We start from the raw sequence: 56,364 nt of genomic DNA, 5'->3' as shown, positions 1-56,364 counted from the left end.
GCCAACCAGTACAACATCGACTACTCCGTCCTCGGGACCGGCCGCATCGAACCCCTGCTGCGCCGCATCCGCAACGAGATGCAGGCCGCGGGCCTGATCGTCGAGTCGGCCAAGGGGGAGTGCAACCTCGGCCAGCACGAGATCGCCTTCCGCTACGACGAGGCGCTGACCACCTGCGACCAGCACTCCGTCTACAAGACCGGGGCGAAGGAGATCGCGGCCCAGGAAGGCGTCTCGCTCACCTTCATGGCGAAGTTCGACGAGCGCGAGGGCAACTCCTGTCACATCCACCTCTCGCTCGCTGACGCCGACGGACGCAACGCGATGGCCGGGGACGGACCGGGCGGAATGTCACCGGTGATGCGGCACTTCCTGGCCGGCCAGCTGGCCGCGCTGCGCGACTTCTCCCTTCTCTACGCCCCCAACATCAATTCGTACAAGCGTTTCCGGCCGGGATCCTTCGCGCCGACCGCCGTCGCCTGGGGCGTGGACAACCGGACCTGCGCGCTCCGAGTCGTCGGCCACGGCCGCTCCATGCGCTTCGAGAACCGCCTCCCCGGCGGCGACGTCAACCCGTACCTCGCCGTCTCCGGCCTGGTCGCGGCCGGGCTCTACGGCATCGAGAACCGGCTGGAGCTGCCCGAGGCGTGCGGCGGCAACGCCTACACCGCCGACTACGCGCACGTGCCCGCCACCCTGCGCGAGGCCGCGGAGCTCTGGGAGAACAGCGAGATCGCCAAGGCGGCCTTCGGCCCCGAAGTGGTCGCCCACTACCGGAACATGGCCCGCGTGGAACTCGACGCGTACGACTCCGCGGTGACCGACTGGGAGCTGCGCCGCTCCTTCGAACGCCTGTAACCCGCCCCGCCGAACCACCGAAAGTCTGTGAGGCAACACGTGTCCGATGAGCTGGCCCCACTCAACCTGCGAGTGCTGAATCCGGCCACCGAGGAAACCGTCGCCATCGTCCCGGCCGCCACACGGGACGATGTCGACGCCGCCGTCGCCCGGGCCGCAACGGCCCAGCGCGCCTGGGCGGCCGCCGCCCCCGCCGACCGGGCCCGGCTGCTGCGCCGCTTCGCCGCGGTCGTCGACGGCCACATCGAGGAACTGGCCCGGATGGAGGTCCGCGAAGCCGGCCACACCATCGGCAACGCCCGCTGGGAAGCCGGCAACGTACGCGACCTCCTCGACTTCGCCGCCGGGGGAGTGGAGCGGCTCTCCGGCCGCCAGATCCCCGTCGCCGGCGGCATCGACGTCACCTTCCTCGAACCCCTCGGCGTCATCGGCGTGATCGCCCCCTGGAACTTCCCCATGCCGATCGCCGCCTGGGGCCTGGCCCCGGCCCTCGCCGCCGGTAACGCCGTCATCCTCAAGCCCGCCGAGACCACCCCGCTGACCGCGCTGCGCCTGGCCGAACTCGCCCTCGAAGCCGGGATCCCCGAGCACCTCTTCCAGGTGCTCCCCGGCCACGGGGCGGTCGCGGGAGACGCGCTCGTCGAACACCCCGGCGTCGCCAAGATCGTCTTCACCGGCTCCACCCGCGTCGGCAAGCAGATCATGGCCAAGTGCGCCGACCGGGTGAAGCGCGTCACCCTCGAACTCGGCGGCAAGAGCCCCAACATCGTCTTCGCCGACGCGGACCTGGAGGCCGCCGCGGCCGCCGCGCCGATGTCCTTCCTCGACAACACCGGACAGGACTGCTGCGCCCGCACCCGGATCCTCGTACAGCGCTCCGTCTACGACCGCTTCCTGGAGCTCGTCGCCCCCGGCATCGCCGCGGTGGCGGTCGGCGACCCGCTCGACGAGAAGACGCAGATGGGCCCGCTGATCTCGCGGACCCAGCTGGACCGCGTACGGTCCTTCGTCACCGCCGACCTCACCGCGATCCGCGGCACCGCCCCCGAGGGCCCCGGCTTCTGGTACCCGCCGACCCTGGTCACGGACGTTGCCCCCACGGCGCCCGTGGCCGCCGAGGAGGTCTTCGGACCGGTCGCCGTCGTCCTGCCCTTCGAGGACGAGGAGGATGCCGTACGCCTGGCCAACGCGACCGAGTACGGGCTCTCCGGCTCCCTCTGGACCCGCGACATCGGCCGTGCCCTGCGCGTCTCGCGCGCCGTCGCCGCGGGGAACCTGTCCGTCAACTCCCACAGCAGCGTCCGCTACTGGACCCCCTTCGGCGGCTACAAGCAGTCCGGCCTCGGCCGCGAGCTCGGACCCGACGCACTCACCGCTTTCACCGAGACCAAGAACGTCTTCATCAGCACGGAGGCCTGAAGAACATGACCAGCCAGACCCCAGAAGAGATCGTCTGCCGCCGCCTGGTCGGCCGTACCGCCGTCATCACCGGAGCCGGCAGCGGCATCGGCCTCGCCACCGCCCGCCGCCTCGCGTCCGAGGGCGCCGACATCGTCTGCGGCGACATCGACGAGACGGCCGGCAAGGCCGCCGCCGAGGAGGTCGGCGGGACCTACGTGAAGGTCGACGTCACCGACAAGGAGCAGGTCGACGCCCTGTTCAAGACGGCCTTCGACACCTACGGCTCCGTCGACATCGCCTTCAACAACGCGGGCATCTCGCCGCCGGACGACGACTCCATCCTCACCACCGAGCTCGACGCCTGGCGGCGCGTCCAGGACGTCAACCTCACCTCCGTCTACCTGTGCTGCAAGGCCGCCCTGCCCTACATGCAGCGCCAGGGCCGCGGCTCCATCATCAACACGGCCTCCTTCGTGGCGATCATGGGCGCCGCGACCTCCCAGATCTCCTACACCGCCTCCAAGGGCGGCGTCCTGGCCATGTCCCGCGAGCTCGGCGTGCAGTTCGCCCGCGAGGGCATCCGCGTCAACGCCCTGTGCCCGGGGCCGGTCAACACCCCGCTGCTCCAGGAGCTGTTCGCGAAGGACCCCGAGCGCGCCGCCCGCCGCCTCGTGCACATCCCGCTGGGCCGCTTCGCCGAGCCCACCGAGATCGCCGCCGCCGTCGCCTTCCTCGCCAGCGACGACTCCTCCTTCATCAACGCCACCGACTTCCTCGTCGACGGCGGCATCTCCGGCGCGTACGTCACCCCGCTGTAGAGCACCCGGCAGCAGACCACCCCGCCGTAGACCATCCCCGTTCCGAGCCGGCCGGGCGCCGCGAGGCGCCCGGCCGTTCCGTGCCCGAACCCCGAGGAGCAGCATGCGCAGAAACAGAACCGCCACCCTCGCCCTCGTGGCGGCCGCCGGCTCCGGACTCCTGCTGGCCCCGCCCGCCGAGGCGGACCAGAGCACCTGCCGCCCGGTGACGGTCGGCTCCGGCTGGTACGGGGACAACCAGGCCCGCCTCCAGGGGCTGATCGACCGGTACGGCAGCTGCAACCCGTACCGGCCGGACCGCGCCAGGCCCGTCGCCGTCTTCGACTGGGACAACACCGTCGTCAAGAACGACGTCGGCGACGCCACCATGTTCTGGCTGCTGCGCAACGGGAAGATCCGCCGCCCCGCCGACTGGGCCGCCACCAGCCGCCACCTGACCCCCGCCGGGGCCGAGGCCCTCGCCGACGCCTGCGACGCACTCGCCCGCCCCGGCGCCCCGCTGCCCACCGGGACCCCCGCGGGAGCCGGCTGCGCGGACGAGATCAACGCCGTCTACGGGACCGCCGCCACCCGCACCGGCGCCGCCGCCTTCGCCGGCTGGGACCGCCGCACCACCGAACCCTCGTACGCCTGGCTGCCCCAGCTGATGCAGGGCTGGACCGCCGGCGAGATCCGCGGCTTCGCCGCCGCCGCCCGAGCCGAGAACCTCGCCGCGCCCGTCGGCGCCGCGCAGCGGGTCGGCAGCGGCACCGCCACCGGCTGGGTGCGCTACTACGACCAGCAGAAGGACCTGATCGGCGCGCTGCGGAAGTCCGGCTTCGACGTCTGGATCAGCTCGGCCTCTCCCCAGCCGGTCGTCGAAGTGTGGGCCAAGGGCGTCGGCATCGACGCGGACCACGTGATAGGCATCCGCAACACCACCACCCACGGCGGGAAGTTCACCTCCCACCTGCAGGGCTGCGGATCCGTCCGGGACGGAGCCGACACGATGATCACCTATATCGACGGCAAGCGCTGCTGGATCAACAAGGAGATCTTCGGCGTGCGCGGCGCGGCCGCCGAGAAGGTACAGCCCGCCGCCCGCCGGCAGGTGTTCGCCGCCGGCGACTCCGACACCGACATCTCCTTCCTGCGCGACGCCACCGCCCTGCGGCTCGTCGTCAACCGCAACAAGAACGAGCTGATGTGCCGGGCGTACGACAACAGCGACGGCCGGTGGATCGTCAACCCCATGTTCATCGGGCCCAAGCCGCAGAAGAGCGGCCCCTACCCGTGCGCGACGACGGGCTACGTCGACCACGACGGCACCAGGGGACCGGTCCTGCGCGGCGACACCAGCGTCATCCCGGACCAGACGGACTCGGTCTTCCAGGCCCCGGTCCTCTAGAGGAAGGTGCGGCCCTCGCCCCGGTAGGTCGGGGCGGTGGCCGTCACCCGGTCGCCCTCCACCAGGTGCAGCGTGTCGAAGCGCTCGCACAGTTCGCCCGCCTTCGCGTGCCGGAACCAGACCCGGTCACCGATCAGCAGATCGTCGGCCGGGCCGCCCAGCAGCGGGGTCTGCACCTCGCCCGCCCCCTCCTGGGGGTCGTAGCGCAGCCCCTGGGGCAGGTACGGAACCGGCAGCCGGTCGGCGCCGGCCGCACCCGAGGCCGGGTAGCCGCCCCCGAGCACCGTCACCACGCCCACACCGGGCCTGCGCACCACCGGCTGGGCGAACAGCGCCGCCGGACGCCCGCTGAAGGAGGTGTAGTTGTCGAAGAGCCGCGGCAGGTACAGCCCCGACCCGGCTGCCACCTCCGTCACCGCGTCCTCGGCGGCGGTCTGCTGCACGCTGCCGGTCCCGCCGCCGTTGACGAACTCCAGGTCCGGTACGACCGCACGCACGGCCCGCACCACCTCGGCCCGCCGCGCCGCGAGCTCCCTGCGGGCCGCGCCCTGCATGAGCCGGATGGCGCGGGAGCGCAGCGGGCGGCCGGCCAATGCGTCCCCGACCCCGGCGACGTGGCCCTCGTACGCCATCAGGCCCACCACCCGGAACCCCGGCCGGGCGGCGACCGTACGGGCCAGCGCGGCCAGTTCCGCCGGCTCGCGCAGCGGGGACCGGCGGGCCCCGACCCGTACCCGGCCGCCGAACAGCTGCAGGGCGGTGTCCAGTTCGAGACAGACGCGGATCTCCTCGGCGCCCCCGTCGCGGGCCCCGTCCATCAGCTCCAGCTGCGCGGGATCGTCCACCATCACCGTGACGGCGCCGGCCAGCTTGGCGTCGTTCGCCAGCTCTCCGAAGCCGGCCCGGTCGGCGGAGGGATACGCGAGGAGCATGTCCTCGAACCCGGACCGGGCCAGCCAGAGGGACTCGGCCAGGGTGTACGACATGATTCCGGCGAACCCGGGCCGGGCCAGCACGCGTTCGAGCAGCGCGCGGCAGCGGACCGACTTGCTGGCGACCCGGACCGGCTTCCCGCCGGCCCGGCGCACGAGGTCGTCGGCATTGGCGTCGAAGGCGTCGAGATCCACGAGGGCCAGCGGCGCGTCCAGATGCGCGGTCGCCCGGTCGTACCGGGCGCGGTCGGCGGCGGGGGAGTTCATGGGCGGCAGCTTGCCAGAGGTCTCTACCGGTGGGTAGGGGTCGGTGGCGCCCGGAGGCGGGGACACCGGCCCCGCGGAGCCCCGCGGGGGACCCCGTAGAGTACGGGCAGGCAGCCGTACGGAACGGGGGGCGGAGCCGCCGGATGACCACGACGACACCGCGGACCACGATCCAGGGCGAGCCCGACCCGTGGCCCCAGCCGCCCCAGCCCGCGCACACCCCGCCGCGCCGCCACCCCGGACGCGTCCTCGCCTCCGCGCTCTGCCTCCTCCTCGGGGGCGGCCTCGTCGGCGGAGCCGCCGTCACCACCTGGGCGGAACACCGGGCCGCGAGCCGCCCGTTGCCCGCCGACGCCGCCTACCGCAAGGCCGAGTCGCTGTGGCGGTCCGCGCCCGTGGACCACCTCCTGCCGCCCGTCGTCACCGGCCCCGCAGCCGGCCCCGGCGGCTCCGACCGGACCTGGACCCGCATCGCGCTCGCCCCCGACGCCGACTGCGCCTCCGGCCTCGCCGCCGACTGGCAGGGCCTGCTGGCCGCCACCGGCTGCACCCGCGTGCTCCGCGCCACGTACACCGACGCCACCCGCAGCTCCCTGATCACCGTCGGCCTGGTCTTCACCCCCGCCGACGCCCCCGCGATGACCGCCCTCACCGGGCGGATCACCGCCCCGCCCGCGTACGGATTCACGGACGCCCAGCGCGCCGCATGGGCCGCGTCCGTACTCGACGAGGCCCCCGTCGTCGTCTACGCCGTCTCCGCCTTCGCCGACGGCCGCCCCCTGGACGCGCCCCGCCCCGCCGAGGACCTGATGAAGAAGGACGCCACCGGAGCCGCCGCCCAGGCCGGACTCGGCCACGAGGCCAAGGCGGTCGCCGACCGCATCGGGCACACCGTGGCGTTCCTCGCCGCACCGCCCGTCACGCCCGCCCCGAAGGCCCGCCGATGACCATGCACCGGGCGCTCGGGCGGGCCGCCGCCGCCCTGACCGCCGCCGCCCTCCTCACGGCCGCCACCGCGTTCCCGGCCGCCGCCGACACCATCCGGGACCGCCAGTGGGGCCTGCTCGCGCTGCGCGCCGAGGAGGCCTGGGGCACCACCCGCGGCGACGGGGTGACCGTCGCCGTCCTCGACACCGGGGTCGACGACTCCCACCCCGACCTGGCGGGGCAGGTCCTCGAAGGGACCGACCTCATCGGCATGGGCGCAGGCCGCGGCGACCGCTCATGGGCCCGCCACGGCACCGCCATGGCGAGCATCATCGCCGGGCACGGCCACGGCCCCAGCCGCGGCCAGGGCGTCCTCGGGATCGCCCCGCAGGCGCGGATCCTGCCGGTCCGGGTGATCCTCGAAGAGGGCGACCCGGGCCGCGGCAAGGCCCGCGACAGCAAGGGCGGCGCCCTCGCCGAGGGCATCCGCTGGGCCGCCGACCACGGGGCCGACGTGATCAACCTGTCCCTCGGCGACGACAGCGACTCCGCCCACCACGAGGCGGGCGAGGACGAGGCCGTCCAGTACGCGCTCGCCAAGGGCGTGGTCGTCGTCGCCTCCGCCGGCAACGGCGGCGAAACCGGCGACCGCGTGTCCTACCCGGCCGCCTACCCGGGGGTGATCGCCGTCACCGCCGTCGACCGCCGCGGCAAGAAGGCCAAGTTCTCCACCCGCAACTGGTACGCCACCGTCAGCGCCCCCGGCGTCGACGTGGTCATCGCCGACCCCGACCGCTCGTACTACGAGGGCTGGGGCACCAGTGCCGCCGCGGCCTTCGTCTCCGGCGCCGCCGCCCTCGTCAAGGCCGCGCACCCGGACCTGTCCCCGGCCCAGATCAAGAAGCTGCTGGAGGACACCGCCTCCGACTCCCCGGCCGGCGGCCGGGACGACGCCCGCGGCCACGGGACGGTGGACCCCGCCGCCGCCCTCCAGGTCGCGGAGGCGATGCAGCCCGAAGCCGCGGTGCCCGCGGCCGCCGCGGCCGAGCGCCCGTACTTCGGCCCCGGTCCCGAGCCGGTCCGCCCGCCCGAGCGGAGCGCCCGGCTCGGTGCTCCGGCGGCCGCGGTCGCGGGGGCGGTGCTGCTCGTACTGGCCGCCGTACTGGGCCGACGCCCGCGTCGGGGCACCCGGGGCGGGGACCGCGGGCCCCTCACGGCGCCGTCGCACCCGGCACAGTAGGGTCGGGTAACTGTGGCGAACATGGCGAACAAGAACATTCCCGACCCGGGCTTCTCCGACGACGACGGCTCGGCCGATCCCCGGCTGACCGCGGCCCTGGCCGCCTGGTCCGAGGACCGGGCCAAGGAGCCCGAGGTGCTGGCCGCCCTCAAGGGCGCGCGGCTGCTGGTCCCCGTGGTCGCCGTCCTCGGCGAGGTGGAGACCGACCCGGAGACGGGCCTGAAGCGCGAGAAGACGAGCGACATGGCCGTCCCGACCCTGCGGGCGGGCGACCGGCGGGCCCTGCCCGCCTTCACCTCGACCGCCTCGCTCGCCCTCTGGGACCCGGCCGCCCGCCCGGTGGCGGTACCGCTGCACCAGGCCCTGGCCGCCGCCGCCCACGAGAAGGCCGACACCGTGGTCCTGGACCTGGCCGGGCCCGTCACCTACCAGCTGACCGGGCCCGCGCTGCTCGCCCTCGCCGAAGGCCGTACGGACGCGGGCCCGCTGGCCGACCCCGCCGTACGGGAGGCCGTACGGGCCGCCGTGTCAGCGGAGCCGGCCGTGCTCCGCGCCCACCTCGGCCCGGGCGGCGCGGACGCCGACGGCACCCTCGCCATCGTGCTGGCCGGCGGGGCGCAGGCGCCCGCGGCGGCCCGCCGCGTCGCCGAGGCCCTGGCGGCGGACACCACCCTGCGGGCCCGGCTGGTGCGCGGGCTGGACCTGGCGCTGCTGCCGCCGGACGCGCCGGCTCCGCCCGGCGAACCGCTCTTCACCCGCTGACCGGGAGAGCCGGAACAGCGGTAGGAGCCGCAAGCGAGAGCCGCAAGGAAAAAGGAGAGGCGGGTCACACGGGGGATTCCCGTGTGACCCGCCTCTCCTCTTCGTATGTGCGTCGTATGCGCGCGATCAGGCGAAGACGGGACCCGTGAACTTCTCGCCCGGACCCTGGCCCGGCTCGTCCGGGACGATCGACGCCTCGCGGAAGGCCAGCTGGAGCGACTTCAGGCCGTCGCGCAGCGGGGCGGCGTGGAAGGAGCTGATCTCGGTGGCGCTCGCGGTGACCAGGCCGGCCAGGGCCGTGATCAGCTTGCGGGCCTCGTCGAGGTCCTTGTGCTCGGAGTCCGGCTTGTCCAGGCCCAGGTTGACGGCCGCGGCGCTCAGCAGGTGCACGGCCACCGTGGTGATCACCTCGACGGCGGGCACGTCCGCGATGTCGCGGGTCATGGCGTCGTAGTCGGGGGTGGCGCCGTCGGCAGCGGTTTCGGGGGAGGGTGTCGCGTCAGTCATGAGCCCCACGATATGCCGTGCGGCGGGCTTGCAACGCGGGTGCTAGTATGTACTTCGACCGGCCGGACACTTCTGTGCCCGGCCCACAAGTGGAGGCTCCGTTTCTCCCACCTGACCGTCCTCCGGGACGGCGGGTCACCGGTCAGGCGGCATCCATCGTTCCGTACGGACGATGGAAAGCTGCCCGAGTCTACGCCCCGCGGTTCGCACGCGACGGTGTTCCGGTTGTATTGGAGCCCCTGCCTGTGCCCGGCGGGGCTTTTTTGGTTTCCCGCCGTGGTCGGTCTGACGGAAATACACGTCAGCGGCTGTCTGCCAGGCAGTCGTGTGGTGCTACCGAGGAGGATCCATCAGCACCGAGCCCCGCATCAACGACCGGATTCGCGTTCCCGAGGTACGGCTTGTCGGTCCCAGCGGCGAGCAGGTCGGCATCGTGCCGCTTGCCAAGGCGCTTGAGCTCGCGCAGGAGTACGACCTCGACCTGGTCGAGGTCGCGGCGTCCGCACGCCCGCCGGTCTGCAAGCTCATGGACTACGGCAAGTTCAAGTACGAGTCGGCCATGAAGGCCCGTGAGGCGCGCAAGAACCAGGCGCACACGGTCATCAAGGAAATGAAGCTCCGGCCGAAGATCGACCCGCACGACTATGACACCAAGAAGGGTCACGTCGTTCGGTTCCTCAAGCAGGGCGACAAGGTCAAGATCACGATCATGTTCCGTGGTCGCGAGCAGTCCCGGCCGGAACTCGGCTACCGACTGCTGCAGCGTCTCGCTTCGGACGTCGAGGACCTCGGGTTCATCGAGTCGAACCCGAAGCAGGACGGCCGAAACATGATCATGGTCCTCGGTCCGCACAAGAAGAAGACCGAGGCGATGGCCGAAGCCCGCGAGGCGCAGGCCGCCCGCAAGGCCGAGCGCCAGGGTGTCGCCCACGCCGACGACGAGGCTCCTTCCGAGGAAGCCGCCGTCGAGGCTGAGGAGACCACCGAGGTCGCCTCCGCCGACGTCACCGAGGCCCCCGCCGACGGTACGGACGCCGAGGCCTGATCCCGAGACAGCCCGTCTCGGATCACCGACACAACATGACGCTCCCGTGAGCCGGTCCCGCAACGGACCGGTGGGAGCGCCACCGACGAGGAGATAACGGCGCCATGCCGAAGAACAAGACGCACAGCGGTACCAAGAAGCGCTTCAAGGTCACCGGCTCCGGCAAGGTGCTCCGCGAGCGCGCCGGCAAGCGCCACCTGCTCGAGCACAAGTCGTCCCGTGTCACCCGCCGCCTCACCGGCAACGCGGAGATGGCCCCCGGCGACGCCGCGAAGATCAAGAAGCTTCTCGGCATCTGATGTCCTCCGCTTCCCACGCGGGAGCGGGACGTCAAGACCGGGACCCCATCGAATTCGGGCCGTGTGAAGACACCCACGGCCCCGCTACAAGGAGTTAAAAAGTGGCACGCGTCAAGCGGGCAGTAAACGCCCACAAGAAGCGCCGGGCAATCCTCGAGGCGGCCTCCGGCTACCGCGGTCAGCGTTCGCGCCTGTACCGCAAGGCCAAGGAGCAGGTCACCCACTCGCTGGTCTACAACTTCAACGACCGCAAGAAGCGCAAGGGCGACTTCCGTCAGCTGTGGATCCAGCGCATCAACGCTGCTGCCCGCCAGAACGGCATGACGTACAACCGCCTCATCCAGGGTCTGAAGGCCGCCAACATCGAGGTGGACCGCAAGATCCTCGCCGAGCTGGCCGTCAACGACGCCAACGCGTTCGCCGCGCTGGTCGAGGTCGCGCAGAAGGCGCTTCCGGCCGACGTCAACGCCCCCAAGGCCGCTGCCTAAGGGCTAGCCGGCCCAGCTTCACGCGGCCGGCCCCCACGGACCCGCAGGCATTCGCCTGCGGGTCCGTGTGCTTTCGCCCCGCGGGCCCGAAGCCCTGCGAGCACTGCGAGCGCCGCACGTTCCGCGCGCCGCCGCGCCCGCGGCCCTCCTGCCCGCGGCGCCCGCGCACCCGCGGCCCTTGCCCCGCGCCCCCGCTTCCCCGCGCCCCGCGCGCATGGAACCCCGAGAGAGAACCGCTGAGACCATGGGTACCCCCGCCGAGCTGATCTCCCCCCGATCCCCGCGGGTGGCCGCCGCCAGGCGACTGGCGCGGCGCAACTTCCGCACTAAGGAGCGCCGGTTCATCGCCGAGGGCCCGCAGGCGGTCCGCGAGGCCGCCGAGCACCGCGGGCCCACCGGCGCGTCCACCCTGATCGAGCTGTTCGCCACCGTCGAGGCCGCCGAGCGCTACTCCGGGATCATCGAGGCCGCCTTGGACGCGGGTGCCCGCGTGCACTACGCCTGCGACGAGGTGCTCGCCGAGGTCTCCCAGACCGTCACCCCGCAGGGCCTCGTCGGCGTCTGCCACTTCCTGGACTCCCCGTTCGAGGAGATCCTGGCGTCCGGGCCCAGGCTCGTCGCCGTCCTCGCGCACGTCCGCGACCCCGGCAACGCCGGTACGGTGCTGCGCTGCGCCGACGCCGCCGGCGCCGACGCGGTGGTGCTGACCGACGCCTCCGTGGACCTCTACAACCCCAAGTCCGTACGGGCCTCCGTGGGCTCCCTCTTCCACCTCCCGGTCGCGGTCGGCGTCCCGGTGGAGCAGGCCGTCGAGGGCCTGCGCGCGGCCGGCGTGCGGATCCTCGCGGCCGACGGAGCGGGCGAGGACGACCTCGACGCCGAGCTGGACGCGGGCACCATGGGCGGGCCCTCGGCCTGGGTCTTCGGCAACGAGGCCTGGGGTCTGCCGGAGGAGACCAGGGCCCTGGCGGACGCCGTGGTGCGGGTCCCGATCCACGGGAAGGCGGAGAGCCTGAACCTGGCGACGGCCGCCGCCGTGTGTCTCTACGCGTCCGCGCGTGCACAGCGGGCGCCCGGAGGGTGCCGCTCCGTGACCCCCAGCTAGTAATGTGGCGGCCCGGGGGCCCACTGCGCTACTCGGAGATGTGGGGTACGGGGACATGACCGTCGGTACGAACAGCTCACCGGGGGCCGGCACGACGGCCGGTACACCGGTGTCGGCCGGACCCGGCCCCGCCCAGGTCCCGCCGCAGGTCGGCGGTCTGGCCGGTGTCCCGCCGCAGGCTCCGGCCGGCGCCCGTGCGGGCACGCCCGTGGACTCCGTCCCCGGCACCCGCGCCGATGCCGTACCCCCCGGGTTCGCCCCCGGTGAGGGGCTCGGCTTCGGGATCGACCCCGACAACCTGCCCGACGGGCTCGTCGTCGCCGACGACACCGGGCGCGTCATCTGCTTCAACCGGGCCGCCGCCAGGATGACCGCCACCGCCCCCGCGCAGGCCATCGGCACCCGCATCGACCGGGCGCTCCCGCTGGAGGACCTCGAAGGCCGCCGCTGGTGGGAGCTGACCGACCCGTACGGGGGCCTCGCCACCCGCCGCGGGCAGCCCGAGCGGAACCTGCTCCTCCCGGGCGGCCGCGAGGTGCTGGTCTCCGCCAGCTACATCCGCAGCCACCCCACCGGGCCGGTGCGCCGCCTCGTGGTCACCCTGCGCGGCACCGAGGCCCGCCGCCGCACCGAGCGCAGCCACGCCGAGCTGATCGCCACCGTCGCCCACGAGCTGCGCTCCCCGCTGACCTCCGTCAAGGGGTTCACCGCCACCCTGCTCGCCAAGTGGGAGCGGTTCACCGACGACCAGAAACGGCTGATGCTGGAGACCGTCGACGCCGACGCCAACCGTGTCACCCGGCTCATCGCCGAACTCCTCGACATCTCCCGGATCGACTCCGGACGCCTGGAGGTGCGCCGCCAGCCGGTCGACATCGCCACCGCCGTCGGCCGCCACGTACAGGCCCTCACGGCGAACGGCCAGGCCCCCGAGCGGTTCCTCGTGAGCGTGAGCCGTCCGCTCCCCGATCTGTGGGCCGATCCGGACAAGATCGACCAGATCCTCGGCAACCTCCTCGAAAATGCGGTGCGCCACGGAGAGGGAACGGTCACCATCGGGGTGTCGCCGCATGAGAAGGGAACCGCCGTCACCGTGTCCGACGAAGGCCCCGGGATCCCCGAGGAGTCGATGGGCCGCGTCTTCACCCGCTTCTGGCGGGGGAGCAAGCGCGGCGGCACCGGCCTGGGCCTCTACATCGTCAAGGGCATCGTGGAGGCCCACGGCGGCACCATCACGGTCGGCCGCGGCCCCGGCGGCGGCGCCGAGTTCCGATTTATCCTGCCCGTGAGCGCCCCGGCGTACCTCACGCAGTAGCCCTGCTGAGCATCTCGCCAGACGGCCCACGGGCTCCTTCACCCCCAGCGACCTTTAGACTCGTCCTTTGGCACCCTTGTGTCCTTGTGCCGATCGAGTCGTACGGGGACCCACCAGCCAGCCATCGGAAGTACGGGAAGAGATGTCGGCACCGAACAAGTCGTACGACCCTGTCGAGGTCGAGGCACTGAAACCGGAAGAGATCGAGCGCATGCGGGACGAGGCGCTCGCCGCCTTCGCGTCCGCCGGCGACCTCGACGCGCTGCGTGAGGCGAAGACCGCGCACATGGGCGACCGCTCGCCCCTGGCGCTCGCCAACCGCGAGATCGGCGCGCTGCCCCCGCAGGCCAAGGCCGAGGCGGGCAAGCGTGTGGGCCAGGCCCGCGGCGCCGTGAACAAGGCCTTCGGGGCCCGCACCGTCGAGCTCGAAGCCGAGCGCGACGAGCGGGTGCTGGTCGAGGAGGCCGTGGACGTCACACTGCCCTACGACCGCGTACCCGCCGGCGCCCGGCACCCCCTGACCACGCTGATGGACCGCATCGCGGACATCTTCGTGGCCATGGGGTACGAGGTCGCCGAGGGGCCCGAGGTCGAGGCGGAGTGGTTCAACTTCGACGCCCTCAACTTCACGCCCGACCACCCGGCGCGCCAGATGCAGGACACCTTCTTCGTCCGGGGCCCCGAGGGCACCGAGGGCGACGAGTCCGGTGTCGTCCTGCGCACCCACACCTCCCCGGTGCAGGCGCGCTCGCTGCTGGAGCGCAAGCCCCCCGTCTACATCGTCTGCCCGGGCCGGGTGTACCGCACCGACGAGCTCGACGCGACGCACACCCCGGTCTTCCACCAGGTCGAGCTGCTCGCCGTGGACGAGGGCCTGACCATGGCGGACCTCAAGGGCACCATGGACCACATGGTCCAGGAGCTGTTCGGCGAGGGCACCACCACGCGCCTGCGCCCGCACTTCTTCCCCTTCACCGAGCCGTCCGCCGAGATGGACATGCAGTGCTACGTGTGCCGCGGCGAGTCGGTGGGCAACCCCGACCGCCCGTGCCGTACCTGCTCCAGCGAGGGCTGGATCGAGCTCGGCGGCTGCGGCATGGTCAACCCCAAGGTGCTCGTCGCCTGCGGTGTGGACCCCGAGAAGTACAGCGGGTTCGCCTTCGGGTTCGGCATCGAGCGGATGCTGATGTTCCGCCACAACGTTGAAGACATGCGAGACATGGTCGAGGGTGACGTTCGCTTCACCCGGCCGTTCGGGAGTGAGATCTGATGCGCGTCCCGCTTTCCTGGCTGCGGGAGTACGTCGACCTGCCCGCGGGCGAGACCGGTCGTGACGTGGCCGCCAAGCTGGTCGACGCCGGCCTCGAGGTCGAGACCGTCGAGCAGCTCGGCGGCGGGCTCAAGGGCCCGCTCGTCGTCGGCCAGGTGCTGACCATCGAGGAGCTCGAGGGCTTCCGCAAGCCGATCCGTTTCTGCACGGTCGACGTCGGCCAGGCCAACGGCACCGGTGAACCGCAGGAGATCGTCTGCGGCGCCCGGAACTTCTCCGTCGGCGACAAGGTCGTCGTGGTCCTGCCCGGCGCGGTGCTGCCCGGCGACTTCGCGATCGCCTCGCGCAAGACGTACGGCCGCACCTCGCACGGCATGATCTGCTCCGGCGACGAGCTGGGCATGGGCGACGACGGCACGCACGGCATCATCGTGCTGCCGCACGAGCACGAGGTCGGCACCGACGCGATCGAGCTGCTCCAGCTCGTCGACGAGGTCCTCGACATCGACATCACCCCGGACCGCGGCTACTGCATGTCCATGCGCGGTGTCGCCCGCGAGGCGGCCACCGCCTACGGCCTGCCGCTGCGCGACCCGGCGCTGCTCGACGTGCCCCAGCCGAACTCGTACGGCTACCCGGTCAAGATCGACGACCCGGCCGGCTGCGACCGCTTCACCGCCCGCACGGTGACCGGCCTCGACCCCGACGCACGCTCCCCGATCTGGCTGACCCGCCGCCTGCAGAAGGCGGGCATGCGCCCGATCTCGCTCGCCGTCGACATCACCAACTACGTGATGCTCGAGCTCGGCCAGCCGCTGCACGCCTACGACCGCTCCAGCATCGACGGCACCATCGGTGTCCGCCGTGCCGAGCAGGGCGAGAAGTTCACCACCCTCGACGGCGTCAAGCGCACGCTCGACGCCGAGGACCTGGTGATCACCGACAACAGCGGCCCGATCGGGCTCGCCGGTGTCATGGGCGGCGCCAACACCGAGATCGCCGACTCCGTCACCGACCCCTCGACCGGCCAGGTCACGGGGACCACGGACGTCGTCATCGAGGCCGCGCACTTCGACTCCGTGTCGATCTCGCGCACCGTCCGCCGCATGAAGCTCTCCTCCGAGGCCTCCAAGCGCTTCGAGCGGGGCGTCGACCCGCAGGCCGCCGCCGCGGCCGCGCAGCGGACCGTCGACCTGCTCGTGCTCCTCGCGGGCGGCACCGCCGAGGCGGGCGTCACCGAGGTCCTCGCCCCGGGCGCGCCGCGCACCATCGCCATGCCCGCGGACCACCCGGACCGGGTGGCGGGCATGGAGTACGGCCGTGAGACCGTCGTGCGCCGCCTCCAGGAGATCGGCTGCGACGTCTACGGCCAGGACGAGCTCGTCGTCACCGTCCCCTCGTGGCGGCCCGACCTCGCCGCGCCCAACGACCTCGCCGAAGAGGTCATCCGGCTGGAGGGCTACGGGAACCTCCCGTCGACCCTCCCGCAGGTGCCCTCCGGCCGCGGTCTGACCGCCCGGCAGCAGCTGCACCGCCGGGTCGGCCGCGCGCTGGCCGGCGCGGGCTACGTCGAGGCGCTGAGCTACCCCTTCATCGGCGAGGGCGTCTTCGACCAGCTCCAGCTCCCGGCGCACGACGCCACCCGCCAGGTGGTCAAGCTCGTCAACCCGATCTCCGACGAGGAGCCGGCGCTGCGCACCACGCTGCTGCCGGGTCTGCTCGGCGCACTGCGCCGCAACGACAGCCGGGGCAGCCACGACCTCGCGCTCTTCGAGACCGGTTCGGTCTTCCGGGCCGCCGCCCAGCCGGGCGTCGCCGTACGGCTGCCCGTGGACCGGCGTCCCACCGACGAGGAGATCGCCACCCTGAACGCGGCCCTGCCCGCGCAGCCGCGTTACGCCGCGGTCGTGCTGGCCGGTGCGCGCGAGCAGGCCGGCTGGTGGGGCAAGGGCCGCCCGGCCGACTGGGCGGACGCGGTCCAGGCCGCCCGTTCGCTGGCCGTCGAGGCCGGCGCGGAGCTCGTCGTCCGCCAGGGCCAGTACGGCCCCTGGCACCCGGGCCGCTGCGCCGAGCTCGTCGTCACCATCGACGGCGTCGAGCAGGTCATCGGCCACGCCGGCGAGCTGCACCCGCGCGTGGTCAAGGCGATGGGCCTGCCGGCCCGCACCAGCGCCATGGAGCTCGACCTGGACCGCCTCGCGGCGGCCGGCGGCGAGGCCCTGCAGGCGCCCCGGATCTCCACCTTCCCGGTGGCGACCCAGGACGTCGCGCTGATCGTGGACGCGTCGGTTCCGGCGTCCTCGGTGGAGGCGGCCCTGCGCAAGGGCGCGGGTGAACTCCTGGAGTCGCTGCGGCTGTTCGACGTGTTCACCGGTGAGCAGGTCGGAGAGGGCAAGAAGTCCCTCGCGTACGCGCTGCGCTTCCGCGCGGCCGACCGGACGCTGACCGCCGAGGAGTCCACGGCCGCGCGCGACGCGGCGGTGGCGCTGGCGGGCGAGCGGACCGGGGCGGTGCTCCGGGGCGCGTAGCCGCACCCGCGTAAGGCCAGTTGAGGGCGCATCCGGACCACCGGATGCGCCCTCACTCGTTCGGGTGAGAACGGCGGAGGCCCGTGTCCGGGGCGCCGGTCGGTCGACACAATCGATCCGGCCGGAGGGGAGCCAACGGATGATCACGCGCGGGGAGATGCCCCAGCTGCGCCGGGTGTGTGTCGTCGCCTGGGGCGGCGCCGCGGTGTCCTGGGAGCTGGCCACCCCGGGGCGACTGGTGCCGAGCCTGGCCACCTGTGCGGCCTTCCTGCTGCTGGCCACCGGGTGCGCCCTGCACATCCGGCGCGGGCTGCTGGGCGAACTGCGCCGCTCGCAGGAGATCGCGGGCGCCGCGCAGCGGGCGCTGCTGCGGCCGCTGCCGGGGCGGATCGACGGCCTGGCGCCGGCCGCGGCACAGCTCTCGGCGAGCCGGGGCGCGGCGGTGGGCGGGGACCTGTACGAGGCGGTGCCGACGGCGCACGGCGTGCGGGTGGTCATCGGGGACGTACGGGGGCACGGGCTGCCGGCGCTGGGTGCGGCGGCGGCCGTGCTCGGGGCCTTCCGCGAAGCGGCGTACGACGAGGTGTCGCTGGGCGGCGTCCTGCGGCGGATGGAGCGGGCGCTCGGCCGACACCTGCGCGACCGCGCCCGGTCCGAGCACCCTGCCACGTGTTCCGGCGAGCCGGAGTCCCCGTCGGCGGAGGAGTTCGTGACGGTGCTGCTGCTCCAGATCGCCCCGGACGGCACCCTCCTGGCCCTGAACTGCGGCCACCCCTGGCCGTACCTGCTGCGCCCGGCGGCGCTGCCGGAACACTGCGCTGCGCGCAGCCGGGACCCCGCCCCGGACCCCGCGCCTCAAACGCCGGCGGGGCTGGATTTGGCTGAGCTGCGCTCCAGGGTGCCGCCCGGCGGGCTGGATTGCCGCGCAGCGGCAATATCAGCCTCGCCGGCGTTCGAGGCGCGGGCGCGGGGCGCCGTAACGGGTCCGGGGCGGAGCCCCGGTTCCGGGAAGGGGCGGGGGTACCCCCAGCGAAGCGAGGGGGAGGGCGGGGGAGGCTCCGCGCAGCGGCTCACCGACGTGCAGGCACTGGACGGCGAGACCATGCCACCGCTCGGGGTGGTGCCCGTACCCGCGGACGCGCAGCCGCACCCCGTGGGGGAACTGCGGCCCGGGGAGACCCTCTTCCTGCACACCGACGGCGCCGAGGAAGCCCGGGACACCGCCGGCGCGTTCTTCCCCCTGCGGAGCGTCCTCGCAGAGGCACCGCTCACGCCCGCGCGGCTGGTCGCGGGCGTGCACACGGCCCTGCTCCGGCACACCGGCGGGCGACTCGCCGACGACGTCGCCCTGCTGGTGCTCCGCAACGACCGGTCCTGACCGGCCGGGTGCCGGGGGGCCGGCTCCGCCGGGGCCCGGCGACCAACCGGGCGCCGGCGGAGCCGGAACACGCCGCCCGCCTGCCGTGGAGTGTCGGGCAGACAGCAGGACGGGCGGCGCGGTGCGGGTCGTCGCACTGTACGAGGGGGAGCCGACGACCCGAGCCGCCTCTTGGCGAGGCCCTTAAGTGAAGCGCCCACGGGGGCCCGTGCGGCAGAGTGCGCATCGCATTTATGCGCGTACTCGGTTCACACCCCGTGTGAACCGCGCACCCACTAGCCTGAGACCGACGAGCCCTTGGAGCGGCCCATGCAGCCCAATGTCCTGCTCGACGCCCTCCTCGCAGAGGCGGGCATGTCCCATGCCGGACTCGCCGCCTACGTGAACCAGGCGGGCCGCACCCGCGGACTCGCCCTGCGCTACGAACACACCGCCGTGGCCCGTTGGCTGAAGGGCCAGCGGCCCCGGGGCCAGGTACCCGACCTGATCTGCGAGGTGCTCGGCGGCCGGCTGCGGCGCCCCGTCGGGCTGGACGACATCGGGCTCGGGGCGGCCGACCGGCCCGTCTCCCTGCACGCCTCCCCGCTCAACGGGTTCGTGGACCGGGCCGCCGCCCTGTGGCGTTCCGACGGCCAGGCCCGGCCCCAACTGCTCGCCGCCGAGGCGGTCACCGGGACGCCTGCCGTCATCCCGGTCTGGGAATGGGAGAATCCGCCCGAGGACGCGGACGTCTCCCGCGAGGGGCCGAACCGGATCGGTCCCGAACACATCGAGATCCTGAAGGCCGCCCGCGCCCACTACGAGCTGATGTACCGCCGGGCCGGCGGAGTGGCCACCCGGGACCGGATCGTCCGCTTCCTCGGCAGTGAGACGGCGCCCATGCTGCGCGGCAGTTATTCCGACGGCCTCGGCCGCCAGCTGCACCGGGCCACCGGGTCCCTCGTGGCGGTGGCGGGGATCTGCGCGTACGACTCGGACGCCCACGGGCTCGCCCAGCGCTACTTCCACCAAGCGCTGCGCCTGGCCAAGGCGTCAGGGGACCGTGGGCTCGGGGCGTACGTGATCGCGCTGATCGTCAACCAGTCCCTGCACCTGCGCGAGTACCGTCAGGCCGTCGCCTTCGCCGAGGCCGCGCTGCGCGCCGCCGGCCGGCACACCACCCCGGCGCTGGCCACTGACCTGTACGCGATGCAGGCCAAGGCGTACGCCCAACTCGGCGACACCCCGGCCGCGCTGGCCTGCATCCGCAAGGCGGAGGCGGCCGCCGAGCGGATCCGCCCGGGCAGCGAACCGGACGAGACCGGCTACGTACAGCCGGGGCTGGTCAACGTCCAGGTCGCGGAGGCGCTGCTCAGCCTGGGCGATCTGGAAGCCGCCCGGGTCCAGGCGACCGCCGCCGTCGGCACCCCGGCGCACGACCGCGGCCGGGTGCACCGGCTGGCGATGCTGTGCGAGATCCAGCTGCGCCAGGGGGAGGCGGACCGGGCCGCGGCGTCCGCGGCGGAGATGGCCGAGCGGGCCAGGGGCATGGAGTCGCTGCGGCTGCGCGACCGGCTGCGGGCGGTCCGCGAACAGCTTCTGACCAGCGGTTGTACGGGCGCGGAGGAGACCGCGCGGCTCATCGACGGGGCGCTGCGCGTTCCACTGTGACGGTCCGGGATGCTGCCATGTTGCCACCTACTCGAACGGAAGAAGGTGGCACAACCGTGCAGTGGACGAACCTGAGCGAGCAGACCGTGTACAAGAACCGCTGGTTCGACGTGAACCTCGCCGATGTGGAACTTCCCGACGGCCGGCACCTGGACCACTTCGTGATCCGGCTGCGTCCGGTCGCCGTCGCCACGGCCGTCAACGAGGCCGACGAGGTGCTGCTGCTCTGGCGGCACCGCTTCATCACCGACAGCTGGGGCTGGGAACTGCCCGCCGGGGTGGTCGAGGACGGCGAGGACGTCGCGGTCGCGGCGGCGCGGGAGATGGAGGAGGAGTCGGGCTGGCGGCCCGGCCCGCTCCACCACCTGATGACCGTCGAGCCGTCCAACGGGCTGACCGACGCCCGACACCACCTGTACTGGGCGGACGGGGCCACCTACATCGGCCATCCCGAGGACGATTTCGAGTCCTCGCGCCGGGAATGGGTCCCGCTCAAGCTCGTGCCGGACATGATCGCGCGCGGGGAGATCCCGGCCGCCAACATGGCGGCCGGGCTGCTCCTGCTGCACCACCTGCGGCTCGGCCAGCCGTAAGGGACCGGCCGCAGGGACCGGCCGTACGGGATCAGCCGTACGGAATCGGCCGTACGGGATCAGCTGTACGGGATCAGCTGTACGGGTAGAAGCCCGCGCCCGTCTTGCGGCCCAGGCGGCCCGCGTCGACCATCCGCTGGAGCAGCGGGGGAGCGGCGTACAGCGGCTCCTTGTACTCGGCGTACATCGAGTCGGCGATCGAGGCGATGGTGTCCAGTCCGATCAGGTCGGACAGCTTGAGCGGGCCCATCGGGTGGGCGCAGCCCAGCTCCATGCCGTTGTCGATGTCCTCGCGGCTCGCGATGCCGGACTCGAACATCCGGATCGCGGAGAGCAGGTACGGGACGAGGAGCGCGTTGACGACGAAGCCGGAGCGGTCCTGGGCGCGGACCGCGTGCTTGCCCAGCACGTTCCGCACCAGGGCCTCGGCCCGCTTGACGGTCTCCTCACCCGTGGTCAGCGCGGGGATCAGCTCGACGAGCTTCTGCACCGGGGCCGGGTTGAAGAAGTGGATGCCGATGACCTGGTCGGGCCGCGAGGTCGCGACGGCCAGCTTGACCAGCGGGATCGAGGAGGTGTTGGAGGCCAGGATCACGTCCGGGCGGGTGATCACCTGGTCGAGGACCTGGAAGATCTCCGTCTTGACCTGCTCGTTCTCGACGACCGCCTCGATGACGAGGTCACGGTCGGCGAACTCGCCGAGGTCGGTGGTGAAGGTGAGGCGGGCGAGGGTGGCGTCGCGCTCCTCCTCCGTGATCTTGCCGCGTTCGGCGGCCTTGGTCAGGGAGTTGTGAAGCCGGGTCCGGCCGATCTCCAGGGCTTCGCCGGTGGTCTCGGCGACCTTGACCTCAAGGCCACTGCGGGCGCACACCTCGGCGATACCCGCGCCCATCTGGCCACAGCCCACTACGCCGACTCGTGTGATGTCGGAAGGGAGGTCAGTCACTTCGTGCCTTTCGCAGCTCTCCGTCGGCGGGTCCCCCGTACGATTCCGGCGCCCGCCACGCCCCCCGACGTTACTCCCGACCTTGCGCCGGGCGGCGGGCCGGGGCGGGCATGCTGAGCGGACATCGTGCAATGTCACTCAGTGAAACGGAGACATCACATGACGTACATCGGCCGACGGGCACTGCTGGCCGGAGCCGCGGGGGTGATCGCGGCCGCCACGTCCGGGCCGGCCGCCGCGGCGGCGCGGCGGACCTCTTCCGGGCTTTCCCCACGGGCAGCCGCCCCCGACTTCAGGGGGATGTGGATCGCCTCCGTGTCCAACGTGGACTGGCCCTCCCGGAGCGGGCTCTCCGCCGGGCGGCAGCGCACGGAACTGCTCCGACTCCTCGACACCGCGGTCGCGCGACGGCTCAATGCCGTGATCCTCCAGGTCCGGCCGGCGGCGGACGCGCTCTGGCCCTCGAAGCTGGAGCCCTGGTCGCAGTGGCTGACCGGGGAGCAGGGGGTCGATCCCGGCTGGGACCCCCTGGGGACGGCCGTCGCCGAGGCGCACGCCCGCGGGCTGGAGCTGCACGCCTGGTTCAACCCGTACCGGGTGGCCAACCACACCGACCCCGACCGGCTGGCGCCCGCCCACCCGGCCCGGCGCAATCCGGGCTGGACCGTGGAGTACGGCGGCAAGCTCTACTACAACCCCGGGCTGCCCGAGGTGCGGCGCTTCGTCCAGGACGCCATGTTCGACGCCATCACCCGCTACCCCGTGGACGCGGTGCACTGGGACGACTACTTCTACCCCTACCCGGCCGACGGCGAGTACTTCGACGACGACGAGGCGTACGAGGAGCACGGGGGCGCCTTCGCCTCCCGCGCCGCCTGGCGCCGCCACAACACCGACACCCTGGTCCAGGAGATGTCCGCGCGGCTGCGGGCGCTGCGCCCGGCGGTCCGGTTCGGCATCAGCCCCTTCGCGGTCTGGCGCAACTCCGACCGCGACCCGCTCGGCTCCCCGACGCGGGCCGGCCTGGGAACGTACGACGACCTGTACGCGGACACCCGCAAGTGGGTCCGAGAGGGCTGGATCGACTACATCGTGCCGCAGGCGTACTGGCACATCGGCCACCCGGCCGCCGACTACGCCGACATCGTCCCCTGGTGGGCGCGGACCGTCGCGGGCACGGGCGTGGACCTCTACGTGGGGGAGGCGCTGTACCGCTGCGACGCGGACAGCACCACCGCGGCCTGGCGCGACCCGGGGGAGCTGTCGAAGCACGTGCGGCTCGCCGCCGGACACCCGGAAGTCCGCGGCCACGCCTACTTCTCGGCGAAGCAGGTGGCCGCGGACCCCAATGGAGCGATGGCCCGGGTGGTCGCCGACCACTACGGTTCGGCGGCGCCCCCGCGCTGATTCAGTGTTCGGGTTCTACGGGGTGACGGACCACGCAGTCGGGCCCGGGGGCCATCAGGGCCTCGTGCCCGTCCTGGAAGCGGACCCGGTACGGGGGGGTTCCGTTCTCGCCCAGCACCTGGGTGATCTCGCCCACCTTGTCGTGCTGTCCGACGATCCTGCCGTGCTGCACCAGCTGGTCGCCCTCGGTCGCGCGCATAACTGACCTCCTCGGTGGCGGTCCGATCCGGTGCTAGCAGTTTAGGTCGTTCCGGGGCTATTTGACCCGTTGAGTCACCGCGATGCAGACGAGGACCGCGCAGGCGGCGGCCGGCGCGGCGGGGGTGAGGTGCTCGCCCAGCAGTGCCACCGACCAGACCAGGGTCAGCAGCGGCTGGGCGAGCTGGAGCTGGCTCGCCCGCGGCGCGCCGATCTCGGCCATGCCCCGGTACCAGACGTACAGCCCCAGGAAGGTGGAGCCGGCCGCCGCCCAGACCAGGCCGGCCAGCCCGTGCCCGCTGAGGTGCACCGGCTCGTACGCGAGCCCGAGGGCGGAGCCGGCCAGGGTGAGCGGCAGGCACAGGACCAGCGCCCAGCCGATCACCTGCCAGCCGGGCAGGGTCCGCGCGAGGCGCCCGCCCTCCGTGTACCCGGCGGCGCAGACCAGCAGGGCGGCGAAGAGGTAGGCGTCGCCGGCCGAGAAGGAGCCGCCGCTCTGCGCCAGCGTGAAGCCCAGAACGACCGTGGCCCCGGCGACGGCCGCCACCCAGAAGGCGCGCGAGGGGCGGGCGCCGGTCCGCAGCGCGGACAGCGCTGCCGTGGTGAGCGGCAGCAGGCCGACCACGACGGCGGCGTGCGAGGTGGTGGACGTCGTCAGCGCGAGGGTGGTGAGCAGGGGGAAGCCGACGACCACCCCGGCGGCGACCACGGCGAGACCGGCCCGGTGCTCGCGGGCGGGCAGCGGGACCCGGCGGGCCAGCAGGAAGCCCCCGGCGATGGCGGCGGCGAGCACGCTGCGCAGGGCGACGAGGGACCACGGCCCGAAGCTCTCCAGACCCCAGGCGGTGGCGGGGAAGGTCAGGGAGAAGGCGAGGACGCCGAGCGAGGCGAGGGCGGTACCCCGGCCCACCGGACTCTTGACCGCTATCGACTTCGGGAGAGTAGCGCTATTCTGGGCTGTCATGTATGAGCGTAGCAGTGTGGCGGAACTGGCCGAATCCCTGCGGTCCGAACTGAATCGCTACTCGGTGGGTGGAAAGCTCCCGTCGAGTCGAGCCCTGGTCGAGCGCTTCCGGGTCAGCCCCGTCACCGTCTCCCGGGCCCTGGCGCAGCTCGCCGCCGAGGGCCTCGTCGTCACCCGGCCCGGCGCCGGGGTCTTCCGCGCCTCCCCGCGCACGGAGCCCGCCGCGCCCGGGGACACCTCCTGGCAGGAGGTCGCCCTCAGCGCGGAGGCCCCCGGCGAGATCGTGCCGCGCTCGGTGGACGCCTCCGGGGTGCTGGCCTGTCTGGCCGCACCGCCGCCCGGGGTGATCGGACTCAACAGCGGTTACCTGCACGCCTCCATTCAGCCCGAGCGGGCCATGGCCGCCGCGCTCGCACGGGCCGGGCGGCGCCCCGGGGCCTGGGACCGGCCGCCCATGGAGGGGCTGCCCGAGCTCCGCGACTGGTTCGCCCGCGAGATCGGCGGGGCCGTCGCGGCCGCCGACGTACTGGTCACGGCGGGCGGACAGAGCGCGCTGACCACCGCCCTGCGGGCGCTGGCCCCGCCCGGGGCGCCGATCCTGGTGGAGTCCCCGACCTACCCCGGGCTGCTGGCCATCGCCCGAGCCTCCGGATGCCGGCCCGTGCCCGTCCCGGTGGACGCCGAGGGGGTGCGGCCGGAGCTGCTGGCCGCCGCCTTCGAAGCCACCGGGGCGCGGGTGTTCGTGTGCCAGCCGCTGTTCCAGAACCCGACGGGGGCGGTACTGGCTCCCGCGCGGCGGGTCGAGGTGCTGAGGATCGCGCGGGCCGCCGGGGCCTTCGTGGTGGAGGACGACTACGCCCGCGCCCTGGGCCACGACGACGCCGGTCCGCTGCCCGCGACGCTGGCCGCCGAGGACCACGACGGGGTGGTCGTGCACGTCCGGTCCCTGACCAAGGCCACCTCGCCCAGCCTGCGGGTGGGTGCGCTCGCCGCCCGGGGCCCGGTGGTGGACCGGCTGCGCGCCATCCAGGTCGTGGACAGCTTCTTCGTTCCCCGGCCGCTCCAGGAGGCCGCCCTCGAACTGGTCGGTGCGCCCGCCTGGCCGCGCCACCTGCGCACCGTGGCCGCCGAGCTGCGGCACCGGCGGGACGTGCTCGCGGGGGCCCTGCGGCGCGAGCTGCCCGGACTGACGCTGCCGCACCTGCCCTCGGGCGGGTACCAGTTGTGGGTCAGGATGGCCGACGGCGGCGACGACGCGGCCTTCGCGGCGGCGGCCCTGCGCGCCGGGGTGGCGGTGGCCCCCGGCCGCCCGTACTTCTGCGCCGAACCGCCCGGCCCGTACGTCCGGCTGAGCTTCGCCGGAGTGTCGGGACCGGGGGAACTGCTGGAGGCGGTCCAGCGGCTGCGGTCGGGCATGGGCGGCCGGCCCCCTGCGGCCCCGCCGACGGCCTCGTTCCGGAAAGCTTGACCCCCGGGCCGTTCGCGGCTCACCATCACCGCATGCATGTTCGGGTTTCGCTGGTTGCCGCAGCCCGTAGTTCCTCGCTGCTCGCCGAGCGCTTCGACGACGACCGGCCGCTGGACGGAGCGGGCTGGCGGTCGGTGGAGTGCGCCGCCCGGGACCTCGTGCCCCTGGGCTCGGCCGAGCTGCGCTACTGCTCTCCGACTCCGCGCAGCCGGGCCACGGGCGAGGTCCTCGGGTACGCGCCCCTCGCGCAGCCCGCGCTGCGCGAGTGCGACATGGGCCGCTGGCGGGGGCTGACCCTGGCCGAGGTGACCGCCCGCGAGCCCGGGGCGGTGGACCTGTGGCTCGCCGATCCGCGGGCCGCCCCGCACGGAGGGGAGTCCCTGCTCGCCTTCATCTCCCGGATCGGCGGCTGGCTCGACACCCGTCCCGCCGACGACGGCGGCGAGATCGTGGCGGTGGCCGAGCCCTCGGTGGTCCGGGCGGCCCTCGTCTACGCGCTGCAGGCGCCCCCGCTGACCTACTGGCACGTGGACGTCCGGCCGCTGTCCACGCTCACGCTGACGGGCTGGTCGGGGCGGTGGTACCTCTCCCTGCAGGCGCCGGCGTAAACACCTTCGAGACCGCCCGGGACAGTCGTTACTGTGCGGGCATGACCGCGCTCCTCATCACCACGCTCGCCGAGCGGCCCGAACTGGCGGACCGGCTCTGGGACATGAACGACCCGTGGCCGCCGTTCGCCGCCCACGACGCGCTCGCCTGGCTGCTGTACCCGCGGATGACGGCCGAGCTGGCGGACTACGTCATGGTCGCCACGGACGGGGACGCGGTGGTCGCCAGGGGCTTCAGTGTGCCCTTCGCGCTGCACGCCGGCGGCCGTGACGGGGTGCTGCCCGCGCAGGGCTGGGACCGGGTCCTCATGTGGGCCTTCTCCGACCTGCGCCGCGGGGTGCGGCCCGACACGGTGAGCGCGATCGAGATCACCGTGGCCGCCGACCGGCAGGGCGAGGGGCTCTCCGGGCTGATGCTGGCCGCGATGCGGGACAACGCCCGGGCCCGTGGCTTCGCCGAGGTGGTGGCCCCGGTCCGGCCCAGCGGAAAGCCGGCCGAGCCGGACACCTCGATCCACGAGTACGCGTACCGGACCCGCGAGGACGGCCTCCCGTACGACCCGTGGCTGCGCGTCCACGTCCGCGCGGGCGGGGTCGTCCACTCGGTGGCGCCGCTGTCGATGACGATCACCGGCTCGCTCGCCCAGTGGCGCGAGTGGACCGGACTGCCCTTCGACGCCGCCGGCCCCGTGCGCGTACCGGGCGCCCTGACACCGGTGCGCTGCGAACCGGAGCAGGGTTACGCGGTCTACGTGGAGCCGAACGTATGGGTCAGGCACCGTCTCGTCGACGGGACGCCCTCGCCGACGGCCGACGCGACCGGCTGACGCGACCGGCGGAATCGCCGCCGGAGCGGGGCCTTTCCTGCTAGACATCTTCCCTGGGGCGCCGCAGGCGCCGGATCCTCCCGCGCATCCCTCCCGCCGAGATGCAGAACATTGCATAAACGTGCGGACGTACGTATAGTCATGCCATCGATGAGGAGGGTCCGATGGTGGTACGTGTAGCGGTGGCCGGAGCGAGCGGGTACGCGGGCGGAGAAGTCCTGCGCCTCCTGCTCTCGCACCCCGAAGTGGAGATCGGCGCGCTGACCGCCAACTCCAACGCCGGACAGCTCCTCGGCTCCCTGCAGCCGCACCTCGTGCCGCTCGCCGGGCGCATCCTGGAGGCGACCACCCCGCAGGCCCTCGCCGGCCAGGGCCGTCGGCATGACGTGGTCTTCCTCGCACTCCCGCACGGCCAGTCCGCCGCCGTCGCCGCCGAGCTCGGCGAGGACGTCCTCGTCGTCGACATGGGCGCCGACCACCGGCTCAAGGACTCCGCCGACTGGGACGCCTTCTACGGCGCCCCGCACGCCGGGGCCTGGCCCTACGGGCTCCCCGAGCTGCCGGGCGGCCGCGCCGCGCTGGAGGGCGCCAAGCGCATCGCCGTCCCCGGCTGCTTCCCCACCGCCGTCTCCCTCGCGCTCTTCCCCGCCTACCAGGCGAAGCTAGCCGAGCCCGAGGCCGTGGTCGTCGCCGCCACCGGAACCTCCGGCGCGGGCAAGGCCCTCAAGCCGCACCTGCTCGGGGCCGAGGTGATGGGATCGGTGACCCCGTACGGCGTCGGCGGCGGCCACCGGCACACGCCCGAGATGGTGCAGAACCTGAGCCCGCTCGCCGGGCAGCGCGTCTCCGTCTCCTTCACGCCGACCCTCGTGCCCATGGCGCGCGGCATCCTCGCCACCTGCTCGGCCAAGGCCCTCCCCGGCACCACCGCCGAATCGCTCCGCGCCGCCTACGAGAAGGCCTACGCCGACGAGCCCTTCGTCCACCTGCTGCCCGAGGGCCGGATGCCGTCCACCAAGTCCGTCCACGGTTCCAACGCCGTCCACGTCCAGGTCGCCTACGACGCGTCCGCCCAGCGGATCATCGCCGTCAGCGCCATCGACAACCTGACCAAGGGCACCGCCGGCGGCGCGGTGCAGAGCATGAACATCGCCCTCGGGCTCCCCGAGCAGCTCGGGCTTTCCACGATTGGAGTCGCGCCGTGAGCGTTACGGCTGCACAGGGATTCACGGCAGCGGGCATCGCCGCCGGGATCAAGGCCAACGGCAACCCGGACCTGGCCCTCGTGGTCAACAACGGGCCGCGTCTGGCCGCCGCGGGCGTCTTCACCTCCAACCGCGTCAAGGCCGCCCCCGTCCACTGGTCCGAGCAGGTCCTGCGGGGCGCCGCAGTCGGCGCGGTCGTCCTCAACTCCGGCGGCGCCAACGCCTGCACCGGCCCCAAGGGCTTCCAGGACACCCACGCCACCGCCGAGAAGGTGGCCGACGTCCTGAACGGCCTCGGTTCCGGCGCGGAGTTCAACGCCGGGGAGGTCGCCGTCGCGTCCACCGGCCTGATCGGCGTCCTGCTCCCCATGGACAAGCTGCTCCCCGGCATCGAGACCGCGGCCGCCGCCCTGTCCGAGGACGGCGGCGAGGCCGCCGCCATCGCGATCAAGACCACCGACACCGTCCACAAGACGGCCACCGTCTCCCAGGGAGGCTGGACCGTCGGCGGCATGGCCAAGGGCGCGGGCATGCTCGCCCCGGGACTGGCCACCATGCTCGTCGTCCTCACCACCGACGCCGACCTGGACAGCGCCACCCTCGACAAGGCGCTGCGCGCCGCGACCCGCACCACCTTCGACCGGGTCGACTCCGACGGGTGCATGTCCACCAACGACACGGTGCTGCTGCTCGCCTCCGGCGCGTCCGGGCAGGTGCCGGTGTACGAGGAGTTCGCGGAGGCCGTGCGCACGGTCTGCGACGACCTGGCCCGCCAGCTGATCGGCGACGCCGAGGGCGCCAGCAAGGACATCCGCATCGAGGTCATCGGCGCGGCCAGCGAGGACGACGCGGTCGAGGTCGGCCGGTCCATCGCCCGGAACAACCTGCTCAAGTGCGCCATCCACGGCGAGGACCCGAACTGGGGCCGGGTGCTCTCCGCGATCGGCACCACCAAAGCCGCCTTCGACCCGGACCGCCTGGGCGTCGCCATCAACGGCGTGTGGGTCTGCAAGAACGGCTCGGTCGGCGAGGACCGCGACCTGGTGTCGATGAAGGACCGCGAGGTCCGCATCACCGCCGATCTGTCCGCCGGCAGCGAGTCGGCCGTCATCTGGGCCAACGACCTGACCGCCGACTACGTCCACGAGAACAGCGCCTATTCCTCATGAGCGACGAGAAGGCCGGCCAGCCCGGCACCTCCGGCGGCACCGCCCGCAAGCACACCGCCCTGCCCAAGGCGCAGATCCTCATCGAGGCCCTGCCCTGGCTCACCCGCCACAACGGCAAGATCGTCGTCATCAAGTTCGGCGGCAACGCCATGATCGACGAGGACCTCAAGGCCGCCTTCGCCCAGGACGTGGTCTTCCTGCGCCAGGCCGGCCTCAAGCCGGTCGTCGTGCACGGCGGCGGCCCCCAGATCAACGCCCAGCTCGACAAGCAGGGCCTGGTCAGCGAGTTCAAGGCCGGCCTGCGCGTCACGACCCCGGAGGCCATGGACGTCGTACGCATGGTCCTGGCGGGCCAGGTCCAGCGCGAGCTGGTCGGACTGCTCAACCAGCACGGGCCGCTCGCCGTCGGCATGACCGGCGAGGACGCCCACACCATCACCGCGACCAAGCACACCCCGCAGGTCGGCGGCGAGGCCGTCGACATCGGGCGGGTCGGCGAGATCACCGCCATCGACACCGGCGCGATCGAGGCGCTGCTGTCGGACGGCCGGATCCCGGTCATCTCCTCCATCGCGCGCAGCGCCGACGACCACCACGTCTACAACGTCAACGCCGACACGGCGGCCGCGGCGCTCGCCGCCTCGCTGGGCGCCGAGACGCTGATGGTCCTCACCGACGTCGAGGGGCTCTACGCGGACTGGCCGCACAGCGACGAGGTCATCAGCAAGCTCACCGTCAGCGAGCTGGAGAAGCTGCTGCCCGAGCTGTCCAGCGGCATGGTGCCCAAGATGGAGGGGTGCCTGCACGCCGTCCGCAACGGCGTGAACACCGCCCGCGTGCTCGACGGGCGGGTCCAGCACTCGATCCTGCTGGAGATCTTCACGGACTCGGGCATCGGCACGATGGTCGTGCCCGACCCACAGCCCGGACAACAGCCAGGGGGAGCGCAATGACGAAGGGCACCGGCAACCAGGAATACGGCGCGCGCTGGCGGGGTGCGCTGACCAACAACTACGGAACCCCCGCGGTCGCCCTCGTGCGCGGCGAGGGTGCCCAGGTGTGGGACGCCGACGGCAAGCAGTACACCGACTTCGTCGGCGGCATCGCGGTCAACGCGCTGGGCCACGCCCACCCGGCGATCGTGGCGGCCGTGACCGAGCAGATCTCCACCCTCGGCCACGTCTCCAACCTCTTCATCTCGGAGCCGGTCGTCGCGCTCGGCGAGCGGCTGCTGCAGCTCTTCGGCCGCCCCGGCAAGGTCTTCTTCTGCAACTCCGGGGCCGAGTCGATCGAAGCCGCCTTCAAGATCGGCCGGCTGACCGGGCGGACCCACATGGTCGCCACCGACGGCGGCTTCCACGGCCGGACCATGGGCGCCCTCGCGCTCACTGGCCAGCCGAAGAAGCAGGAGCCCTTCCGGCCGCTGCCGGGCGATGTCACGCACGTCCCCTTCGGTGATGTGGAGGCCCTGCGGGCCGCCGTCACCGAGGAGACCGGGCTCGTCGTCATCGAGCCCATCCAGGGCGAGAACGGCGTGGTCGTGCCCCCGGCCGGGTACTTGACGGCCGCCCGCGAGATCACCCGCGCCACCGGCACCCTGCTCGTCCTCGACGAGGTCCAGACCGGCATCGGCCGGTGCGGCCAGTGGTTCGAGCACCAGGCCCACGAGGACGTCGAGCCCGACATCGTCACCCTCGCCAAGGGGCTGGGCGGCGGTCTGCCGATCGGCGCGGTGGCCCTCTTCGGGGCCGCGGCCGACCTGTTCCAGCCTGGCCAGCACGGCACCACCTTCGGCGGGAACCCGGTCGCCTGCGCCGCCGGCCTCGCCGTGATCGACACCATCGACTCCGAGGGCCTGCTCGACCAGGTCAAGGCCCGGAGCGAGCGGCTGCGCGCCGGGATCGAGGCCTCGGGGCACGCACTGGTCTCCCACGTCCGGGGCGCCGGCCTGCTGCTGGGTATCGTGCTGACCGAGCCGCTCGCACCCCAGGTGCAGCAGGCGGCTCAGGATGCCGGCTTCCTGGTCAACGCGCCCGCCCCCGACGTCGTACGGCTCATGCCCCCGTACGTACTCACCGAGGCCGAGGCGGACGCGTTCCTGCGGGCCCTGCCCGGCATCCTCGACGCAGCCAACGGGGACGGATCCGGAGAATGAGACGACGATGAGCCAGCCGCAGGACAACGACCAAGGCGGACAGGCCGTCCCGCAGACCCGCACCGCGCGCCACCGCCGGATCGTGGACATCCTCAACCGGCAGCCGGTCCGCTCCCAGAGCCAGCTGGCCAAGCTGCTCGCCGACGACGGGCTGAGCGTCACCCAGGCGACGCTCTCCCGCGACCTCGACGAGCTGGGCGCGGTGAAGATCCGCAACACCGGTGGCGAGCTGATCTACGCGGTGCCCAGCGAGGGCGGGTTCCGCACCCCGCAGGCCCCGCTCGGCGAGTCCGCGAAGGAGGAGCGCATGCGGCGCCTCTCCGGGGAGCTGCTGATCTCGGCGGAGGCCTCCGCGAACCTCGTGGTCCTGCGCACCCCGCCGGGTGCGGCGCAGTTCCTCGCCTCGGCGATCGACCAGGCCGAGCTCCGCGCGATCCTCGGCACGATCGCGGGCGACGACACCCTGATGCTGATCAGCCGCGACCCGGCGGGCGGCCAGGCCCTCGCCGATCACCTCCTGCGGCTGGCGCAGAAGGAGAGCTGAGCGGGGCGGTCCGGGGCGCCGGAAATCCGGTGCCGGACCCGGCGCCGCCGACATAGCCTCGGGGCGTGCTTCAACTCGTCCTCGCCACATCGGTGTCCGTCGTGACCGCCGCCGTGTACGGGCCGATCGGGTTGCGGTGGCGGGGCCGGGCCCGGATCCGCGGCGAGATCCTCCGGCTCGTCGCAGCCGTCGACTTCGAGCCGTACCACGCCGCCCTGCTGCGGAACGGGGCGACCCAGGCGGCGGCCGCCGAACTCGTCCTCGGCGGGCGCCTGCGGATCGACGGGGAAGGAGCGGCGTTCCTGACCGAGGAGGGCCGCGACCCCGCCCGCCCACCCGCTGCCCGCCGCCCTGTGGGAAGCCGTACGCCGCCACGATCCCGAGCCCGTGTCGATCGGCTGGATCGACCGGTACGACGAGGAAGACGACGGGGACGACGAGTGGCTGGACGACAAGGTCTGGTGGGAGGACGCGTACGAGTACCGGGCCGCCGACGAGGACGAGGCCACGGGACCTAGTAGCGGGTGACGGCGAGCGGCCCCTCCTCCGTGCCGATCGCGATGTGCGGGCGCCGGCGCGGGTCCGCCCAGCGCAGGATCGCCCGCATGGCCCGCTCGGGCACGGACACGCAACCGGCCGTCGCACCCTTGCCGTTGACGTGCAGGAAGATCCCGGCGCCCCGGCCGCGTACGGGCCGCTCGTAGTTGAAGGCGATGAGCAGCGCGTGCGCGTACTGCTTCTCGTACGTCACCAGGTGCTCGGCCTCGCCCGGCGCGCAGTCCGCGGGCAGCGGATCCACCCAGCGGTTGTAGTGCGCGGACGCGTTGTCCTGGCACCACCAGGAGTCGCCCCGCACCCGCCGGTAGCGGTACTCCGTGCCGGCCGGCGCCCGCCGGATCCCGAAGGCGTACGGGAGTCCGTACAGGCCCGTCGGCGTGGTGCTGGTGCCCTGCGTACGGGTCGTGCCCTCGGTGAGGCCGTTCGCCCCGAAGCGGGCGGGCGCGCTCCCGGCCTCGTGCCAGCCCCCGGACCACCGGTCCCACCAGGTCAACCGGCCGGTGGTGGATCCGGGCGCCGGCGCGACGGCGATGATCAGCTGACTGCCGCCGCCGGTGTCGGCGAGCCGGGACGGCAGGGGCGCGGGGGTCTGCGGGAGAAGGCTGGTGACGACGGTTACGCCGATGACGAGAGCGGTACGCAGCACATGTCAGACGGTACGGGGCGGAAGGGGCAGAGGCAGCGCAGGCAGGCCGTCGACGCTCGTTCCGATGAACTCCTTCTTCTCGCAGTACGCGGCGAACTCCTCGTCCGTCTTGCGGCCGAAGTACTCCGCATGGAGGGTGCGCTCGCCCTGGTACTCCATCAGGGGGACGGCGTACCCGCAGACATCGGCGATCCGGCACGCGCGGACGAGGATGATCGCCCGCGCCGCGGGTCCGTCGGCCTCGCCGAACAGGGCGATCAGCTCGGCCCAGCGCGGGTCGTCGCGGAAGACCGCCTCGCCCTCGCCGTGGATGCGCACGATGTTCGGCGGGCCGCTGAACGCGCACCACATGAGGGTGATCCGGCCGTTCTCGCGGACGTGCGCGATGGTCTCGGCGCCACTGCCGCCGAAGTCCAGGTAGGCGAGCGTCTGTTCGTCGATGACCACGAGGGTCCCGGCGCGACCCTTGGGGGACAGGTTGACGTGACCGTCACCCGCCAGGGGGGCGGTCGCGGTGAAGAAGACCGGCTGCTCTTCGATGAACTCGCGCAGGCGGGCGTCTATTCGGTCGTGCAGTTTTCCCATGGTGATCAGTATCCCTCCGTCGTGGTCGCACGGGGGAGCCCGAGCTGTGAGCGCATCCGCTGCAGGACGTGGTCGCTGAACACTCCGGTGCAGCGGTCCAGCAGGGCGCCGACCTCCGGATCCCGGATCGGAAGGGCGGGCGGCCGGTAGGGGGACCACAGGCTCCCGAGGCGTTGCCCGGCGAGCCGCCGCAACCCCGCGTCCTCGTCGGACAGAAGATCCACGGAGGCCCGCAGCCCGTTTATACCGCCCCGCGCGAACAGCAGTCGGTAGGCGGCCCGGCGGGTGTGCAGCGGCTGCTCGGGCGCGACGCGGGCCAGCAGCCAGTCGGCGGGCAGCTGCCCGGCCGAGGGGCCGAGACTGCGGGCGGCCTCGCGGGCCACCGCCGGCGACGGGTCGTCCAGCAGGGGCAGCAGCAGTTCGTCGTCCGCGGTGTCCAGCAGGCGCAGCCCGGCGACGGCGGCGGCCCGCACCGGACCGGCGGGGTGCTCCAGCAGGGTGCGCAGCAGCGGCGCGTCCTCGCGCCTGGCGCACTCGGCGAAGCCGGTCACGGCGTAGGGGGTCACGCGTACGGGGTCGGCCAGCCGTTCGCGGCAGGAGGGGTACGGGTCGCCGCCGTCCTGGCGGACCAGCCAGCGGGCGCAGGCCCGGACGATCCCGGAGCGGTCGGCGAGGTGGTCGGCGGCCTCGGCGGCCCGCCCGGCCCGGCGCAGGGTGGTGATTCCGGCGGAGCGGACCATCGGGGTGCGCGCGCCGATCAGCGTGTCGATCGCCCCGTCGTCCGGCCCGTCGGCGGCCATGGCCGCCAGCGCGGCGTCCGTCCACAGCCGGGCCGCCGCGGGGTCGTGCTCGCCGGCGGCCAGCCGGGCCAGCTCCCGGAGGCCGAGCAGCCCGGCGTCGAGGGTCAGCCGCGCGGCGTACCGCCGGGTCGGCAGGTCGGCGCTGCCGCGCAGCTCGCCGAGGAACTCGGCGGTGTCGCCCAGGAGCAGGATGCCCCGCGACGACCGTAGATCCCACCAGGACGTGTCCGCGGCCACCGGCTCGCCGCGCAGCACGGCCCGGAACAACTCCATCGCCCACGCGCCCTGTTCGCGCCGGCCCAGCCGCAACACGATCGGGGTCAGCCGGCGCAGCGTGCCCGCGGGGTCGCCGGCCAGGGCTGCGACCAGCAGCCGCCGGGCCCGCTTCTGTACGGCCGGTACCCAGTCCGCGCACCGGATCGCGACGAGTTCGGGTACCGGCTCCGGCTCGCGCAGCGCCGCCTCGCGGACCCGGCCGTCGGGATGGCACAGCCGCACGGCCTGCGCCGCCCCGCTGCCGGGGGGCACGTACGACCAGCGGTGGATCCGGCGGACCTCGTGGTCGAAATCGATCCACTCGGCCGCCGCGCCCTCGGGGAGCGGGAACCCGGTCTCGTCCGGCGCCGTGCCCGTCAGCCGCTGCGCGCACGCGCGCCCGGCCCGTCTTTCGCCCTGCGATCCGGCGCTCATGTGTCCCCCTCGTGGTCGTTGCCGCTGATCGTAGGCAATCGCGCTGCCGACTCGCCTCCCATATATCCGCAGGTCAGGCTGGGCGTGTGGACGCCAGTCGCGGCACGCGCACGACTCGATTGACGAAACATACGGAGTAGTGCATAGTTATGCCTGTCGTTGAATGCACCGTAAGGAGAAACCCGTGACCGAGCGCGTCGTACTCGCCTACTCGGGCGGCCTGGACACCTCCGTCGCCATCGGCTGGATCGCCGAGGAGACGGGCGCCGAGGTCATCGCCGTTGCCGTGGACGTCGGCCAGGGCGGCGAGGACCTGGACGTCATCCGCAAGCGCGCGCTCGACTGCGGTGCGGTCGAGGCCGAGGTCGCCGACGCCTCCGACGAGTTCGCCAACGAGTACTGCCTCCCGGCGATCAAGGCGAACGCCCTCTACATGGACCGGTACCCGCTGGTCTCGGCGCTCTCCCGGCCGGCCATCGTCAAGCACCTGGTCGCCGCCGCCAAGAAGCACGGCGCCACGACCGTCGCCCACGGCTGCACCGGCAAGGGCAACGACCAGGTCCGCTTCGAGGCGGGCATCGTCGCCCTCGCCCCGGACCTCAAGTGCATCGCCCCCGTCCGCGACTACGCGATGACCCGTGACAAGGCGATCGCCTTCTGCGAGGAGAAGCAGCTCCCGATCGCGACCACCAAGAAGTCCCCGTACTCCATCGACCAGAACGTCTTCGGGCGCGCCGTCGAGACGGGCTTCCTGGAGGACATCTGGAACGCCCCGATCGAGGACATCTACGAGTACACCTCGAACCCGGCCCTGCCGCGCGAGGCCGACGAGGTCGTCATCTCCTTCAAGGAGGGCGTCCCGGTCGCCATCGACGGCAAGCCCGTCACCGTGCTCCAGGCGATCCAGCAGCTCAACGACCGCGCCGGCGCCCACGGCATCGGCCGGATCGACATCGTCGAGGACCGTCTCGTGGGCATCAAGTCCCGTGAGGTGTACGAGGCCCCGGGTGCGATCGCGCTGATCACCGCCCACCAGGAGCTGGAGAACGTCACCGTCGAGCGCGAGCTGGCCCGCTACAAGCGGCAGGTCGAGCAGCGCTGGGGCGAGATGGTCTACGACGGCCTGTGGTTCTCCCCGCTCAAGCGGGCGCTGGACGGCTTCATCAACGAGGCCAACCAGCACGTCACCGGTGACATCCGGATGACGCTGCACGGCGGCCGCGCCGTCGTCACCGGCCGGAGGTCGGACGAGTCGCTGTACGACTTCAACCTCGCGACCTACGACTCGGGCGACACCTTCGACCAGTCCAAGGCCCAGGGCTTCATCGAGATCTTCGGCCTCTCCTCGAAGATCGCGGCGCGGCGCGACCTCGCCTGACCGATCAGCAGTACGTGACCGCCTCCCCGTTTCCTCCGCGGCGGGGAGGCGGTTTCACATCCGAAAAGCATGCCGTACAGGCCATGCAGTCCTGAGGAGCAGTAGCTGTGAGCAGCAACAAGGGTGACGTCCGGCTCTGGGGCGGCCGGTTCGCCGACGGTCCCGCCGAGGCCCTCGCGAAGCTGTCCGCGTCGGTCCACTTCGACTGGCGCCTCGCGCCCTACGACATCGCCGGCTCGCGCGCCCACGCCCGCGTGCTCCACAAGGCGGGCCTGCTCACGGCCGAAGAGCTCGACCGCATGATCGCCGGACTGGACCAGCTGGAGGCCGACGTGGCCGACGGCTCCTTCACCGGCACCATCGCCGACGAGGACGTGCACACCGCACTGGAGCGCGGCCTGCTGGAGCGCCTCGGCGCCGACCTCGGCGGCAAGCTGCGCGCCGGCCGCTCCCGCAACGACCAGGTGGCCACCCTCTTCCGGATGTACCTGCGCGACCACGCCCGGACCATCGGCGGCCTGATCGCGGACCTCCAGGACGCGCTGGTCGGCCTCGCCGAGAGCCACGCGGACGTGGCGATGCCGGGCCGCACCCACCTCCAGCACGCGCAGCCGGTGCTGTTCGCCCACCACGTACTGGCCCACGTGCAGTCCCTGTCCCGGGACGCGGAGCGGCTGCGGCAGTGGGACACCCGGACCGCGGTCTCCCCCTACGGATCGGGCGCCCTCGCCGGCTCCTCGCTGGGCCTGGACCCGGAGGCGGTCGCCGCCGACCTGGGCTTCGAGCGGGGCTCGGTTGGCAACTCCATCGACGGCACGGCCTCGCGCGACTTCGTCGCCGAGTTCGCCTTCGTCACCGCGATGATCGGGATCAACCTGTCCCGGATCGCGGAGGAGATCATCATCTGGAACACGAAGGAGTTCTCCTTCGTGACGCTGCACGACGCCTTCTCCACCGGCTCGTCGATCATGCCGCAGAAGAAGAACCCGGACATCGCGGAGCTGGCGCGCGGCAAGTCGGGCCGCCTCATCGGCAACCTGACCGGTCTGCTCGCCACGCTCAAGGCGCTGCCCCTGGCCTACAACCGGGACCTTCAGGAGGACAAGGAGCCGGTCTTCGACTCCTGCGACACCCTCGAGGTCCTGCTGCCGGCCTTCACCGGCATGATGGCCACCCTCACGGTCAACCGGGAGCGGATGGAGGAGCTGGCGCCGGCGGGCTTCTCGCTCGCGACCGACATCGCGGAGTGGCTGGTCAAGCAGGGCGTGCCGTTCAGGGTGGCGCACGAGGTGGCCGGCGAGTGCGTGAAGGAGTGCGAGGCGCTCGGCATCGAGCTGGACGAGCTCACGGACGAGCAGTTCGCGAAGATCTCGGAGCACCTGACCCCCGAGGTCCGGACCGTCCTCAACGTCAAGGGCGCCCTCGCCTCCCGCAACGGCCGCGGCGGCACCGCCCCGTCGGCGGTCGCGGTCCAGCTGACCGAGCTGAAGGCGGACCTGGTCATCCAGCACGCCTGGGCCGTCCACAAGCAGTAGTCCCGAGCGTGGCCGGGGGCGGGGGAGCGGATGGGCTCCCCCGCCCCTTCGGCGTTACGGGCAGACGATGCCGAGGGAGAACGGCCGGTCGCTGTCGACGGCCGCGGTGCCGCCCGCGGACGGGGTCGCGGTGCGGATGAAGAGGGTGTTCCCGTTCACCTGGCCGACCAGGATGGACGAGCTGCCCGGTCCGGGGTCGTTCCCGCCGTTGCTGTTGATGGTGCCCAGGAGGGCGCATCCGTTGAGGCCGGACGACGTGGTGATGTTGTAGCGGCCGATGCCGAACTTGTTGATCCCGGTGATGCCCTGCCCGCCCAGGATCTGCCCGTTCGCGGAGACCTTGGCCCAGGCGGTGGTGGTGGCCGCCGCCCGGGCCGCCTGGTGCGGCTCGGCCGACGCCGAGGACACGGCGACCGCGCCGCCGACCGTCAGTGCCAACGCCGTGGCCCCGAGGGCCAGCTTCTTCGATGCGTTCATGGTTCTCTCCCTGCCGAAAAGATGGACTCAGTGCAGGTGAACCCGCCCCGGGTAAGGGCTCACGGGAGAGGAGCCTCCCGCTTCACGCACCGGCCGGGAAAGGTCTTGCGGGCACGGTCACTCCAAATGATCAGGGCCTCCGGAAGGGGGAGCGTTCGTTCGATGGGGGATTTTCCGGCGCGGTCCGTTGACGACTGTGCATCGTCCGGACGGGCACGGGTAGTAGTCATCGAATCACAGTGGGTCCGCCCAGTTCGCCAGGGTGTCGAAGTCCTCCCCGGTCAGGCCGATCTGCTCGTCGATGCGCAGCAGCAGTGCGTGCGCCGGGTGGTGCTGTTCGACGTACTCGTGGTCCATGGCGCCGATGTCGTCGTCGATCCAGGCGAAGGGACGCCCGCCCGCGTACTCCAGGACGTACTGGGTCTTCCAGAAGGTGCCGCGCGGTGCGCGGCCGTGCATCGACGGCCAGTCGATGAAGGGGAGCCGGGGCAGGCCGAGGTGGGGGCCTATCCAGTCGTTCGCCTCGTCCTTCCAGGTCGTGGCCCACACGAGTTCGTACGCGTCCGCCAGTGCGAGCAGTTCCTCCCCGTGGGCGGGATTCAGCCAGACCCGCAGCGGCTTCGCGCTCTCCGCCTCCCTCCAGCCCGTCGGCCTCATCCGGTGGGTGGTGTAGCCCTCGGGGCGGCGCTGGGCCTTGGCCGCGTAGGGGTTCAGCGGTCCGTCGACATCGATCAGCAGCAGTGGCTTCATCGGGTCAGATTCCCTTCCGGCTGCCCGTGAGGCAGCCCATTTTCCGCGAGAATGAGACAGTGATGTCTCATTTGGGGTATGCTTGTCTCATGGCCATGGACCGTGACCAGGTGCTCCGCGACGCCGCCGCCCTGCTCTCCCGCAAATCGACCGCCACGATGGACGAGGTCGCCCGCGCCGCAGGGATCGGGCGCGCGACCCTCCACCGGCACTTCGCCGGGCGCGACGCCCTCGTACGGGCCCTCGAAGAACTCGGCATCCGGGAGTTCGAGGTGGCGTTCGACAACGCCCGCCTCGACGAGGACACGGCCGTGGAGGCGCTCAGACGCCTCGTCGCACAGGCCGAGCCCAACGCCGAACTGCTGGCCTTCCTCGTCACCGAGAACCAGTTGTTCGAAGGCGACGAGATCCACGAGGGATGGGCCCGGCTCGACGCCCGCGTCACCGCCCTGTTCCGGCGCGGCCAGCAAGAGGGCGACATCCGGATCGACCTGAGCCCGGCCTGGCTCACCGAGGCCCTCTACGGCCTCATCGGCAGCTGCGCCTGGGCCGTCATGGACGGCCGGGTCGCAGCCAAGGACTTTCAGTACATGATCACCGAGCTGCTGCTCGGTGGCGTCAGACGGAGTGTGGAGAAATGAGCCGTACCGAACAGCTGAGCAGGCAGACGGGGACGGAGGAGAAGGGCAAGGGGCGCTGGCTCGCGCTCTCCGTGCTCGTCCTGGCCGTGCTGCTGGTCGCGGTGGACGCCACCGTACTCGGCCTCGCCACCCCCTCCCTCAGCGAGGACCTCAAGCCGTCCGGCACCCAACTGCTGTGGATAGGCGACATCTACTCCTTCGTCATCGCCGGACTCCTCGTGTCGATGGGCAGTCTCGGCGACCGCATCGGCCGCAAGAAGCTGCTCCTCGTCGGCGCCACCGCCTTCGGCGCCGTCTCGGTCCTCAACGCCTACGCGACCAGCCCCGAGATGATGATCGTCGCCCGGGCCCTGCTCGGCGTGGCGGGCGCCACCCTGATGCCGTCCACCCTCGCGCTGATCCGCAACATCTTCCACGACCCCAAGGAGCGCAGCCTCGCCATCGGCATCTGGGGCGCCACCGCCTCCGCCGGCGCGGCCGTCGGCCCGGTCGTCGGCGGAGCCCTGCTCCAGCACTTCTGGTGGGGCTCGGTCTTCCTCATCAACCTCCCCGTGATGATCGCCCTGGTCCTCGTCGGCATCAAGCTGCTTCCCGAGTCCAAGAACCCGGTCGCGGGCCCCTGGGACCTGGTCAGCGTCGGCCTCTCGCTCGTCGGCGTCATCGCTGTGGTCTACGCCGTCAAGGAAGTCGCCACCCACGGCCTCACCTGGGAGGTCGTGGCCACCGCGGGGCTCGGCGCGGGCGCCCTGTACGCCTTCGTCCGCCGCCAGTTCACCCTGCCGTCCCCGCTGCTCGACATGCGGCTCTTCAAGCACCGCGGCTTCTCCGGCGCGGTCCTCGCCGACCTGCTCACCGTCTTCGGCCTCTCCGGACTGGTCTTCTTCCTCTCGCAGTTCCTCCAGCTCGTTCAGGGACGCGGGCCGCTGGAGGCCGGCCTCGCGGAACTGCCCGCCGCCGTCGGCGCGGTGGTCACCGGCCTGATCGCGGGCAACTACGCCCGCAGGTACTCCGTACGGTCCGTCGTGGCCGGCGGCCTCGGCGCCATCGGCCTGGCCCTGGCCGTCCTGACCGTGATCCACAAGGAGACCGGCTACCCGCTGCTCGGCGTGGCCCTGCTCGTCGTCGGCCTCGGCGCCGGCTTCTCCTTCACCGTCACCGCCGACGTGATCCTCTCCAGCGTGCCCAAGGAGCAGGCCGGTTCGGCCTCCGCGGTCTCCGAGACCGCGTACGAACTCGGCGCCGCCCTCGGCATCGCCCTGCTCGGCTCCATCGTCACCGGTGTCTACCAGGGCTTCACCGCCCCGGCCGGCGCCGCCGGGCCGGTGGCCGACGCCGCGCACGAATCCCTGGGCGGCGCGGTCGAGGCCGCCAGGTCACTGGACCCGGCCACCGCCACGCAGATGGTGGGCGCCGCCCAGGACGCCTTCGTCGACGGCCTGCGCCTCGCCTCCGGCGTCGGTGCGGCCGTGCTGCTGGTCACCGCCGCGGCCGCCTGGTTCCTGCTGAAGGGCCAGCGGCTCCAGGACGGCACCGAGCACTGACGTCCCGCCGAAGGGGTGCTGTTCCGGCCGGAGTTGACAGTTCGTAGAACTGCGGGACACCATCCCGGCGATGGAGATCAACGATCTGACCCCGGCGGAACGCCGCGTCTGGGAGGCCTTCCCGCGCGGCGACGGGGTCGACTTCCGCGCCGCCCCCGAGGACAGCTCCGTCGACGGAGCCGACTGGGGCCTCGACCGCACCCTGCGCGCGGAGGTGCTGCGGGCCATCCTGCTGGGCGCCTGCCCCGTCGTGGAGGGCCGGGTCCCCGGCCTCAAGGTCAAGGGCGCGAAGATCGTGGGCAAGCTCGACCTGCGCTACGCCGTCATCGACCACCCCATCCGGCTGCGTGACTGCTGGTTCGAGCGCAAGCCCCTGATGTACGGGGCCCAGTTGCGCGCCCTGGTCCTCGGCTACTCCACGCTGCCCGGCCTGACCGCTTCCACGCTGCGCGTCGACGTGGTCCTGCGCCTGTCCAACTGCCGGATCGTCGGCCCCGTCCGGCTGCAGGGCTCCAAGATATCCGGGGGCCTCTTCCTCCAGGGGGCCGTGATCGGCCCCACGGCCGGCGAGGAGGCGGACGAGCCCCCGCTCCAGCTCAACCACGTCGAGGTCGACACCGACATCATCGCGAACGACCTGACCGTGCACGGCCAGCTCCGCCTCAACGGGGCCACCGTCGGCGGCCAGATCCAGCTCGACCGCGCCCGGCTGCTCGCCCCGGGCGGGATCGCCCTGCACGCCGAGAACCTGACTGTCGGCACCGACCTGCGCGCGCACCGGATACAGGCCCGCGGAATGCTCAACCTCACCGGCTCCCGGATACCCGGCCAGGCCAACCTCTCCCGTGCCGACCTCGCCAACCCGGACGGAACCGCCCTGCGCGCCTCCAGCTGCGCCATAGGCGAGCTGTGGCTGCGCCGCTGCGAAACGATCCGGGGCGATGTGAACCTACGCCGGTCCACCGTCGAGCTGCTCCACATCGACCCGGAGGCCTGGCCCGAGCGGATCGCCATCGACGGCCTGACCTACCGCACCCTCGCCCCGCACCTCCCCGCCGAGCAGCGGCTGCCCGCCCTGGAGCGGGAGGAGTCCGGCTACCTCACGTACGCCTACGAACAGCTCGCGGCGGCCTACCGTACGGCGGGCGACGAGGCGGCCGCCCGGACCGTCCAGCTCGCGAAGCTGCGCAGGCACCGTCACACCCTGCCCCGGGCCGCCCGGGCGTGGGGCCTGCTCCAGGACGCGACCGTCGGCTACGGCTTCCGGCCGCTGCGTGCGGCGGGCTGGCTGGTGGCCCTGCTGATGACCGGGTCGATCGCGTACGGGATCGACCCCCCGCGCGCCTTGAAGGCGGGGGAGGCGCCGGACTTCAACGCGGTCTTCTACACGATCGACCTGATGGTGCCGATCGTCAGTTTCGGCCAGGAGGCGGCCTTCGCGCCGGGCGGCTGGCACCAGTGGCTGTCGTACCTGCTGATCGTGACCGGCTGGATCCTCGCCACCACCACGGCGGCGGGCGTCAGCCGGTCACTCCAGCGTCAGTAGCGGGGCGGGCGGGGCTACGCGGCCTTCGCCTTGGTGGCGTACATGTCCACGTACTCCTGCCCCGAGAGCCGCATGACCTCGGCCATCACCGAGTCGGTGACGGCGCGCAGCACGTAGCGGTCGCGGTCCATGCCCTCGTAGCGGGAGAACTCCATCGGCTCGCCGAAGCGGACGGTGACGCGGCCGGGGCGTGGCATGCCGGCGCCGCCGGGCTGGAGCTTGTCGGTGCCGATCATCGCGAACGGGACCACGGGGGCGCCGGTCATCAGGGTCAGGCGGGCGATGCCGGTGCGGCCGCGGTAGAGCCGGCCGTCGGGGGAGCGGGTGCCCTCGGGGTAGATGCCGAAGATCTTGCCCTCTTCGAGGATCCGGCGGCCGGTCATCAGGGCCGCGACCCCGCCGTTGGCCCCGTCACGGTCCACGGGGATCATGCCGGCCCCGGTGAAGAACCAGGCCATGGCGCGCCCCTTGACGCCCTTGCCCGTCACGTACTCGTCCTTGCCGATGAAGTGGACCGTACGGTCGCAGACCAGCGGAAGGATCATGGAGTCGATGAAGGTGAGGTGGTTGCCCGCCAGGATCACCGGTCCGTCGCCGGGGATGTTCTCGACGCCCTCCACGCGGGTGCGGAACATCATGCGCATGACCGGTCCGACAGTGGCTTTGATGAGGCGCGTACGGAACAACGTGGGCCCTCCGGCATCGAAAAGCGGGTTCTCGCACTCACCACACGGCGGTGGTGCAGGTGAGGACGATACTCGCGGGTCAGGTCCGAGCGCACATCGGGTTCACGTGTCGGATACGCAGTGTTGACACACGTTTCCGCCAAGTTCCCCGGATGTGCCGTCGCCGCACCCCCCTCGGCCACCCCCGTTTGCCTACCATCGGCACGCCGATCAGGGCACGACGACGAGGAGTGGCACTCATGACACAGGGTGGGGCAGCGCGGCGCACGGTCCTGGGGGCGGCCGTCCTGGCGGCCGGGGGCGGCATCACCGGATTCGGGGCGGGATCCGCGTCCGCCGCGAGCGGCGGGCACGGCGACGGAGGCCACCGGGACCTCCCCTACCCGACGGTCATCGGGCACCGCGGAGCCAGCGGCTACCGGCCGGAGCACACGCTCGGCTCCTACCAGCTCGCCCTCGACCTGGGCGCCGACGTCATCGAGCAGGACCTGGTCCCGACCAAGGACGGGCACCTGGTGTGCCGCCACGAGAACGAGATCGGCGGTACCACGGACGTCGCCGACCACCCCGGGTTCGCCGCCCGGCGCACCACCAAGTCCGTCGACGGGGTCTCCGTCACCGGCTGGTTCACCGAGGACTTCACCCTCGCCGAGCTGAAGACCCTGCGCGCGAAGGAACGCATCCCCGCCGTCCGGCAGCGGAACACCCTCTACGACGGCCAGTGGGCGGTGCCCACCTTCGAGGAGGTGCTGCGCTGGGCCAACCGGGAGGGCCGCCGGCGCGACAGGCAGGTCTGGCTGCACGTGGAGACCAAGCACCCCAGCTACTTCCGGGCCCTGGGCCTCGGGCTGGAAGAGCCCCTCGCCAAGCTGCTGCGCCGCTACGGACGCGACCGCCACGACTCGGCGGTCTTCCTCCAGTCCTTCGAGCCCTCCAGCATCCAGCGGCTCTCCCGGCTGGTCTCCGCGCCCCGCGTGGTGCTGCTCTCCGCGGCGAACACGCGTCCCTGGGACTTCGAACAGGCCAAGGACCCGCGGACGGTCGCGGACCTGGTCAAGCCCGAGGGCCTGAAGTGGATCGCCGGCTTCGCCCAGGGCATCGGCCCGACCATGGACCTGATCCTCCCGCGCACGGCGGACGGCAGGCTCGGAGCCCCGACCACCCTGGTGAAGGACGCCCACGCGCACGGGCTGGTGCTGCACCCCTATACCGCGCGCAACGAGAACAGCTTCCTGCCGGCCGAGTACCGCAAGGGCACGGACCCTGCCGCCTACGGCGACGCCCTCGCCGCCTTCCGGACGTACTTCGAACAGGGCATCGACGGGATCTTCACCGACAACCCGGACACCGGACTGCTCGCGGCCGAGGCCTTCCGCCCGGGCCGACGCCCCGTCAACGGCTGAGCGCGCCTTCCCGAACGAGTGGGCCGGGCCCGGTGGGGAAACCGCCAGGCCCGGCCCACTCGTCCCGCCCGGCATGGACCTGCTGAAGGCTGACCTCTTTGAGAAGCTCGGCCCGCTGCTCTCCGCGGAGGCGGCCGCGGAGGCCGCGGGCACCGGAATGGACGCGGCCGACCTGGAACAAGCCGTCTGGGTCAGGCTGCTGGAGAGCGACCGGCGCGCCCCCGATCCCGCCGAGCCGGCGGAGCCGGCGCGCTGGCTGCGCCGGGCGGTACGCGCGGAGGCCCGCCTGGCCCGGCGCCGGGCCCGCCGGGAGGTCCCGTACGACGGCCCGCCGGTCGGCGACAGCGCGGGAGACGAGCCGGCCGTCGGACGCGAACCGGCCGCGGGGACCGAACCGGAAGACGCCCTTCTGCACGGTGAGGTGAACCGCGCACTCCGATCGGCGGTCGCCCGGTTGCCCGGACGCTGTCCCGAGCTGATGAAGGCATTTCTTTCGCCCAGAGACCTCACTTACCGTGAAATCGCAGGAGAGTTGGGTATCTCACAAGGAAGTTTGGGGCCCGTCCGTTCCCGTTGCCTGGGATGTCTGCGCAGAATGCTGGCTGCAGAGGTTGCGGCTCCTGGCCTTCGGGGAAAGGAGCGGTAGACCAACGGGCTACCAGGTGAGCTGGAGGCATGCGCACATGGGCATGAGCGTGACCATTTCGGCGGCGGCTGCCGAGGACGCTGAGCAGATCTTCAAACTGCAGTACCTGGCCTTCCAGCGCGAGGCCGAGCTGTACGGCAACTACCTCATCCAGCCGCTCACCCAGTCCCTGGACTCCCTCAAGGGAGAGCTGGCGGCGGACACGGTCCTGGTGGCCCGGCTCGGCGACGAGATCGTCGGCACCGTGCGCGGCAGCGTGGACGAGGACGGCACCGGCAAGATCGCCAAGCTGTGCGTCCACCCGCGCCTGCAGGGCCACGGACTCGGCGCGCGCCTGCTGCGCGCGGTCGAGGAGGCCCTCGCGAGCCCCGGCACCACCACTCGCTTCCGCCTGCACACCGGACACAAGAGCGAGTCCAACCTGCGCCTCTACCGCAAGGCCGGCTACGTCAAGGTCGGCGGCCGCACGGCCTCCGACGGGGTCCAGCTGGTGATCCTGGAGAAGGAGGCCAAGGACCCGACCGACTTCACGGTCAGCGCGTAGTCGGCAGGTCCGCAGTCGTCCTGTGCCCGGTCGCCCTGGGCCCGTTCGCTCAGCGCTTCGTGCGCAGCCAGAGCATCCCGGTGATCGGCAGGATCACCGGGATGAACAGGTACCCCATCCCGAAGGCCGACCACACGGTCGTGTCGGGGAAGGCGTCGGGGTTCACGAGGGTCCAGGTGCCCACCGCCAGCACACCGGCCAGCTCGGCGGCGCAGCAGACCAGCGCCGCCTTGCGGGCCGTCTCCCCGCCGCGCACCAGCGAGTACGTGATGAAGGCGTAGGCCAGCGCCGCCACGGCGGACAGCGAGTACGCGAGCGGCGCCTTGTCGAACTCGGTGGAGATCTGGAAGGCGGAGCGCGAGACCGCGCCCACCACCATCACCCCGTAGAGCCACACCAGCAGCAGCCCGGGCCCGGAGACCAGCCGCTTGCGCCCGGCGGGAGTGGCGGTCGTCGTCTCAGCGTCAGGCACCGGTGGTTCCCCAGATGTCGTGGAGCCGCACTTCGAGGACGGCGAGGACGACCGCGCCGGCGGCCACCGTCACCGATCCCCACCTGGTCCGCTCGGTCAGCGAGAGCATTCCGGCCGCCGGCACCGCGGCGAACGCGCCCACCAGGTACGCCACGAAGATCACCGTGCCCTCGTCGGGCTTCTCGCCCTGGCCCAGCTTGACCAGACCGATCACCAATTGGACCAGGACCAGCACGGTCACGACGGCCATGCCGATGAAGTGCCAGTCCTTGGTCGGCTGGTCGCGCCATGCGGCGTGGCCGCACCAGGCGGCGAGTGCGAGTGCGGCCACGCCTATGGCGACCGTCAGGGCGTCGAGCATGCAGCGAGGGTATTACGGGCCGGAAGACCCGATGCGCGCGCCCCTTCCGGCCGGCTTCGCGCTCCGGTGGCCGCGTGCGCTGCGGGGACCGTGGTCTTGACCACATAGGCCCTCCCGCCGGGCTCCGGGCTGGTGCCGCCGTACGGGCCCGTGAGTCGCGTCAGCGCAGGTCAGGGGCAGGAGCAAGGCAAGGGGCACGGGCGGATGTCGTCCGGTATGCGGGCAGAATGCGTCCGCTATCCGGACATTGTTGATCGGTCAGGGGAGGCGTCTGCTTTACTTGGGCCCATGACCACGACGAGCAGCCGCACCCTTGCGACCGAGGCGACGATGACGCCCGGTGCTCGTTGTATGTGTCGAATGTGCGCCTTCTGAGGGCCCCTTCCTGAGCCTCGCGCCCCGAAGCGAGACCAGCCGCGCCAGAGCGTCACCAGCTGATGAACGGCACGGCTCACTCCTGCCCCGCGCATGCGACCAAGCCATCGTTTTCTGACGGTTCGTCCCGTATCGCGTCCCCAGATGTTTGCCCCGTGCCCGGCACCCCGCTGCGCCGTGCACTCGACAGCGACGGAAATCCTGTGATCACCACATCGGGCCTCACGAAGGTCTACCAGTCCCGTGGCCGCGAGGTCACCGCCCTGGACGGCGTCGATCTCCACGTCCGTGAGGGCGAGGTGTACGGAGTCATCGGCCAGAGCGGCGCCGGCAAGTCCTCCCTGATCCGCTGCGTGAACCTGCTGGAGCGCCCCACCACCGGCACCGTGAGCGTCGACGGAGTCGACCTCACCGCGCTCGCCGGCCGCGGCCGCCGCGCCGGCAAGGAGCTCCGCGAGGCCCGCAGCCGCATCGGCATGGTCTTCCAGCACTTCAACCTGCTGTCCTCGCGCACCGTCCAGGGCAACGTCGAACTGCCGCTGGAGATCCTCGGCGTCTCCGGCCGCGAGCGCTCCCGCAAGGCGCTCGAACTCCTCGACCTGGTCGGCCTCGCCGACAAGGCCAAGGCCTACCCCACGCAGCTCTCCGGCGGCCAGAAGCAGCGCGTCGGCATCGCCCGCGCCCTGGCCGGCGACCCCAAGGTGCTGCTCTCCGACGAGGCCACCAGCGCCTTGGACCCCGAGACCACCCGCTCCATCCTCAAGCTGCTGCGCGACCTCAACCAGCAGCTCGGCCTCACCGTTCTGCTCATCACGCACGAGATGGACGTGGTCAAGACCGTCTGCGACTCGGCCGCCCTGATGAAGAACGGCCGGATCGTCGAGTCCGGCACCGTCGCCGAACTGCTCGCCACCCCCGGCTCCGAGCTGGCGGGCGAGCTCTTCCCGGTCACCGGCGCGGCCACCGGCCCCGACCGCACCGTCGTCGACGTCACCTTCCACGGCGAGGCCGCCGCCCAGCCGGTCATCTCGCAGCTCTCGCGCACGTACAACATCGACATCTCGATCCTCGGCGCCGCGATGGACACCGTCGCCGGCCGGCTGATCGGCCGCATGCGCATCGAACTGCCCGGCCGCTACGAGGACAACGTCGTGCCGGTGGGCTTCCTGCGTGAGCAGGGCCTCCAGGTCGACGTGATCGACGAGGCCGACGAGATCGACGACGAACTGGCCGCGCTGGTCAAGGATGGTGCGAAGTGACCTGGTCCGAAATGCAGCCCCTGCTCACCCAGGGCACCTACGACACCCTCTACATGGTGCTGTGGTCCACCCTGGTGACCGTGCTCGGCGGACTGCCCATCGGCATCCTGCTGGTGCTCACCGACAAGGGCGGCCTGCTGCAGAACCAGCCGCTCAACAAGGTCCTCGGCGTGATCGTGAACATAGGCCGCTCGCTGCCGTTCATCATCCTGCTGATCTTCCTGATCCCGGTCACCACCGCGGTCGTCGGCACCTTCATCGGCCCCACCGCCATGATCGTCCCGCTGGCCATCGGCGCCGTCCCCTTCTTCGCCCGGCTCGTCGAGACCGCCGTCCGCGAGGTGGACCACGGCCTGATCGAGGCCGTCGAGTCCATGGGCGGCGGCATCCCCACCCTCGTCGGCAAGGTGCTCCTGCCGCAGGCCCTGCCCTCGCTGGTCGCCGGTGTCACCACCACCGTCATCACCCTCGTCGGCTACTCCGCCATGGCCGGCGCCGTCGGCGGCGAAGGACTCGGCTCCAAGGCCATCACGTACGGCTTCCAGCGCTTCGAGACCGGCTTCATGGTCGCCACCGTCGCGGTCCTGATCGTCCTCGTCACGGTGGTCCAGCTGGCCGGCGACGGCGTGGTCCGCCTCCTGGCCCGCCGCGGCCGCACCGCCTGACCGGCCCACGGGCCGCCCCCGACCTTCCCACCCCACAGAGCCCGCACTTGTCGTGCTTGGGCCACCACCAGCAAGTCTTCGGTACTTGTTCAGCAAGAAAGGCACTCTTCGTGCGTAAGAACATCAAGCTCACCGCCCTCGCCGCCACGGCCACCGCGCTCGCCCTCGGCCTCACCGCCTGCGGCAGCTCCTCGGACCCGTCCTCCGGCAAGGCCGACGGCGGCAAGACCGACGAGAGCAAGCCGCTCGTCATCGCGGCCTCCCCGAGCCCGCACGCCGACATCCTGAACTTCGTCAAGGACAACCTCGCGGCGAAGGAGGGCCTCAAGCTCGACGTCAAGGAGTTCACGGACTACGTCCTGCCGAACACCGCCACCGAGCAGGGGCAGGTCGCCGGCAACTTCTTCCAGCACAAGCCGTACCTCGACGACTTCAACAAGAAGAACAACACGCACGTCGTGCCCGTCGTGAACGTGCACCTGGAGCCCCTCGGCCTCTACTCCAAGAAGGTCAAGGCGATAGCCGACATCAAGGCCGGCCAGACCATCGCCGTGCCCAACGACACCACCAACGAGGGCCGCGCGCTCCAGCTGCTCGCCGCGAACAACCTGATCACCCTCAAGGAGGGCGTCGGCACCAGCGCCAAGCTGTCCGACATCACCGACAAGAAGGGCCTGGAGTTCAAGGAGCTGGAGGCCGCCACGGTCCCGCGCGCCCTGAACGACGTGGACGCCGCCGTCATCAACGGCAACTACGCCATCGAGGCCAAGCTGTCGCCCGCCAAGGACGCCCTGATCCTGGAGAAGGCCGAGGGCAACCCCTACGCCAACTTCCTCGCGGTCAAGGAAGGCAACCAGAACGACCCGCGGATCCAGAAGCTCGCCAAGCTGCTGAACTCCGACGAGGTCAAGAAGTTCATCGAGGAGAAGTACCAGGGCTCGGTCATCCCGGCCTTCGGCACCCCGGCCTCCTGAGCCGGGGCCGGTCAGCCCCCGGGCCCGGCCCCGCAGTCAGGAATCTCGGCCCCGCACGCCCCTGACGGCGCGCGGGGCCGAGCTCTGCCCGCTTCCGGGCAACCCGGCCCTGCACATCCCCCGGTCGATGCTGCATGCTGTGGCCTACGACCCGTGGAGGCGGCCGCGTACGAACGGTCCCTCACCACGGTCGCATCGCACCACGGTCGCACCACGTTTCTCAGGCATGGAGCTGCGCATGACTACCACCTTCCCGGACGTCACCATCAGCACGGAACGGCTGGTGCTGCGCCCCTTCGAGGAAGAGGACGTCACCGCGCTCACCGAGATGATGAACGACGAGTACGTCACCGCCTGGACCACCGTGGCGCACCCCTACACCCACGCCGACGCGCACGGCTGGGCCACCCGCGACTCCCACACCGAACGCACCGAGGGCCGCGGCATCGTCTTCGCCGTCACCGAGTTCCTCACCCAGCGCCTCGTCGGCATCGTCCACCTCCGGAACACCAACTGGCGCACCCGCGCCACCGAGGTCGGCTACGTCACCGCCCCCTGGGCCCGCGGCGAGGGCTACGCCAGCGAATCCGTCCTGGCCGTCGCCCAATGGCTCTTCCGCGACCAGGGGTTCGAGCGCCTCGAACTGCGCACCGCCGCCGACAACACCGCCTCCCAGCAGGTCGCCCAGAAGATCGGCTGCATCAGCGAAGGCGTGCTGCGCAACGCGTGGATAGTGCGCACGCAGACGCCCGACGGAGCCTGGACCGACACCCGCACCGACCTCATCGTCTGGAGCCTCGTCCCCGAGGACCTCGACGAAGGCGACGGATACGATGGCTACGACTCCTACGACGGGTACGCGGGCAGCACCGCCTTCGGGCAGCGGGCCGACGCGCACGGCCGCGCCGTCGGCGCCGACTGGAACTGAACCGATGACCGGGTAGTCTCACCGTGCCCGCCCCCGACGAAGCTTCGCCCGCCCCCACACCAGGAGACTGACGACGATGGCCGACCGGGTCACGGTGATCGGCTGGGACGGTTCGCCCCTGACCGCGGCCGCCCGGTCCGCGCTCTCCGCCGCCACCCTCGTGGCCGGCGCCGCCCACCACCTCGCCCTCCCCGAGGTCCCGCCCACCGCCGAACGCATCCGCCTCGGCAGCCTCGGCCTCGCCGCCCGCCGCATCGCCGGCCACCGCGGCACCGCGGTGGTCTTCGCCGACGGGGACCCCGGCTTCTTCGGCGTCGTACGCACCCTGCGCGCCCCCGAGCACGGCCTGGAGGTCGAGGTGGTCCCGGCCGTCTCCTCCGTGGCCGCCGCCTTCGCCCGCGCCGGCATGCCCTGGGACGACGCCCAGGTCGTCGTCGCCCACCCCCGCACCCTGCGCCGCGCCGTCAACGTCTGCCGCGCCCACGCCAAGGTCGCCGTCCTCACCTCGCCCGGCGCCGGCCCCGCCGAACTGGCCCTGCTCCTCGACGGAGTCCACCGCACCTTCGTCGTCTGCGAGGAACTCGGCACGGACCGGGAGCAGGTGAGCGTCCTCACCTCCGACAAGGCCGCCGACCACAGCTGGCGCGACCCCAACGTCGTCATCGTCATCGGCGGCGCAGGACAGACCCCGGCCGCCGACCCGGGCTGGCTGCTCGGCCAGGGCGCCGCCCACTCCGGCGACCGGGGCTGGGCGCGCCCGCAGCCCGACGCGGGCGAAGGGGAGTCGGCGCAGCTGCGCGCGGCCCAGCTCGCCCGACTCGGCCCGCGCACCGGCGACCTCGTCTGGGACATCGGCGCCGGCTCCGGCGGCGTGGCCGTGGACGCCGCCGTCCTCGGCGCCGCCGTCATCGCGGTCGACGCCGACCCGCGCGCCTGCGAACGCGTAACTGCCGCCGCCCGCAAGCGCGGAGTGCAGCTCCAGGTCGTCGCCGGGCGGGCACCGCACGTACTGGAGAACCTGCCCGAGCCCGACGTCGTCCGCGTCGGCGGCGGCGGGGCCGAGGTCGTCGCGGCCGTCGCCGACCGCCGCCCCGAACGGATCGTCAGCCACGCCTCCACCCGCGACGAGGCGGAGGCCATCGGCCGCACCCTCACCGAACACGGTTACGCCGTCGAGTGCGCCCTGCTCCAGTCCGTCGCCCTGGACCCCCGCACCTGGGCCGAACAGGACCGTTCCGTGGTGTTCCTCCTGTCGGCAGAACGTCCTGTGACCCGCTGAGACGAGGGCCGGGGTAGGCTGGCCGATCGTCGTACTGCCCCGGCGTTCCGGGCATCGCGACACCGCCGGAACGCGCGACGTGGCGCAGTCCACAGAGGACCGTGGCGGTTATGGCCGCCACGATGGCTAACGGGCGCGACAATGCTTACTGGTTGTCGTGCAGGCGTATGTGGGACGGAGTCGTCGCACGCCGGCCCCGCACGGCAACTCCGCTTGGAGGCCTCGTGGGCGACCGGGCGACCGACGAGGCAGAACCGATGGGCGAGGGGTAAGCATGACTGACACCGGCCAGGTACCGGGCGAGGGTCTCCCGGACAGTGCGGGCATGGTGGATCAGCAGGGCATCCCCGCTCCGGTCCAGATCCCGGCACCGATTCCCGGCGGCTACGCCTTCCAGGACCTCATGGACAACCCGGCCGAGCCGGAGGACGAGGAACTGCTGCTGATGCCGAGCGGCCAGGGCGCGTGGAGCGACCCCCAGGTCGTCCCGCCGGCCCCCGTCTTCCCCGTGGACCCCCAGCTCCCCGAGCCGCAGCTGTTCACCGACGCGTCCTTCGGCGCCGAGCCCGCGTACCCCGGGGCCCCGGTGGCGTACACCGAGCCGGCCGCGTACCCCGAGTTCCCCCAGCCCTCCTTCCCCGACACCGGCTACAGCGCGGGCGCGCACGAGGCGGGCGGCCGTGACTCCGGCGCGCTCGACCTCGGCGGGCTCGTCGTACCCCAGCCCGCCGCCCCGGCCGCTCCCGCGGCCCCCGTCCGGCGCCCGCTGCACATGGGCCCGCCCGTGCCCGAGGCCACCGGCGGAGTCGTACGCTCCCTCGCCGACCGCGGCCCGGCCGCGCCCCCCGCTCAGGCCGCTCCGGTGGGCGCCGTGCCGAGCACCCCGGTGGTGCCCGCGCCGCTCCGCCAGGAGGGGCCCCCGACCACGGGCCCGGAATACCTGGACGTCCCGCGCGCCGAGGCCGTCGCGGCCCCCGTCCCGCAGCCGGGCGGGATCCCGCCGCAGGCCGGTGGGCCGTGGGCGGCGGAGCCGGTCGCCGCGCCGGAGCCGGTCGCCGCGCCGGAGGCCGAGCCCGCGCAGCCGCCCGTGGAGCCGGAGCCGCTCGCGGTACCCGCAGAAACGGTGGCTCAGCCCGAGCAGCCGGGACAGCCCGAGCAGCCGGGACAGCCCGTGCAGCCCGAGCAGCAGCCCGTGGTCGCCGAGGCGCCCGCGGCAGTCGAGGCCCCCGAGCCGCAGCCGATCGAGGTCGGGCCCGTGCCCGTGGCCGCGGTCGAGGCCGTCGTGGCCGAGCCCGTCCAGCCGGAGCCGGCCCCGGCGCAGCCCGAGCCGGCCGTCCCGGTCGAGGCCGTTGCAGTCGAGCCCGTGCAGCCCGAGCCCGTCGAGCCCGTCGCCGTCGCGCCGGAGCCGGCCGAGGTCGCGCCGGAGCCGGTCGTGCCGGTCGAGGCCGTCGTGGCCGAGCCGGTCCAGCCGGAGCCGGCCCCGGCGCAGCCCGAGCCGGTCGCCCATGAGGAGCCCGTCGCGCCGGAGCTGATCGAGGTCGCGCCGGAGCCGGTCGTCCCGGTCGAGGCCGTCGTGGCCGAGCCGGTCCAGCCGGAGCCCGCCGCGGCGCAGCCCGAGCCGGTCGCTGCGGCCGAGGCCGAGCCCGAGGCGCTGGCCCCGGCCGAGCCCGCCGCAGGCGAGCAGGCAGGCGAGCACGCCGGCGACCCGGCCCCCGCCTACGCCGACGCCGAGCGCGAGGCCGTCCTGCGCGTCATGCGCGAGCGCCGCGACATCCGCAAGGGCTTCCGTACCGACCCGATCCCGCACGAGGTGCTGCTCCGCGTCCTGGAGGCGGCCCACACCGCCCCCAGCGTCGGCCACTCCCAGCCCTGGGACTTCGTCGTCATCCGCTCGGCCGAGACCCGCCGGACGATGCACGAGCTCGCCCAGCGCCAGCGCGAGGCCTACGCGAAGTCGCTGCCCAAGGGCAGGGCCAAGCAGTTCAAGGAACTCAAGATCGAGGCCATCCTCGACACCCCGGTGAACATCGTCGTCACCGCCGACCCCACCCGCGGCGGCCGCCACACCCTCGGCCGGCACACCCAGCCGCAGATGGCCCCGTACTCCTCGGCCCTCGCCGTCGAGAACCTCTGGCTCGCCGCCCGCGCCGAGGGCCTCGGCGTCGGCTGGGTCAGCTTCTTCGACGAGCGCGAGATGGTCCGCGAGCTCGGCCTGCCGGAGCACCTGGAGGTCGTCGCCTACCTGTGCGTCGGCTACGTCGACGAGTTCCCCGAGGAGCCCGAGCTCGCGCAGGCCGGCTGGTCCCAGCGCCGCCCGCTGTCCTGGGTCGTCCACGAGGAGACGTACGGGCGCCGCGCGCTGCCCGGCGAGGAGCCGCACGACCTGCTCTCGGAGACGGTCGCCAGCATCCGCCCGCTCGACGCGAAGGCGCTCGGCGAGGCCTGGGAGCGCCAGAAGCGCATGACCAAGCCCGCCGGGGCCCTGGGCATGCTGGAGATCATCTCGGCGCAGCTCGCGGGCCTCTCCCGGGTCTGCCCGCCGCCGATCCCGGAGCCGGCAGCGGTTGCGATCTTCGCGGGTGACCACGGGGTCCACGCCCAGGGAGTCACCCCGTGGCCCCAGGAGGTCACGACCCAGATGGTCGCCAACTTCCTCGGCGGCGGCGCGGTCTGCAACGCGTTCGCGAACCAGGTGGGCGCGGAGGTCTGCGTCATCGACGTCGGCGTCGCGGGCGACCTCCCGTCCACGCCGGGCCTGCTCCCGCGCAAGGTCCGCCCCGGTACGGCCGACCTCTCCACCGGCCCGGCGATGACCCGTGAGGAAGCGATCGCGGCGATCGAGGTGGGCATCGAGACGGCCCGCGACCTCGTCGCGGCCGGCAACAAGGCGCTGCTGACCGGCGAGATGGGCATCGCGAACACCACGGTCTCCGCCGCCCTGATCTCGGTCTTCACGGGCGTCGACCCGGCGGAGGTCACCGGCCGCGGCACCGGCATCAACGACGAGACGCACGCCCGCAAGGTCGAGGTCGTACGCCGGGCCCTGGAACTCCACCAGCCCGACCCGGCGGACCCGATCGGCGTCCTGGCCGCCATCGGCGGCCTGGAGCACGCGGCGATCGTGGGCCTCCTCCTGGGCGGAGCATCCCTGCGCACGCCGGTCATCCTGGACGGCGTCAGCGCCGGCGCGGCCGCCCTGGTGGCCCGCGCCATCGCCCCCGAATCCCTGTCGGCGTGCATCGCGGGTCACCGCAGCGCGGAGCCGGGCCACGTGGCGGCCCTGAACAAGCTCGGCCTGCGCCCCCTGGTCGACCTGGACCTCCGCCTCGGCGAAGGCACGGGCGCCCTGCTGGCCCTCCCGCTG

The 56,364-nt window shown here is 72.6% G+C and carries 54 protein-coding genes (2 of these 54 only partly in view); 41 read left to right on the top strand and 13 right to left on the bottom strand.

The window, feature by feature from the left end:
• From OG332_RS09245 to OG332_RS09230, 4 genes are all read left to right on the top strand, one after another.
• Window positions 1–858, top strand: partial view of a glutamine synthetase family protein gene (locus OG332_RS09245; protein ID WP_327412994.1) — the 3' portion only. 507 nt of this gene lie to the left of the window's left edge; 858 of the gene's 1,365 nt are visible here — the last part of the coding sequence; its start codon lies beyond the left edge, outside the window; it ends in the stop codon at window positions 856–858.
• A 39-nt stretch (window positions 859–897) separates the two neighbouring features.
• Complete coding sequence (locus OG332_RS09240; RefSeq protein ID WP_327412993.1) at window positions 898–2,277, top strand: aldehyde dehydrogenase family protein; 1,380 nt, start codon at window positions 898–900, stop codon at window positions 2,275–2,277.
• 5 nt (window positions 2,278–2,282) lie between these two features.
• Window positions 2,283–3,077, top strand: coding sequence for a 3-oxoacyl-ACP reductase (locus tag OG332_RS09235; RefSeq protein WP_030706124.1), 795 nt, complete (start codon window positions 2,283–2,285; stop codon window positions 3,075–3,077).
• A 103-nt stretch (window positions 3,078–3,180) separates the two neighbouring features.
• Window positions 3,181–4,464, top strand: coding sequence for a haloacid dehalogenase-like hydrolase (locus OG332_RS09230; protein ID WP_327412992.1), 1,284 nt, complete (start codon window positions 3,181–3,183; stop codon window positions 4,462–4,464).
• On the opposite strand, the gene OG332_RS09225 is transcribed toward OG332_RS09230, so the two are convergent.
• Window positions 4,461–5,663, bottom strand: coding sequence for an amino acid deaminase/aldolase (locus tag OG332_RS09225; RefSeq protein WP_327412991.1), 1,203 nt, complete (start codon window positions 5,661–5,663; stop codon window positions 4,461–4,463). The genes OG332_RS09230 and OG332_RS09225 overlap by 4 nt on opposite strands.
• Before the next feature lie 143 nt (window positions 5,664–5,806).
• Here OG332_RS09225 and OG332_RS09220 point away from each other — a divergent pair, with 143 nt between their 5' ends.
• Genes OG332_RS09220 through OG332_RS09210 form a run of 3 tightly spaced genes read left to right on the top strand, consistent with a single transcriptional unit; the run spans window position 5,807 to window position 8,592 of the window.
• A complete protein-coding gene (locus OG332_RS09220; protein WP_327412990.1) occupies window positions 5,807–6,610 on the top strand; it encodes a hypothetical protein in 804 nt (267 codons plus the stop codon).
• Between the two features lie 2 nt (window positions 6,611–6,612).
• Window positions 6,613–7,830 carry a type VII secretion-associated serine protease mycosin gene (mycP, locus tag OG332_RS09215; protein ID WP_327419151.1) on the top strand — a complete coding sequence of 406 codons (1,218 nt, stop codon included), beginning with the start codon at window positions 6,613–6,615 and terminating at the stop codon, window positions 7,828–7,830.
• A gap of 21 nt (window positions 7,831–7,851) precedes the next feature.
• A complete protein-coding gene (locus OG332_RS09210) occupies window positions 7,852–8,592 on the top strand; it encodes an SseB family protein (RefSeq protein WP_327412989.1) in 741 nt (246 codons plus the stop codon).
• Window positions 8,593–8,718: 126 nt separating this feature from the next.
• Here the strand turns inward: OG332_RS09210 and OG332_RS09205 are convergent, their stop codons facing one another.
• Window positions 8,719–9,099: a DUF1844 domain-containing protein gene (locus OG332_RS09205; protein WP_327412988.1), complete on the bottom strand. Its 381-nt coding sequence runs from the start codon at window positions 9,097–9,099 to the stop codon at window positions 8,719–8,721.
• A gap of 325 nt (window positions 9,100–9,424) precedes the next feature.
• Between OG332_RS09205 and infC the strand changes: the two genes are divergently transcribed.
• The 10 genes from infC (at window position 9,425) to OG332_RS09155 (ending at window position 20,770) form a co-directional block, all read left to right on the top strand.
• Window positions 9,425–10,144, top strand: a complete 720-nt coding sequence (gene infC, locus OG332_RS09200) for a translation initiation factor IF-3 (RefSeq protein WP_327412987.1) — start codon at window positions 9,425–9,427, stop codon at window positions 10,142–10,144.
• Between the two features lie 104 nt (window positions 10,145–10,248).
• Complete coding sequence (gene rpmI, locus OG332_RS09195; RefSeq protein ID WP_030012385.1) at window positions 10,249–10,443, top strand: 50S ribosomal protein L35; 195 nt, start codon at window positions 10,249–10,251, stop codon at window positions 10,441–10,443.
• 101 nt (window positions 10,444–10,544) lie between these two features.
• The gene (rplT, locus tag OG332_RS09190; protein WP_007263143.1) at window positions 10,545–10,931 is read left to right on the top strand and encodes a 50S ribosomal protein L20; all 387 of its coding nucleotides are present in this window, start codon (window positions 10,545–10,547) and stop codon (window positions 10,929–10,931) included.
• A gap of 244 nt (window positions 10,932–11,175) precedes the next feature.
• Window positions 11,176–12,036, top strand: a complete 861-nt coding sequence (locus tag OG332_RS09185) for a TrmH family RNA methyltransferase (RefSeq protein WP_327412986.1) — start codon at window positions 11,176–11,178, stop codon at window positions 12,034–12,036.
• Window positions 12,037–12,091: 55 nt separating this feature from the next.
• Window positions 12,092–13,351: a sensor histidine kinase gene (locus OG332_RS09180; RefSeq protein ID WP_327412985.1), complete on the top strand. Its 1,260-nt coding sequence runs from the start codon at window positions 12,092–12,094 to the stop codon at window positions 13,349–13,351.
• A gap of 142 nt (window positions 13,352–13,493) precedes the next feature.
• Window positions 13,494–14,621 carry a phenylalanine--tRNA ligase subunit alpha gene (gene pheS / locus OG332_RS09175; protein WP_030706150.1) on the top strand — a complete coding sequence of 376 codons (1,128 nt, stop codon included), beginning with the start codon at window positions 13,494–13,496 and terminating at the stop codon, window positions 14,619–14,621.
• The gene (gene pheT, locus OG332_RS09170) at window positions 14,621–17,149 is read left to right on the top strand and encodes a phenylalanine--tRNA ligase subunit beta (RefSeq protein ID WP_327412984.1); all 2,529 of its coding nucleotides are present in this window, start codon (window positions 14,621–14,623) and stop codon (window positions 17,147–17,149) included. Before pheS ends, pheT begins: the two co-directional genes overlap by 1 nt.
• A 139-nt stretch (window positions 17,150–17,288) precedes the next feature.
• Window positions 17,289–18,527 (top strand): PP2C family protein-serine/threonine phosphatase, encoded by a 1,239-nt coding sequence (locus tag OG332_RS09165; protein WP_327412983.1) that lies wholly within the window; start codon window positions 17,289–17,291, stop codon window positions 18,525–18,527.
• 309 nt (window positions 18,528–18,836) lie between these two features.
• The gene (locus tag OG332_RS09160) at window positions 18,837–20,177 is read left to right on the top strand and encodes a transcriptional regulator (RefSeq protein ID WP_327412982.1); all 1,341 of its coding nucleotides are present in this window, start codon (window positions 18,837–18,839) and stop codon (window positions 20,175–20,177) included.
• Window positions 20,178–20,233: 56 nt separating this feature from the next.
• Window positions 20,234–20,770: an NUDIX hydrolase gene (locus OG332_RS09155; protein ID WP_327412981.1), complete on the top strand. Its 537-nt coding sequence runs from the start codon at window positions 20,234–20,236 to the stop codon at window positions 20,768–20,770.
• 73 nt (window positions 20,771–20,843) lie between these two features.
• Here OG332_RS09155 and OG332_RS09150 read toward each other — a convergent pair whose 3' ends face one another.
• Window positions 20,844–21,716, bottom strand: a complete 873-nt coding sequence (locus tag OG332_RS09150; protein ID WP_327412980.1) for a 3-hydroxybutyryl-CoA dehydrogenase — start codon at window positions 21,714–21,716, stop codon at window positions 20,844–20,846.
• A gap of 159 nt (window positions 21,717–21,875) precedes the next feature.
• Between OG332_RS09150 and OG332_RS09145 the strand changes: the two genes are divergently transcribed.
• Complete coding sequence (locus OG332_RS09145; RefSeq protein ID WP_327412979.1) at window positions 21,876–23,123, top strand: glycoside hydrolase family 10 protein; 1,248 nt, start codon at window positions 21,876–21,878, stop codon at window positions 23,121–23,123.
• A 1-nt stretch (window position 23,124) separates the two neighbouring features.
• Here OG332_RS09145 and OG332_RS09140 read toward each other — a convergent pair whose 3' ends face one another.
• Complete coding sequence (locus OG332_RS09140; protein WP_327412978.1) at window positions 23,125–23,322, bottom strand: DUF1918 domain-containing protein; 198 nt, start codon at window positions 23,320–23,322, stop codon at window positions 23,125–23,127.
• Window positions 23,323–23,379: 57 nt separating this feature from the next.
• Window positions 23,380–24,285: a DMT family transporter gene (locus tag OG332_RS09135; RefSeq protein WP_327412977.1), complete on the bottom strand. Its 906-nt coding sequence runs from the start codon at window positions 24,283–24,285 to the stop codon at window positions 23,380–23,382.
• On the opposite strand from OG332_RS09135, the gene OG332_RS09130 reads away from it, so the two are divergent.
• From OG332_RS09130 to OG332_RS09090, 9 genes are all read left to right on the top strand, one after another.
• Window positions 24,284–25,753, top strand: a complete 1,470-nt coding sequence (locus tag OG332_RS09130; RefSeq protein ID WP_327412976.1) for an aminotransferase-like domain-containing protein — start codon at window positions 24,284–24,286, stop codon at window positions 25,751–25,753. The two genes, OG332_RS09135 and OG332_RS09130, sit on opposite strands and share 2 nt — an antisense overlap.
• Before the next feature lie 32 nt (window positions 25,754–25,785).
• Window positions 25,786–26,361: a histidine phosphatase family protein gene (locus OG332_RS09125; protein WP_327412975.1), complete on the top strand. Its 576-nt coding sequence runs from the start codon at window positions 25,786–25,788 to the stop codon at window positions 26,359–26,361.
• 41 nt (window positions 26,362–26,402) lie between these two features.
• Window positions 26,403–27,188 carry an N-acetyltransferase gene (locus OG332_RS09120; RefSeq protein WP_327412974.1) on the top strand — a complete coding sequence of 262 codons (786 nt, stop codon included), beginning with the start codon at window positions 26,403–26,405 and terminating at the stop codon, window positions 27,186–27,188.
• A 164-nt stretch (window positions 27,189–27,352) separates the two neighbouring features.
• Window positions 27,353–28,393: an N-acetyl-gamma-glutamyl-phosphate reductase gene (argC, locus tag OG332_RS09115; protein WP_327412973.1), complete on the top strand. Its 1,041-nt coding sequence runs from the start codon at window positions 27,353–27,355 to the stop codon at window positions 28,391–28,393.
• Entirely contained in the window at window positions 28,390–29,562 is a 1,173-nt protein-coding gene (gene argJ / locus OG332_RS09110; protein WP_327412972.1) for a bifunctional glutamate N-acetyltransferase/amino-acid acetyltransferase ArgJ, read from the top strand. Before argC ends, argJ begins: the two co-directional genes overlap by 4 nt.
• Entirely contained in the window at window positions 29,559–30,515 is a 957-nt protein-coding gene (gene argB, locus OG332_RS09105; protein WP_327412971.1) for an acetylglutamate kinase, read from the top strand. The genes argJ and argB overlap by 4 nt, the downstream gene beginning before the upstream one ends.
• Window positions 30,512–31,717: an acetylornithine transaminase gene (locus OG332_RS09100; RefSeq protein ID WP_327412970.1), complete on the top strand. Its 1,206-nt coding sequence runs from the start codon at window positions 30,512–30,514 to the stop codon at window positions 31,715–31,717. The genes argB and OG332_RS09100 overlap by 4 nt, the downstream gene beginning before the upstream one ends.
• 7 nt (window positions 31,718–31,724) lie before the next feature.
• On the top strand, window positions 31,725–32,261 hold the full coding sequence (locus OG332_RS09095; RefSeq protein WP_327412969.1) for an arginine repressor: 537 nt from the start codon (window positions 31,725–31,727) through the stop codon (window positions 32,259–32,261).
• A 387-nt stretch (window positions 32,262–32,648) separates the two neighbouring features.
• Entirely contained in the window at window positions 32,649–32,789 is a 141-nt protein-coding gene (locus OG332_RS09090) for a hypothetical protein (protein WP_327412968.1), read from the top strand.
• On the opposite strand, the gene OG332_RS09085 is transcribed toward OG332_RS09090, so the two are convergent.
• From OG332_RS09085 to OG332_RS09075, 3 genes are read right to left on the bottom strand one after another with little or no spacing between them, the layout of a single operon-like run.
• A complete protein-coding gene (locus tag OG332_RS09085; protein ID WP_442816123.1) occupies window positions 32,776–33,465 on the bottom strand; it encodes a L,D-transpeptidase family protein in 690 nt (229 codons plus the stop codon). The two genes, OG332_RS09090 and OG332_RS09085, sit on opposite strands and share 14 nt — an antisense overlap.
• A 3-nt stretch (window positions 33,466–33,468) precedes the next feature.
• Window positions 33,469–34,050, bottom strand: a complete 582-nt coding sequence (locus tag OG332_RS09080) for a pyridoxamine 5'-phosphate oxidase family protein (protein ID WP_327412967.1) — start codon at window positions 34,048–34,050, stop codon at window positions 33,469–33,471.
• A gap of 5 nt (window positions 34,051–34,055) precedes the next feature.
• Window positions 34,056–35,540, bottom strand: a complete 1,485-nt coding sequence (locus OG332_RS09075) for a hypothetical protein (protein ID WP_327412966.1) — start codon at window positions 35,538–35,540, stop codon at window positions 34,056–34,058.
• A gap of 184 nt (window positions 35,541–35,724) precedes the next feature.
• Here OG332_RS09075 and OG332_RS09070 point away from each other — a divergent pair, with 184 nt between their 5' ends.
• Both OG332_RS09070 and argH read left to right on the top strand, forming a co-directional pair.
• On the top strand, window positions 35,725–36,918 hold the full coding sequence (locus tag OG332_RS09070) for an argininosuccinate synthase (protein ID WP_327412965.1): 1,194 nt from the start codon (window positions 35,725–35,727) through the stop codon (window positions 36,916–36,918).
• A 107-nt stretch (window positions 36,919–37,025) separates the two neighbouring features.
• The gene (gene argH / locus OG332_RS09065) at window positions 37,026–38,453 is read left to right on the top strand and encodes an argininosuccinate lyase (protein WP_327412964.1); all 1,428 of its coding nucleotides are present in this window, start codon (window positions 37,026–37,028) and stop codon (window positions 38,451–38,453) included.
• A 54-nt stretch (window positions 38,454–38,507) separates the two neighbouring features.
• Here argH and OG332_RS09060 read toward each other — a convergent pair whose 3' ends face one another.
• Together OG332_RS09060 and OG332_RS09055 are read right to left on the bottom strand one after the other, a co-directional pair.
• Complete coding sequence (locus OG332_RS09060; protein WP_327412963.1) at window positions 38,508–38,930, bottom strand: hypothetical protein; 423 nt, start codon at window positions 38,928–38,930, stop codon at window positions 38,508–38,510.
• A 234-nt stretch (window positions 38,931–39,164) separates the two neighbouring features.
• Entirely contained in the window at window positions 39,165–39,680 is a 516-nt protein-coding gene (locus OG332_RS09055; RefSeq protein ID WP_327412962.1) for an HAD domain-containing protein, read from the bottom strand.
• Window positions 39,681–39,769: 89 nt separating this feature from the next.
• On the opposite strand from OG332_RS09055, the gene OG332_RS09050 reads away from it, so the two are divergent.
• From OG332_RS09050 to OG332_RS09040, 3 genes are all read left to right on the top strand, one after another.
• Window positions 39,770–40,321 carry a TetR/AcrR family transcriptional regulator gene (locus OG332_RS09050; RefSeq protein ID WP_327412961.1) on the top strand — a complete coding sequence of 184 codons (552 nt, stop codon included), beginning with the start codon at window positions 39,770–39,772 and terminating at the stop codon, window positions 40,319–40,321.
• Window positions 40,318–41,862: an MFS transporter gene (locus OG332_RS09045; protein WP_327412960.1), complete on the top strand. Its 1,545-nt coding sequence runs from the start codon at window positions 40,318–40,320 to the stop codon at window positions 41,860–41,862. The genes OG332_RS09050 and OG332_RS09045 overlap by 4 nt, the downstream gene beginning before the upstream one ends.
• Before the next feature lie 70 nt (window positions 41,863–41,932).
• A complete protein-coding gene (locus tag OG332_RS09040; RefSeq protein ID WP_327412959.1) occupies window positions 41,933–43,408 on the top strand; it encodes a membrane-associated oxidoreductase in 1,476 nt (491 codons plus the stop codon).
• 14 nt (window positions 43,409–43,422) lie between these two features.
• Here the strand turns inward: OG332_RS09040 and OG332_RS09035 are convergent, their stop codons facing one another.
• Window positions 43,423–44,052: a lysophospholipid acyltransferase family protein gene (locus OG332_RS09035; RefSeq protein ID WP_327412958.1), complete on the bottom strand. Its 630-nt coding sequence runs from the start codon at window positions 44,050–44,052 to the stop codon at window positions 43,423–43,425.
• A gap of 281 nt (window positions 44,053–44,333) precedes the next feature.
• Between OG332_RS09035 and OG332_RS09030 the strand changes: the two genes are divergently transcribed.
• From OG332_RS09030 to OG332_RS09020, 3 genes are all read left to right on the top strand, one after another.
• On the top strand, window positions 44,334–45,497 hold the full coding sequence (locus tag OG332_RS09030; protein ID WP_327412957.1) for a glycerophosphodiester phosphodiesterase: 1,164 nt from the start codon (window positions 44,334–44,336) through the stop codon (window positions 45,495–45,497).
• 73 nt (window positions 45,498–45,570) lie between these two features.
• Window positions 45,571–46,143 (top strand): RNA polymerase sigma factor, encoded by a 573-nt coding sequence (locus OG332_RS09025; RefSeq protein WP_327412956.1) that lies wholly within the window; start codon window positions 45,571–45,573, stop codon window positions 46,141–46,143.
• Between the two features lie 37 nt (window positions 46,144–46,180).
• The gene (locus tag OG332_RS09020) at window positions 46,181–46,687 is read left to right on the top strand and encodes a GNAT family N-acetyltransferase (protein ID WP_319723282.1); all 507 of its coding nucleotides are present in this window, start codon (window positions 46,181–46,183) and stop codon (window positions 46,685–46,687) included.
• Window positions 46,688–46,736: 49 nt separating this feature from the next.
• On the opposite strand, the gene OG332_RS09015 is transcribed toward OG332_RS09020, so the two are convergent.
• Both OG332_RS09015 and OG332_RS09010 read right to left on the bottom strand, forming a co-directional pair.
• Window positions 46,737–47,159 (bottom strand): hypothetical protein, encoded by a 423-nt coding sequence (locus OG332_RS09015; protein WP_327412955.1) that lies wholly within the window; start codon window positions 47,157–47,159, stop codon window positions 46,737–46,739.
• Entirely contained in the window at window positions 47,152–47,520 is a 369-nt protein-coding gene (locus OG332_RS09010; RefSeq protein ID WP_327412954.1) for a hypothetical protein, read from the bottom strand. The genes OG332_RS09015 and OG332_RS09010 overlap by 8 nt, the downstream gene beginning before the upstream one ends.
• Before the next feature lie 578 nt (window positions 47,521–48,098).
• On the opposite strand from OG332_RS09010, the gene OG332_RS09005 reads away from it, so the two are divergent.
• The 6 genes from OG332_RS09005 to cobT form a co-directional block, all read left to right on the top strand.
• Window positions 48,099–49,154 (top strand): methionine ABC transporter ATP-binding protein, encoded by a 1,056-nt coding sequence (locus OG332_RS09005; protein ID WP_327419149.1) that lies wholly within the window; start codon window positions 48,099–48,101, stop codon window positions 49,152–49,154.
• Window positions 49,151–49,819 carry a methionine ABC transporter permease gene (locus OG332_RS09000; protein ID WP_327412953.1) on the top strand — a complete coding sequence of 223 codons (669 nt, stop codon included), beginning with the start codon at window positions 49,151–49,153 and terminating at the stop codon, window positions 49,817–49,819. The genes OG332_RS09005 and OG332_RS09000 overlap by 4 nt, the downstream gene beginning before the upstream one ends.
• A gap of 110 nt (window positions 49,820–49,929) precedes the next feature.
• Complete coding sequence (locus OG332_RS08995; protein ID WP_327412952.1) at window positions 49,930–50,793, top strand: MetQ/NlpA family ABC transporter substrate-binding protein; 864 nt, start codon at window positions 49,930–49,932, stop codon at window positions 50,791–50,793.
• 238 nt (window positions 50,794–51,031) lie between these two features.
• Entirely contained in the window at window positions 51,032–51,721 is a 690-nt protein-coding gene (locus OG332_RS08990) for a GNAT family N-acetyltransferase (RefSeq protein ID WP_327412951.1), read from the top strand.
• Between the two features lie 76 nt (window positions 51,722–51,797).
• The gene (cbiE, locus tag OG332_RS08985) at window positions 51,798–53,000 is read left to right on the top strand and encodes a precorrin-6y C5,15-methyltransferase (decarboxylating) subunit CbiE (protein ID WP_327412950.1); all 1,203 of its coding nucleotides are present in this window, start codon (window positions 51,798–51,800) and stop codon (window positions 52,998–53,000) included.
• Window positions 53,001–53,274: 274 nt separating this feature from the next.
• On the top strand, window positions 53,275–56,364 hold the 5' portion of the coding sequence (gene cobT / locus OG332_RS08980) for a nicotinate-nucleotide--dimethylbenzimidazole phosphoribosyltransferase (RefSeq protein WP_327412949.1). It continues 69 nt past the right edge of the window; 3,090 of the gene's 3,159 nt are visible here — the first part of the coding sequence; the start codon lies at window positions 53,275–53,277; its stop codon lies off the right edge, out of view.

It is taken from the genome of Streptomyces sp. NBC_01233 (genome assembly GCF_035989305.1).
GTDB lineage: Bacteria > Actinomycetota > Actinomycetes > Streptomycetales > Streptomycetaceae > Streptomyces.
Note: the sequence above shows the minus strand (reverse complement) of the source record. Positions and strands in the feature narration are given on the sequence as shown.

Excerpts from the sequence above, each read along its gene's own strand:
- pheT (WP_327412984.1), top strand. The coding sequence starts at position 14,621 with ATGCGCGTCCCGCTTTCCTGGCTGCGGGAGTACGTCGACCTGCCCGCG.
- OG332_RS09130 (WP_327412976.1), top strand. The coding sequence starts at position 24,284 with ATGTATGAGCGTAGCAGTGTGGCGGAACTGGCCGAATCCCTGCGGTCC.
- OG332_RS09185 (WP_327412986.1), top strand. The coding sequence starts at position 11,176 with ATGGGTACCCCCGCCGAGCTGATCTCCCCCCGATCCCCGCGGGTGGCC.
- OG332_RS09220 (WP_327412990.1), top strand. The coding sequence starts at position 5,807 with ATGACCACGACGACACCGCGGACCACGATCCAGGGCGAGCCCGACCCG.
- OG332_RS09055 (WP_327412962.1), bottom strand. The coding sequence starts at position 39,680 with ATGAAGCCACTGCTGCTGATCGATGTCGACGGACCGCTGAACCCCTAC.
- OG332_RS09145 (WP_327412979.1), top strand. The coding sequence starts at position 21,876 with ATGACGTACATCGGCCGACGGGCACTGCTGGCCGGAGCCGCGGGGGTG.
- OG332_RS09020 (WP_319723282.1), top strand. The coding sequence starts at position 46,181 with ATGGGCATGAGCGTGACCATTTCGGCGGCGGCTGCCGAGGACGCTGAG.
- OG332_RS09225 (WP_327412991.1), bottom strand. The coding sequence starts at position 5,663 with ATGAACTCCCCCGCCGCCGACCGCGCCCGGTACGACCGGGCGACCGCG.
- OG332_RS09205 (WP_327412988.1), bottom strand. The coding sequence starts at position 9,099 with ATGACTGACGCGACACCCTCCCCCGAAACCGCTGCCGACGGCGCCACC.
- rpmI (WP_030012385.1), top strand. The coding sequence starts at position 10,249 with ATGCCGAAGAACAAGACGCACAGCGGTACCAAGAAGCGCTTCAAGGTC.
- OG332_RS09010 (WP_327412954.1), bottom strand. The coding sequence starts at position 47,520 with ATGCTCGACGCCCTGACGGTCGCCATAGGCGTGGCCGCACTCGCACTC.
- cbiE (WP_327412950.1), top strand. The coding sequence starts at position 51,798 with ATGGCCGACCGGGTCACGGTGATCGGCTGGGACGGTTCGCCCCTGACC.
- OG332_RS09045 (WP_327412960.1), top strand. The coding sequence starts at position 40,318 with ATGAGCCGTACCGAACAGCTGAGCAGGCAGACGGGGACGGAGGAGAAG.
- OG332_RS09025 (WP_327412956.1), top strand. The coding sequence starts at position 45,571 with ATGGACCTGCTGAAGGCTGACCTCTTTGAGAAGCTCGGCCCGCTGCTC.
- OG332_RS09030 (WP_327412957.1), top strand. The coding sequence starts at position 44,334 with ATGACACAGGGTGGGGCAGCGCGGCGCACGGTCCTGGGGGCGGCCGTC.
- mycP (WP_327419151.1), top strand. The coding sequence starts at position 6,613 with ATGCACCGGGCGCTCGGGCGGGCCGCCGCCGCCCTGACCGCCGCCGCC.
- pheS (WP_030706150.1), top strand. The coding sequence starts at position 13,494 with ATGTCGGCACCGAACAAGTCGTACGACCCTGTCGAGGTCGAGGCACTG.
- OG332_RS09060 (WP_327412963.1), bottom strand. The coding sequence starts at position 38,930 with ATGAACGCATCGAAGAAGCTGGCCCTCGGGGCCACGGCGTTGGCACTG.
- OG332_RS09135 (WP_327412977.1), bottom strand. The coding sequence starts at position 24,285 with ATGACAGCCCAGAATAGCGCTACTCTCCCGAAGTCGATAGCGGTCAAG.
- OG332_RS08990 (WP_327412951.1), top strand. The coding sequence starts at position 51,032 with ATGACTACCACCTTCCCGGACGTCACCATCAGCACGGAACGGCTGGTG.
- OG332_RS09210 (WP_327412989.1), top strand. The coding sequence starts at position 7,852 with ATGGCGAACAAGAACATTCCCGACCCGGGCTTCTCCGACGACGACGGC.
- OG332_RS09230 (WP_327412992.1), top strand. The coding sequence starts at position 3,181 with ATGCGCAGAAACAGAACCGCCACCCTCGCCCTCGTGGCGGCCGCCGGC.
- OG332_RS09125 (WP_327412975.1), top strand. The coding sequence starts at position 25,786 with ATGCATGTTCGGGTTTCGCTGGTTGCCGCAGCCCGTAGTTCCTCGCTG.
- OG332_RS09140 (WP_327412978.1), bottom strand. The coding sequence starts at position 23,322 with ATGCGCGCGACCGAGGGCGACCAGCTGGTGCAGCACGGCAGGATCGTC.
- argB (WP_327412971.1), top strand. The coding sequence starts at position 29,559 with ATGAGCGACGAGAAGGCCGGCCAGCCCGGCACCTCCGGCGGCACCGCC.
- OG332_RS09180 (WP_327412985.1), top strand. The coding sequence starts at position 12,092 with ATGACCGTCGGTACGAACAGCTCACCGGGGGCCGGCACGACGGCCGGT.
- OG332_RS09040 (WP_327412959.1), top strand. The coding sequence starts at position 41,933 with ATGGAGATCAACGATCTGACCCCGGCGGAACGCCGCGTCTGGGAGGCC.
- OG332_RS09050 (WP_327412961.1), top strand. The coding sequence starts at position 39,770 with ATGGCCATGGACCGTGACCAGGTGCTCCGCGACGCCGCCGCCCTGCTC.
- OG332_RS09095 (WP_327412969.1), top strand. The coding sequence starts at position 31,725 with ATGAGCCAGCCGCAGGACAACGACCAAGGCGGACAGGCCGTCCCGCAG.
- OG332_RS09160 (WP_327412982.1), top strand. The coding sequence starts at position 18,837 with ATGCAGCCCAATGTCCTGCTCGACGCCCTCCTCGCAGAGGCGGGCATG.
- OG332_RS09080 (WP_327412967.1), bottom strand. The coding sequence starts at position 34,050 with ATGGGAAAACTGCACGACCGAATAGACGCCCGCCTGCGCGAGTTCATC.
- OG332_RS09100 (WP_327412970.1), top strand. The coding sequence starts at position 30,512 with ATGACGAAGGGCACCGGCAACCAGGAATACGGCGCGCGCTGGCGGGGT.
- OG332_RS09120 (WP_327412974.1), top strand. The coding sequence starts at position 26,403 with ATGACCGCGCTCCTCATCACCACGCTCGCCGAGCGGCCCGAACTGGCG.
- OG332_RS09235 (WP_030706124.1), top strand. The coding sequence starts at position 2,283 with ATGACCAGCCAGACCCCAGAAGAGATCGTCTGCCGCCGCCTGGTCGGC.
- argC (WP_327412973.1), top strand. The coding sequence starts at position 27,353 with ATGGTGGTACGTGTAGCGGTGGCCGGAGCGAGCGGGTACGCGGGCGGA.
- OG332_RS09165 (WP_327412983.1), top strand. The coding sequence starts at position 17,289 with ATGATCACGCGCGGGGAGATGCCCCAGCTGCGCCGGGTGTGTGTCGTC.
- OG332_RS09075 (WP_327412966.1), bottom strand. The coding sequence starts at position 35,540 with ATGAGCGCCGGATCGCAGGGCGAAAGACGGGCCGGGCGCGCGTGCGCG.
- OG332_RS09035 (WP_327412958.1), bottom strand. The coding sequence starts at position 44,052 with ATGCGCATGATGTTCCGCACCCGCGTGGAGGGCGTCGAGAACATCCCC.